Annotated in this window: 50 protein-coding genes and 1 riboswitch (1 of these 51 only partly in view); of the genes, 20 read left to right on the top strand and 30 right to left on the bottom strand. The window is 68.4% G+C overall.

Annotated elements, in window-relative coordinates:
- From KRR55_RS15585 to KRR55_RS15570, 4 genes are all read left to right on the top strand, one after another.
- A protein-coding gene (locus tag KRR55_RS15585; RefSeq protein ID WP_217390042.1) for a zinc-binding dehydrogenase crosses the window boundary here: on the top strand, nt 1-888 show its 3' portion. The gene continues 189 nt to the left of window position 1, outside the view; only the last 888 of its 1,077 coding nucleotides appear in the window; its start codon lies beyond the left edge, outside the window; it ends in the stop codon at nt 886-888.
- Nucleotides 889-1,023: 135 nt separating this feature from the next.
- Nucleotides 1,024-1,692: a phosphonatase-like hydrolase gene (locus tag KRR55_RS15580; RefSeq protein ID WP_217390041.1), complete on the top strand. Its 669-nt coding sequence runs from the start codon at nt 1,024-1,026 to the stop codon at nt 1,690-1,692.
- Nucleotides 1,693-1,898: 206 nt separating this feature from the next.
- Nucleotides 1,899-3,215 (top strand): YibE/F family protein, encoded by a 1,317-nt coding sequence (locus KRR55_RS15575; protein ID WP_217390040.1) that lies wholly within the window; start codon nt 1,899-1,901, stop codon nt 3,213-3,215.
- Between the two features lie 124 nt (nt 3,216-3,339).
- The gene (locus tag KRR55_RS15570) at nt 3,340-4,434 is read left to right on the top strand and encodes a metal ABC transporter solute-binding protein, Zn/Mn family (protein WP_217390039.1); all 1,095 of its coding nucleotides are present in this window, start codon (nt 3,340-3,342) and stop codon (nt 4,432-4,434) included.
- A gap of 93 nt (nt 4,435-4,527) precedes the next feature.
- Here the strand turns inward: KRR55_RS15570 and KRR55_RS15565 are convergent, their stop codons facing one another.
- The 9 genes from KRR55_RS15565 to KRR55_RS15525 all read right to left on the bottom strand — a co-directional run bounded on the left by KRR55_RS15565 (nt 4,528) and on the right by KRR55_RS15525 (nt 16,661).
- Nucleotides 4,528-5,673: a baeRF2 domain-containing protein gene (locus KRR55_RS15565; RefSeq protein WP_217390038.1), complete on the bottom strand. Its 1,146-nt coding sequence runs from the start codon at nt 5,671-5,673 to the stop codon at nt 4,528-4,530.
- Nucleotides 5,674-5,870: 197 nt separating this feature from the next.
- Nucleotides 5,871-7,229, bottom strand: coding sequence for a magnesium transporter (gene mgtE / locus KRR55_RS15560; RefSeq protein WP_217390037.1), 1,359 nt, complete (start codon nt 7,227-7,229; stop codon nt 5,871-5,873).
- A 494-nt stretch (nt 7,230-7,723) separates the two neighbouring features.
- Nucleotides 7,724-8,245 (bottom strand): GNAT family N-acetyltransferase, encoded by a 522-nt coding sequence (locus tag KRR55_RS15555; protein ID WP_217390036.1) that lies wholly within the window; start codon nt 8,243-8,245, stop codon nt 7,724-7,726.
- A 63-nt stretch (nt 8,246-8,308) separates the two neighbouring features.
- On the bottom strand, nt 8,309-9,718 hold the full coding sequence (locus KRR55_RS15550) for an L-serine ammonia-lyase (RefSeq protein ID WP_217390035.1): 1,410 nt from the start codon (nt 9,716-9,718) through the stop codon (nt 8,309-8,311).
- Nucleotides 9,719-9,875: 157 nt separating this feature from the next.
- Entirely contained in the window at nt 9,876-11,195 is a 1,320-nt protein-coding gene (gene glyA, locus KRR55_RS15545) for a serine hydroxymethyltransferase (RefSeq protein ID WP_336245140.1), read from the bottom strand.
- On the bottom strand, nt 11,192-11,572 hold the full coding sequence (gene gcvH, locus KRR55_RS15540) for a glycine cleavage system protein GcvH (RefSeq protein ID WP_217390034.1): 381 nt from the start codon (nt 11,570-11,572) through the stop codon (nt 11,192-11,194). Before gcvH ends, glyA begins: the two co-directional genes overlap by 4 nt.
- Nucleotides 11,573-11,658: 86 nt before the next feature.
- Nucleotides 11,659-12,771, bottom strand: coding sequence for a glycine cleavage system aminomethyltransferase GcvT (gene gcvT, locus KRR55_RS15535; RefSeq protein ID WP_217390033.1), 1,113 nt, complete (start codon nt 12,769-12,771; stop codon nt 11,659-11,661).
- A gap of 39 nt (nt 12,772-12,810) precedes the next feature.
- Nucleotides 12,811-15,648 (bottom strand): aminomethyl-transferring glycine dehydrogenase, encoded by a 2,838-nt coding sequence (gcvP, locus tag KRR55_RS15530; protein ID WP_217390032.1) that lies wholly within the window; start codon nt 15,646-15,648, stop codon nt 12,811-12,813.
- Between the two features lie 180 nt (nt 15,649-15,828).
- Nucleotides 15,829-15,929, bottom strand: a riboswitch (glycine riboswitch).
- A gap of 147 nt (nt 15,930-16,076) precedes the next feature.
- Nucleotides 16,077-16,661 (bottom strand): hypothetical protein, encoded by a 585-nt coding sequence (locus tag KRR55_RS15525; RefSeq protein WP_217390031.1) that lies wholly within the window; start codon nt 16,659-16,661, stop codon nt 16,077-16,079.
- A 295-nt stretch (nt 16,662-16,956) separates the two neighbouring features.
- On the opposite strand from KRR55_RS15525, the gene KRR55_RS15520 reads away from it, so the two are divergent.
- Nucleotides 16,957-17,634, top strand: a complete 678-nt coding sequence (locus KRR55_RS15520) for an NADPH-dependent F420 reductase (protein WP_254456287.1) — start codon at nt 16,957-16,959, stop codon at nt 17,632-17,634.
- A gap of 93 nt (nt 17,635-17,727) precedes the next feature.
- Here the strand turns inward: KRR55_RS15520 and KRR55_RS15515 are convergent, their stop codons facing one another.
- From KRR55_RS15515 to KRR55_RS15500, 4 genes are all read right to left on the bottom strand, one after another.
- Nucleotides 17,728-18,450, bottom strand: a complete 723-nt coding sequence (locus KRR55_RS15515) for a VIT1/CCC1 transporter family protein (RefSeq protein ID WP_217390030.1) — start codon at nt 18,448-18,450, stop codon at nt 17,728-17,730.
- Nucleotides 18,451-18,527: 77 nt separating this feature from the next.
- On the bottom strand, nt 18,528-19,301 hold the full coding sequence (locus tag KRR55_RS15510) for an SGNH/GDSL hydrolase family protein (protein WP_217390029.1): 774 nt from the start codon (nt 19,299-19,301) through the stop codon (nt 18,528-18,530).
- A 106-nt stretch (nt 19,302-19,407) separates the two neighbouring features.
- The gene (locus KRR55_RS15505; protein WP_336245139.1) at nt 19,408-20,571 is read right to left on the bottom strand and encodes a serine hydrolase domain-containing protein; all 1,164 of its coding nucleotides are present in this window, start codon (nt 20,569-20,571) and stop codon (nt 19,408-19,410) included.
- 59 nt (nt 20,572-20,630) lie between these two features.
- Complete coding sequence (locus KRR55_RS15500; protein ID WP_217390027.1) at nt 20,631-21,668, bottom strand: RNase H family protein; 1,038 nt, start codon at nt 21,666-21,668, stop codon at nt 20,631-20,633.
- Between the two features lie 267 nt (nt 21,669-21,935).
- On the opposite strand from KRR55_RS15500, the gene fdhA reads away from it, so the two are divergent.
- Entirely contained in the window at nt 21,936-23,156 is a 1,221-nt protein-coding gene (gene fdhA, locus KRR55_RS15495; protein WP_217390026.1) for a formaldehyde dehydrogenase, glutathione-independent, read from the top strand.
- 158 nt (nt 23,157-23,314) lie between these two features.
- Here the strand turns inward: fdhA and KRR55_RS15490 are convergent, their stop codons facing one another.
- From KRR55_RS15490 to KRR55_RS15480, 3 genes are all read right to left on the bottom strand, one after another.
- A complete protein-coding gene (locus KRR55_RS15490; RefSeq protein WP_217390025.1) occupies nt 23,315-24,871 on the bottom strand; it encodes an SPFH domain-containing protein in 1,557 nt (518 codons plus the stop codon).
- A 3-nt stretch (nt 24,872-24,874) separates the two neighbouring features.
- Complete coding sequence (locus KRR55_RS15485) at nt 24,875-25,351, bottom strand: hypothetical protein (RefSeq protein WP_217390024.1); 477 nt, start codon at nt 25,349-25,351, stop codon at nt 24,875-24,877.
- 525 nt (nt 25,352-25,876) lie between these two features.
- Nucleotides 25,877-26,398 (bottom strand): GNAT family N-acetyltransferase, encoded by a 522-nt coding sequence (locus KRR55_RS15480; RefSeq protein ID WP_217390023.1) that lies wholly within the window; start codon nt 26,396-26,398, stop codon nt 25,877-25,879.
- A gap of 123 nt (nt 26,399-26,521) precedes the next feature.
- Here KRR55_RS15480 and KRR55_RS15475 point away from each other — a divergent pair, with 123 nt between their 5' ends.
- Entirely contained in the window at nt 26,522-27,256 is a 735-nt protein-coding gene (locus KRR55_RS15475; RefSeq protein WP_217390022.1) for a class I SAM-dependent methyltransferase, read from the top strand.
- 13 nt (nt 27,257-27,269) lie between these two features.
- Here the strand turns inward: KRR55_RS15475 and KRR55_RS15470 are convergent, their stop codons facing one another.
- From KRR55_RS15470 to KRR55_RS15460, 3 genes are all read right to left on the bottom strand, one after another.
- Nucleotides 27,270-28,187: an SDR family oxidoreductase gene (locus KRR55_RS15470; RefSeq protein ID WP_217390021.1), complete on the bottom strand. Its 918-nt coding sequence runs from the start codon at nt 28,185-28,187 to the stop codon at nt 27,270-27,272.
- A gap of 131 nt (nt 28,188-28,318) precedes the next feature.
- A complete protein-coding gene (locus tag KRR55_RS15465; RefSeq protein WP_217390020.1) occupies nt 28,319-29,431 on the bottom strand; it encodes a glutathione S-transferase family protein in 1,113 nt (370 codons plus the stop codon).
- A 215-nt stretch (nt 29,432-29,646) separates the two neighbouring features.
- Nucleotides 29,647-30,222 (bottom strand): NADPH-dependent FMN reductase, encoded by a 576-nt coding sequence (locus tag KRR55_RS15460; RefSeq protein WP_217390019.1) that lies wholly within the window; start codon nt 30,220-30,222, stop codon nt 29,647-29,649.
- Nucleotides 30,223-30,349: 127 nt separating this feature from the next.
- Between KRR55_RS15460 and KRR55_RS15455 the strand changes: the two genes are divergently transcribed.
- On the top strand, nt 30,350-30,817 hold the full coding sequence (locus tag KRR55_RS15455; protein ID WP_217390018.1) for a MarR family winged helix-turn-helix transcriptional regulator: 468 nt from the start codon (nt 30,350-30,352) through the stop codon (nt 30,815-30,817).
- A 46-nt stretch (nt 30,818-30,863) separates the two neighbouring features.
- On the opposite strand, the gene KRR55_RS15450 is transcribed toward KRR55_RS15455, so the two are convergent.
- The gene (locus KRR55_RS15450; protein WP_217390017.1) at nt 30,864-31,313 is read right to left on the bottom strand and encodes a cytidine deaminase; all 450 of its coding nucleotides are present in this window, start codon (nt 31,311-31,313) and stop codon (nt 30,864-30,866) included.
- 210 nt (nt 31,314-31,523) lie between these two features.
- Between KRR55_RS15450 and KRR55_RS15445 the strand changes: the two genes are divergently transcribed.
- Entirely contained in the window at nt 31,524-33,215 is a 1,692-nt protein-coding gene (locus KRR55_RS15445; protein WP_217390016.1) for an HNH endonuclease signature motif containing protein, read from the top strand.
- A gap of 208 nt (nt 33,216-33,423) precedes the next feature.
- Here KRR55_RS15445 and KRR55_RS15440 read toward each other — a convergent pair whose 3' ends face one another.
- Complete coding sequence (locus KRR55_RS15440; RefSeq protein ID WP_418888844.1) at nt 33,424-33,951, bottom strand: PTS mannitol transporter subunit IIA; 528 nt, start codon at nt 33,949-33,951, stop codon at nt 33,424-33,426.
- 62 nt (nt 33,952-34,013) lie between these two features.
- Nucleotides 34,014-34,736, bottom strand: coding sequence for a TetR/AcrR family transcriptional regulator (locus KRR55_RS15435; RefSeq protein WP_217390015.1), 723 nt, complete (start codon nt 34,734-34,736; stop codon nt 34,014-34,016).
- A 136-nt stretch (nt 34,737-34,872) separates the two neighbouring features.
- On the opposite strand from KRR55_RS15435, the gene KRR55_RS15430 reads away from it, so the two are divergent.
- Nucleotides 34,873-36,558, top strand: coding sequence for a putative PEP-binding protein (locus KRR55_RS15430; RefSeq protein ID WP_217390014.1), 1,686 nt, complete (start codon nt 34,873-34,875; stop codon nt 36,556-36,558).
- A gap of 129 nt (nt 36,559-36,687) precedes the next feature.
- Entirely contained in the window at nt 36,688-37,389 is a 702-nt protein-coding gene (locus KRR55_RS15425; protein WP_217390013.1) for a class I SAM-dependent methyltransferase, read from the top strand.
- Nucleotides 37,390-37,617: 228 nt separating this feature from the next.
- On the opposite strand, the gene KRR55_RS15420 is transcribed toward KRR55_RS15425, so the two are convergent.
- A complete protein-coding gene (locus KRR55_RS15420; protein ID WP_217390012.1) occupies nt 37,618-39,519 on the bottom strand; it encodes an ABC transporter ATP-binding protein in 1,902 nt (633 codons plus the stop codon).
- A 104-nt stretch (nt 39,520-39,623) separates the two neighbouring features.
- Here KRR55_RS15420 and KRR55_RS15415 point away from each other — a divergent pair, with 104 nt between their 5' ends.
- Entirely contained in the window at nt 39,624-40,091 is a 468-nt protein-coding gene (locus KRR55_RS15415) for a MarR family winged helix-turn-helix transcriptional regulator (RefSeq protein WP_217390011.1), read from the top strand.
- A 64-nt stretch (nt 40,092-40,155) separates the two neighbouring features.
- Here the strand turns inward: KRR55_RS15415 and KRR55_RS15410 are convergent, their stop codons facing one another.
- The 3 genes from KRR55_RS15410 to KRR55_RS15400 are packed head-to-tail and all read right to left on the bottom strand — an operon-like array spanning nt 40,156 to nt 44,476.
- Entirely contained in the window at nt 40,156-42,129 is a 1,974-nt protein-coding gene (locus KRR55_RS15410) for an SIP domain-containing protein (protein WP_217390010.1), read from the bottom strand.
- An 8-nt stretch (nt 42,130-42,137) separates the two neighbouring features.
- A complete protein-coding gene (locus KRR55_RS15405) occupies nt 42,138-43,367 on the bottom strand; it encodes a FecCD family ABC transporter permease (protein ID WP_336245138.1) in 1,230 nt (409 codons plus the stop codon).
- A complete protein-coding gene (locus KRR55_RS15400) occupies nt 43,364-44,476 on the bottom strand; it encodes a FecCD family ABC transporter permease (RefSeq protein ID WP_418888843.1) in 1,113 nt (370 codons plus the stop codon). Before KRR55_RS15400 ends, KRR55_RS15405 begins: the two co-directional genes overlap by 4 nt.
- Before the next feature lie 56 nt (nt 44,477-44,532).
- Between KRR55_RS15400 and KRR55_RS15395 the strand changes: the two genes are divergently transcribed.
- A complete protein-coding gene (locus KRR55_RS15395) occupies nt 44,533-45,327 on the top strand; it encodes an MBL fold metallo-hydrolase (RefSeq protein ID WP_217390009.1) in 795 nt (264 codons plus the stop codon).
- A gap of 54 nt (nt 45,328-45,381) precedes the next feature.
- On the opposite strand, the gene KRR55_RS15390 is transcribed toward KRR55_RS15395, so the two are convergent.
- Nucleotides 45,382-46,428 carry an ABC transporter substrate-binding protein gene (locus tag KRR55_RS15390; RefSeq protein WP_217390008.1) on the bottom strand — a complete coding sequence of 349 codons (1,047 nt, stop codon included), beginning with the start codon at nt 46,426-46,428 and terminating at the stop codon, nt 45,382-45,384.
- Between the two features lie 240 nt (nt 46,429-46,668).
- Here KRR55_RS15390 and KRR55_RS15385 point away from each other — a divergent pair, with 240 nt between their 5' ends.
- The 6 genes from KRR55_RS15385 to KRR55_RS15360 all read left to right on the top strand — a co-directional run bounded on the left by KRR55_RS15385 (nt 46,669) and on the right by KRR55_RS15360 (nt 53,350).
- Complete coding sequence (locus tag KRR55_RS15385) at nt 46,669-47,469, top strand: SDR family NAD(P)-dependent oxidoreductase (protein ID WP_217390007.1); 801 nt, start codon at nt 46,669-46,671, stop codon at nt 47,467-47,469.
- A gap of 366 nt (nt 47,470-47,835) precedes the next feature.
- Nucleotides 47,836-48,780 (top strand): siderophore ABC transporter substrate-binding protein, encoded by a 945-nt coding sequence (locus KRR55_RS15380; RefSeq protein ID WP_217390006.1) that lies wholly within the window; start codon nt 47,836-47,838, stop codon nt 48,778-48,780.
- 29 nt (nt 48,781-48,809) lie between these two features.
- The gene (locus tag KRR55_RS15375) at nt 48,810-49,850 is read left to right on the top strand and encodes an ABC transporter permease (RefSeq protein ID WP_254456286.1); all 1,041 of its coding nucleotides are present in this window, start codon (nt 48,810-48,812) and stop codon (nt 49,848-49,850) included.
- Nucleotides 49,843-50,892, top strand: coding sequence for an iron chelate uptake ABC transporter family permease subunit (locus tag KRR55_RS15370; protein WP_217390005.1), 1,050 nt, complete (start codon nt 49,843-49,845; stop codon nt 50,890-50,892). The genes KRR55_RS15375 and KRR55_RS15370 overlap by 8 nt, the downstream gene beginning before the upstream one ends.
- Nucleotides 50,889-51,647, top strand: a complete 759-nt coding sequence (locus tag KRR55_RS15365; protein ID WP_217390004.1) for an iron ABC transporter ATP-binding protein — start codon at nt 50,889-50,891, stop codon at nt 51,645-51,647. The genes KRR55_RS15370 and KRR55_RS15365 overlap by 4 nt, the downstream gene beginning before the upstream one ends.
- Before the next feature lie 236 nt (nt 51,648-51,883).
- The gene (locus KRR55_RS15360) at nt 51,884-53,350 is read left to right on the top strand and encodes an amino acid permease (protein WP_217390003.1); all 1,467 of its coding nucleotides are present in this window, start codon (nt 51,884-51,886) and stop codon (nt 53,348-53,350) included.
- A gap of 99 nt (nt 53,351-53,449) precedes the next feature.
- Here KRR55_RS15360 and KRR55_RS15355 read toward each other — a convergent pair whose 3' ends face one another.
- From KRR55_RS15355 to KRR55_RS15345, 3 genes are all read right to left on the bottom strand, one after another.
- A complete protein-coding gene (locus tag KRR55_RS15355) occupies nt 53,450-54,778 on the bottom strand; it encodes a permease (RefSeq protein WP_217390002.1) in 1,329 nt (442 codons plus the stop codon).
- On the bottom strand, nt 54,778-55,572 hold the full coding sequence (locus tag KRR55_RS15350) for an ABC transporter ATP-binding protein (RefSeq protein WP_217390001.1): 795 nt from the start codon (nt 55,570-55,572) through the stop codon (nt 54,778-54,780). Before KRR55_RS15350 ends, KRR55_RS15355 begins: the two co-directional genes overlap by 1 nt.
- Before the next feature lie 114 nt (nt 55,573-55,686).
- A complete protein-coding gene (locus KRR55_RS15345; protein ID WP_217390000.1) occupies nt 55,687-56,274 on the bottom strand; it encodes a hypothetical protein in 588 nt (195 codons plus the stop codon).
- A 112-nt stretch (nt 56,275-56,386) separates the two neighbouring features.
- Between KRR55_RS15345 and KRR55_RS15340 the strand changes: the two genes are divergently transcribed.
- A partial coding sequence (locus KRR55_RS15340) for a thioredoxin family protein (protein ID WP_217389999.1) occupies nt 56,387-56,643 on the top strand: 257 nt, incomplete at its 3' end.

Below are 56,643 nucleotides of genomic sequence, written 5' to 3'. Positions count from 1 at the left end.
ATCCTGGGACACGAGGCAGTGGGCCGGATCGTGGCCACCGGCCCGGGCGGGGTCCGCGACTTCCAGGGCCGGGAACTTGGACTAGGCGACCGGGTCATCTGGAGCGTCACGGTGAGCTGCGGCCGCTGCGACAGGTGCGCCGCGGGGCGCAGCGCCAAATGCCGTACCCTGCTCAAGACCGGGCACGAACCCCTCGATGGCCCGTGGGGATTGTCCGGCGGCTACGCCTCCCACATCCACCTGCCGCGCGGCATCACCCTGGTCTCGGTGCCGGAGGAAACCAGCGATGCCGCGGCCGCCCCCGCCGCCTGCGCCACCGCCACCGTGATGGCGGTGCTCGAGGCCGCCGGGGAACTGGGTGGCCAGCGGGTGCTGGTCAGCGGTGCCGGAATGCTGGGCATCGTTGCCTGTGCGGTGGCACGCCGGCGCGGAGCGGCATCGGTGGAGGTCAGCGACCTGAACACGGAACGGCTGGAACTGGCACGTGAGTTCGGGGCAACCACAACCCGATGGGCGCACGAGGTGCCGGCCGTTGCGGGAGCCTATGACGTGGCGGTGGAGCTCTCCGGGGCACAGCCTGCGGTGCGTTTTGCGTTGGACTCCCTGGACACCGGCGGCCGACTGGTGCTTGCCGGTTCCGTCTCCCCCGGGCCCGCCGTAGAGCTGGACCCCGAACGCATGGTCCGTTCCCTGCTCAGCGTCACCGGCGTGCACAACTACGAGCCGCGGCACCTGCAAGAGGCAATGGACTTCCTGGCCGAGACCCGGAACACCCACGACTGGGAATCCCTGGTGGCCCGGCCCCGGCCGATGGCGGAGTTGGGCTCGCTCATGGCACCGCCCCAGGGCCGCACCCTGAGGAATTCCGTGAGGTTCACCGCGACCTAGACCGGCAAGGCCGGAAGAACCGGCCGATACGTCTCTGCCGTATCCGCCGCATCTCGTCGCCGAAAACATGGCGCAGTCCCAAGCTGCAGCAGTCCCCCTGTCCGGGGGCTGACACTCTGAAAAAAGGAAAACAACATGATCAAGCTAGTGGTGTTGGATATGGCCGGCACGACCATCGATGAGCACGGCGACGTCTACAGGGCGCTGGAAGGATCCGTGACGGCAACCGGTGCCACGGTCAAGCCCGAGGATCTCCAGACCTGGATGGGTGCAGACAAGACCGAGGCCATCGCGGCACTGCTGGAACTGGGCGGGGTGACCCCGAACCCGGAGCTCGTTGCCCAGCAGTTTGACCTGTTCCGGGAGATCTTGGCGAAGTCCTACGCCCAGAACCCTCCCGTGGCGTTGCCGGGGGTTGAAGCGGCATTGCGGACCCTGAAGTCCCGGGGCATCAAGGTCGGCCTGACCACCGGGTTCTCACGCGATGTGGCGGCCCCGATCCTCACGTCCCTGGGTTGGGGAATCGGCGAGGGAGAGCTCCTCGATGCAGTGGTCACCAGCGACGAGGTGGCGGCCGGACGGCCAGCCCCGTACATGATCCACCGGGTGATGGAGGCGACGGGCGTCCACGATGTGCGTGCGGTCGTGGCCGGCGGGGACACCGTGGTCGACCTGTTGGCGGGCCACCACGCCGGGGTCCTGCCACTGGGTGTGCTCACCGGGGCGCTGGGCCGCGCCGAGCTCGAGGCCCACCCGCACCAGTGGGTGCTCGACGGCGTGGCGGATTTGCCCGGCGTCATCTGAGTCGATGCACGTCGTGCCCGGACCAGCCGGATTCATGCCCCGGCCCGGGCACGTCCGCTGCCATGGTGCCGACGGCGAACCCGCACGCGATGGCGCCCGTTCCGGGGCGGGGTTCGCGGCCACCGTTCGCTTCGAATCGCTACACTGTTCTGGTGGGGGTCTCTTGGGGAGACACGGCACGCAATCGATCTGGAGCTGAACCTTTCATGGGTGGACACCACCACGCGGACGTACTCGTTGACCCGGCCCGGCGCCGACGCGCCAACCTCATCCTCTGGATCCTGCTCGCCCCCGTGGGGGTGCTGGCCCTGGTGGCAACCATCATGCTCTGGCCCAGCGGAAACATCACAAAGTCGCCACTCAACGACGTTTTCAACACCGCGAACGGGGTGGAGCTCTCCACCGGGACCGTTACCCGGACCGTGAGCGAGACCTGTCCCTCCACCGAGGGGTTGGATGAGGTCGGCGGCAAGGAACTGCTCTGCGACATTTCCTATGTCGCCCCCGAAACGGGCGGCGCGTCCTTTGCCCTGGAGGTTCCCCCGGAAACGACCCAGTCACGTCCGCTGGTGGCCGGCGACAAGATCAAGTACCTCGACCTGTCGCACACCACCGATTCCTCGGCACCCTATGTCTTCGTTGACTTCGTGCGCTCGACCCCGCTGGCATTGCTGGGCATCGCCTATGCGGTGGTGGTGTGCTGGGTGGCGCGATGGCGCGGGCTGCGCGCCCTGGCCGGACTCGCCGGCGGGTTGTTCTTCATCGTCAGCTTCATGATCCCGGCGCTGCTCGAGGGCAAGTCCCCCATGATTGTCGGGCTGACCACCTCCACCATTGTCATGTTCGCGGCCTTGTACTTCGCCCACGGCTTCTCGGCCAGGACCTCCACGGCCCTGCTCGGGACGCTGTTCGGCCTGGGGGTCACCGCGGCCATTGCCACCTGGGCCACGGATGCGGCGGCGCTGACCGGCGCCACGGAGGATTCGGCCCTGACCCTGAGCACCGTGGTGCCCGAGCTCAGCCTCTCCGGACTGCTGTTGTGCGGGCTGCTCATTGCCGGCATGGGCGTGCTCAACGACGTGACCATCACCCAGTCCTCCGCCGTGTGGGAACTGGCCGAAATCGCCCCGCATTCCACGGCGCGGCAACTTTTCGCTTCGGGGATGCGCATCGGCCGCGACCACATCGCCTCGACCGTCTACACCATTGCCTTCGCCTACGCCGGAGCCGCCCTGCCGATCCTGGTGCTGGTGAGCCTGTACAACCGCCCGCTGATCGACACGCTCACCACCGGACAAATGGCCGAGGAAGTCATTCGGATCCTCGTGGGATCCATCGGCCTGGTGCTGGCAATTCCCGTGACCACCGCCATCGCGGTGGCCGTGGTCAAGGCGGTCGGCCCCGGCGCCAAGGGCTCCGGCGAGGTCACCGGGCCCGGGGAAACAGCCGTTTCCCGCGCGTCGGGCCGTCGGGCCCTCAGGCCGGAGGGCGCCGACGCCACAGCGGCGTCCGGCATAGACTAACCGGCGTCCACGGAGTCCCGCCCCGTGGACGTTTTCCTCACAAGTAAACGATAATGGTTCTTGTTTAGGTTAGAGTGGATATCCGTACGCACTCGCCACATGTCCCCAAAGGATCGCTTCACCCATGAATCGTCGAACTCTTCGCCTTGTCCCCCTGGCCCTCGCCGGCACCCTCGCCTTGGCGGCCTGCGGCGGAAACGCCGCAAGCCAGGAATCGGTCCCCGCCGGGCAGGACAGGTTGCAGGTGGTCACCAGCACCACCGTCTACGCCGACCTGGTGAGCCGGATCGGCGGCGACGAGGTGGAGGCAACCCCCGTCATCAATTCCGTGTCGCAGGACCCGCATTCCTACGAGGCCACGTCGCGAGACAAGCTGGCATTGTCCAAGGCGCAGCTGGTCGTGGCCAATGGCGGCGGATACGACGCGTTCATGGACGTCCTGGCCAAGGACTTGAAGCTTTCGGACGCCACCCTCGTCAACGCCGTGGACACCTCGCCGATCGCGGAAGGCGAGGAAGGCGCAGCCGACGAACACGCTGACGAAGCGACAGCCCACGACGAACACGCCGGCGAAACCGCCGAGGAGCATGCGGCACACGACGAGCACGCCGACGAAACCGCAGAGGAGCATGCGGCACACGACGAGCACGCCGACGAAACCGCAGAGGCCGAGGGGCATGAGGGCCACGCCCACGGCGCCTTCAACGAGCACATCTGGTACGACCTTGAATCCATGCGCATGCTCACCGACGAGATCGCGAAGCGCCTGGGCACCCTGAAGCCCGAGTCGGCCGCAGTCTTCACCGAAAATGCCGCGGCACTGACCAGCGACCTGAAGGGACTCGAGGCCCGGGTCGAGAAGCTGCACGGCGCACTGGACGGCAAGAAGTTCGCCATGACCGAGCCGGTCCCCTTCCACCTGCTCACCGACATGGGCATGGTAGATGCCACCCCGGAGGGCCTGAGCGAATCCATCGAGGGCGGCGGCGAGGTCTCCCCCCAGGCGTTCAACGAGATGGGCAAGCGCTTCGAGGCCGGGGACATCGACGTCCTGGCCTACAACACCCAGACTGAGAGCCCGCAGACCGAACGCATCCGCAAGCAGGCCGAGGGTGCGAAGGTCCCGGTCGTCGACTTCACCGAGACCCTGCCGGAGAACACCGACTTCGTCTCGTGGATGGGTTCCAACATCCAGGCCATGGAGTCCGTGGCCAAGTAGCCGGGACCCGCAGGCGCCACAAGGCCCGGCGGCCGTCGAACCGATCTCCGGTTCGACGGCCGCCGGGCCCTTTCATGTCCTCTTCTCTTGCCCTCAGTCGCCCGCATCCGTGGTCTTGGGCCACCGCAGCAATGCGGCGATGCCCACGCCGTCGGGCAGCACGCCCTCGGGCACGTAGCGGATGGCGGCGTCCGTCAGCGCCGTGGCCCGCAAGAGCACCTCCGGCGCCGGCCAGGAGCCGATCACCGAGTCGGAGTGTTCCTCCGAGTCCTCGCCGCAGAGCCACGGGTCCGCGTCCAGGGCAATGAGCGTCTCATCGTCCTGGTACTGGCCCACCAGCACCGTTTCGGCCTGTGCCTGCTGCAGTGCCGCGACGACTTCGTCGAAGCCCAGGGCCAGTTCCGTCCGGCCGTTTCCACTGCGGTTTGCCACCCGGTCGGAGAGATCCTGCACGTCCCTGCCCAGGACCTCGTCGATCTGCTCCTGCACGGCGGCGGCAAACGCCGCCTGGTCCGCACCTCCGGTGCGCGTGTGCTGTTCGAGGATGCTGGTGATCGGCCGGTGGGCCGGTGCGAGCTTGCTGGCCACCAGTTCGCGGGCCTTGACGTCCCCGGCCAGCACAATGAGCTTCACGTAGTTTTCGCGGGCGAGCTCGTCGATCTGCTTGGCCAGGTCGTCGGCGTTGCGCCGCCAGATTTCCTCGGTCGAGGACTGGTTCTTCGGTTCGTCGTAGCGCCCCGGGACCTTGCGTGCGTGGTGCGCCTCGTCCGGGTCCCCGGTGACGCCGCGGCGGTCCTCGACACCCTGGACCGCGGAGTGGTAGAGCCGCACCTCGCCGCCGTCGCGGCCGGCTTCGGCGACCAGGTAGGGAAATTGCCCGCCGCGGGCCCGTGCCAAGGCCACCAGGTTGGGGAAGGGTCCGCAGTCGACGTCCGCAGACTCGACCTTCAGCCCATCGATGATCTCGTCGACAACGACTTCGCCGTTGTTCACCGCCACAAAGCGGGCAACGGGGGCCGCGTGCCCCTCGGCCGGCAGCAGGGCCGCCGTCAGGGCGCCAATGTCCGCCTCCGACGCCTGTTGCGATCCGAGCAGTTTTCCTACGTGTTCAGGGAGTGCATCAACCGCTTCCTGTGCCGCGGTTGTTCCTAGCGAAACGTCGACGAGAGCTGTACACCATTGGCCCTCTCGACGGTAAAGCGAGGCGTCGATTCCTGTGGAACCTGCGCGTGATGCCATGGGGGAGCTCCTTCCCACGCGGGGATCCCGCGTGCCGATTCGATCCGTCTGCTCACCGTAGCACCGGAACAGACCCCGCCGAAAGGGTCTGCTCAAAAGCGATTTCATTAGGTACGATGGTGCGATCCTTGCCCTGCGGGGGACCGTCGGGACGGGTGCCTTAAGCCGCACGTCGAACGCCGGTTGGCCGCCCGTGTCTACAGACCCAGGATGGCGGTGGCGACCAGGAAGTAGATGACCAGCCCCGCCGCATCGACGAACGTGGAAATGAAGGGGTTGGAGAAAACTGCCGGATCCGCGCGCACCGCCTTGCCCAGCAGCGGCATCAGCCCGCCGACGCTCGCTGCCATGGTGCACACCCCCAGCAGCGTCAGCCCAATGACCAGGCCAAGGGGCACGCTGAAGGCCAGCGCCGCGATCGAGAAGCCGAGCGCCCCCAGCAGCAATCCCAGCAGCGCGCCGACCCGCACCTCCCTCACGAATACCTTGAGCACATCCCGCGGGCGAACATCCCCCAGCGCCAGGGCGCGGGTGATGGTGGTGGCCGCCTGGTTTCCGGTGTTCCCGCCCGTGCCGATGAGCAACGGGATGAACAGCGAGAGCACCACCTGCGCCTCGAGGGTCGCCTCGAACGCCCCGATGACCTGGACGGTCAGGGTCGCACCGAGGGCCAGCACCAGCAGCCAGACCACGCGGGCCCGGACGATCGAGCGCACCGGCGTCGCCAGGTAGGGACGGCGCAGCGGCTCGGTGCCGCCGGAGCGGGCGGCGTCCTCGGACTCGGCCTCCTCCAGGATTCCCAGTGCGTCGTCCACCGTCAGGATCCCCACGAGGCGCTCCTCGTCGTCGACCACCGGCAGCACCAGGACCTTCGCGTCGGCACAGTAGCGGGCGGCCTCCTCGGCATCGAGCGAAGCCGCCACGGATATGGGCTTCTTCATGAGCCCCTCGATCGGCGCCTCGGGTTCGGCCCGCAGCACATCGCGCAGCGACACCACTCCCACCAGGCGGCGGCCCGCGTCGGTGACGAGGATGGTGTAGACGCTCTCGGCCTCGTCGAGCAGGGCGCGCACCCGCGCCAGGGTCTCCCCCGCGCCGAGCCCGGGACGGGTGGTAACGAACTCCGGGCTCATGTAGCGTCCGACAGCGCCCTGCGGGTAGCCCAGCACCGTGCCGGTCAGCGCACGTTCCTTCGCGTTCAGGCCCAGGATCAGCCGGTTCGCGACCGCGGCAGGCAGCTCGTCGAGCAGGGCCACCCGGTCATCGGGGCTCAGGGAGGCAAAGACCTCCGCGACATCCTTTTCCTGCAGGCCGGACACCAAGTCGGCCTGGAGCGAGGCATCAAGGCGCTCGAAGACCTCCAGGGCACGGTCCTTGGGGAGCGTGCGGTAGGCCAGGGCCCTGTCAATGGTGTTCAGTCGCTCGAGTTGCTCTAGGGTTTCGGTGGTCCCCAGGGGATGGAAAACCCTTGACGTTGCGGCTATGTCGTTGGCGGCCAGCGCCTTGGCCAGTTGCTCCGAGCTGATATCGAACGAGCTCGCGGGGGTCTTGATCATGGTCCGGTTCCCTCCGGTGGACACCCACGCCTGCATCACGCTTCCGGGTCCCGGAGGCGCGTTTTTGCAGTGGGTGTTGTGGGCTGGGGCAGTGTGTGAAACAGCAGCCGCGCAGCACCTGAAGGGCCGTTACGGGAAATCCCCATGGACGTGGAGCCTGGACCCCTCGAAGCGGGTCCATTCCCGGCGCGAGGCGCCGGGCGGGTCTTATCCTGACTTCACCGACCCAGTGCTTGGCACCTGGCGGGGGAAAGGATGGTCATGGCTGGATGGTGGGGAAATCCCGGGCACAGAGGTGTTGCCCGCGCGGCGCGGTAGATCGACTAGGTCCGTCTTCCATGCGTGCGGTCACCTCCATCCGTGTTGGGGCCGGGACATCCCCTGGCGGGCAGCGCCGTGGCGTGGCCGCACCGGGTCCGGGCGCTTGTCCCATGCTAGGCCACGCTCGAGGTGTTCGGCCAATCCGGGTCTCCGCCCCCGGGCAGTGCGGGCGCTCAGCGACGCGGCGTCGCGCGGGTGGGAACCCAGTATCTCCGGGTGGGCCCGTCGCTGGCCTCGACGAGGTTCTCCAGCACTCCCCCGTTGGCCTCGATGGTGCGGGCCGAGCCGACATTGTCGTCCCTGCAGGTCACCAGCGCCGAGTCGATGTTGCGTTGCGCCAATTGGGCCAGCGAGAGGCGCAGGATGCCGGTGGCGTGGCCGCGCCTGCGGTGCCCAGGGCGGACGGCGTAGCCGATGTGCCCGCCGACCGCGAGCAGGTGTTCGTTGAGTTCGAACCGGATGCAGGTCCTGCCCACCAGTGTGCCGTCCTCGAAGGCTCCCCAGAGTGCGGACCGGACCCACCCGGGCGGCAGGCCAAGGCCCTGCTCGTGGGCAGCCAGCTGTTCGAGGTAGGACTCGAATCCCCGGCGGGCCGAGTAGCCGAGCAGGAAGTCGAAGTCGTCGGCGTCCAGCTCGGCGCGCGCGTCAAGTGCTGCTGCGGCGTCGGCGCCGGTGAATGGTCGGATCTCAAGCATGCTTCGAAGGCTACCAGCCCGAAACCATCCCCGGCGCCGCGGCCCCGTGGCGGGACTACGCCCCTAGCACTCGATCACGTTCACGGCCAGCCCGCCCATCGCGGTTTCCTTGTACTTGTCGCTCATGTCCTTGCCGGTCTCGCGCATGGTGATGATGACCTCGTCCAGCGTGACGTGGTGCTGGCCGTCTCCCATCAGCGCCATCTTGGCCGCATTGATGGCCTTGGAAGCGGCGATGGCGTTGCGTTCGATGCACGGGATCTGCACGAGCCCGCCGATGGGGTCGCAGGTCAGCCCCAGGTTGTGCTCCATGGCGATCTCCGCGGCGTTTTCCACCTGGTCAACGGTGCCGCCGAGGATCTCGGCCAGTCCGCCGGCGGCCATGGAGGACGCGGAACCGACCTCGCCCTGGCAGCCGACCTCGGCGCCGGAGATCGAGGCCTGCTCCTTGTAGAGCACGCCGATCGCGGCGGCGGTGAGCATGAACCGGACGATCACGTCCTCGCGCTCCTCCTGGTTCCAGTACTGGGCCCCGGGCGCATAGTGGGTCGCGTAGAACATCACGGCGGGAATGATGCCCGCCGCGCCGTTGGTCGGCGCGGTGACCACGCGCCCGCCGGAGGCGTTTTCCTCGTTGACGGCAAGCGCCACCAGGTTGACCCATTCCTGCCAGTACACCGGGTCGCGGTCCTTGTCTTCCTTGGCCAGGCGCTTGTGCCATTCGGGAGCGCGGCGGCGGACCTTCAGCCCGCCGGGCAGCACGCCCTCGCGTTCCAGCGCCGAATCCTTGCAGTCCTCCATGACCTGCCAGATGTGCAGCAGGCCCTCCCGGATTTCCTCCTTGGAGCGGTAGACCTCTTCGTTGGCGGCCATGACCCCGGCAATGGACAGGCCCGAGGTGGCGCAGTGCTCCAGCAGCTTTGCCGCGGTGGTGAAGGGGTAGGGCTGCGCGTTGAGCGCCTCCTCGAGGTTGGCTGCAAGCTTTTCCTCGGCACCCTCGCGCACGATGAAGCCACCGCCCACCGAATAGTAGGTGTCCTCGGCCAGGACGTTGCCTTCGGCATCCAAGGCAGCCATCTTCATGCCGTTGGTGTGCCGCGGCAGCACCGTGAGCGGGTGCTGGATCATGTCCTCGACCTTGTAGTCGATTTCCTTGCCCTCCCCCAGCGCCTTGCACAATTGCAGCTTGCCGGTCGCCGCCATGTCGTCAAGTCGCGTATCGACCTCGGCGGGCAGGATAGCCTCGGGCTCGTAGCCCTCGAGGCCCAGCATGATCGCGGTGAAGGTTCCGTGGCCGCGGCCGGTGGCGGCAAGCGACCCGTAGACATCTACACGCAGCGAAGCGGTCTGCACGAGTTTTTCCTCGCGCACCAGCTTTGCGGCAAAGGCATGGGCGGCGCGCATGGGTCCCACCGTGTGTGACGACGATGGCCCAATGCCGACGGTGAAAAGATCAAAAACACTGATAGCCATTGAACAAGCTTCCTTCGTAGGTACTGCTGCGGGAGTTCTCGATGGTGGACGGCGGAAACACGAGGCGTGTGACGTGCAACACGGCATGCGGTGCAAAGACCGCGAGCCCGGGACCGTTCTGGTCCCGGGCTCGCGGCGTCATGCAAGGAGTCCGGGACTAGACCAGTTTGGCCAGTTCCGGGTACAGCGGGTGGGCGTTGGCCAGGGCGTGCACGCGGTCCTTCAGGGCCGCGAGCGTTGCCTCGTTCCCGGCCTGCGTGCCCGCGATGAGGGTTTCGGCGATGATGTCCGCGACCTCCACGAAGGCGGCCTCGGAGAAGCCGCGGGTGGCCAGGGCCGGGGTGCCGATGCGCAAGCCGCTGGTGACCATCGGCGGGCGCGGGTCGAAGGGGACCGCGTTGCGGTTCACCGTGATCTCCACCTTCGCCAGCAGGTCCTCGCCCTGCTGGCCGTCCAGCTGGGAGTTCCGCAAGTCCACCAGGACCAGGTGCACGTCGGTGCCGCCGGTGAGCACGCTGATGCCCGCCGCCGCGACGTCCGGTGCGGTGAGGCGCTCGGCCAGGATCCGGGCCCCGGCCAGGGTGCGTTCCTGGCGCTCCTTGAACTCGGGCGTCGCGGCGATCTTGAACGCCACGGCCTTGCCCGCGATCACGTGCTCCAGCGGGCCGCCCTGCTGGCCGGGGAACACCGCGGAGTTGACCTTCTTGGCGATGTCCGCGTCGTTGGTCAGGATGATCCCGCCGCGCGGGCCGGCCAGGGTCTTGTGCGTGGTGGAGGAGACGACGTGGGCGTGCGGCACCGGGGAGGGGTGCAGCCCCGCGGCCACCAGGCCGGCGAAGTGCGCCATGTCCACGAACAGGTACGCCCCGACCTTGTCGGCGATCTCGCGGAAACGGGCGAAGTCCAGCTGGCGCGGGTAGGCGGACCAGCCGGCGACGATCATCTTCGGCTTATGCTCGATGGCCAGGGCCTCGACCTTGTCCATGTCCACCACCAGGGTGTCCTCCTCGACCCCGTAGGGGACGATGTTGTAGAGGCGGCCGGAGAAGTTGATCTTCATGCCGTGGGTCAGGTGCCCGCCGTGGGCCAGGTTCAGGCCCATGATGGTGTCGCCCGGGCGGATCAGCGCGTGCATCACCGAGGCGTTGGCCTGCGCGCCGGAGTGCGGCTGCACGTTCGCGAACGCCGCGCCGAACAGCGCCTTGACCCGCTCCAGGGCCAGGGTCTCCACGACGTCGACCTCCTCGCAGCCGCCGTAGTAGCGCTTGCCCGGGTAGCCCTCGGCGTACTTGTTGGTCAGCACCGAGCCCTGCGCCTGCATCACGGCCAGCGCCGTGTGGTTCTCCGAGGCGATCATCTCCAGCCCGCGCTGCTGGCGCGCCAGCTCCGCGTCGATGCGCTCCGCAATCTCCGGATCCAGGGTCCCGATGTCCTGCGTCAGCGACGCAGGGGCAAGGGATTCGAACACTGCGGTCACGCTACGTCGCCGCCGTTTGCGGAGGCGTAGTCTGCTGCCGAGAGCAGCGGGCCCTCCTCGGTGACCTCAACGGTGAACAGCCAGCCGGCGCCGTACGGGTCCTCGTTCAGGATGGCCGGGTTGTCGATGGCCTCCTGGTTGACCTCGACGATGGTGCCGGTGACCGGGGCGTACAGGTCGGAGACCGACTTGGTCGACTCGACTTCGCCACAGGTCTCGCCTGCGGTGACGGTGTCGCCAACCTCGGGCAGGTCAACGTACACGACGTCGCCCAGGGCGTCTGCCGCAACCTGGGAGATGCCGACCTTGGTCGGGGTCGAGGCGTCGACCCATTCGTGCTCGGCCGAGTAACGAAGGGATGCGAGAACCTTGCTCATGGGGGTGTTTCCTCTCAAAGAATGTGGGTAAAGAAGTTAAGCCGGTTGATCGGTGGCGGGACGCGTCGCGCCCGCCACCGACAACGTTACTTGGCTCGGGTGTAGAACGGCAGTGCGACGACTTCGAATGCCTCGGGCTTGCCACGCAGGTCAACATCGACCTTCGTGCCGACCTCGGCGAACTCCGGGGCCACGTAGGCCAGGGCCACCGGGTAGCCCAGGGTCGGCGAAGGCTGGCCGGAGGTGACGGCGCCGATCTGCGCGCCGTCGACGGACACCGGGTAGCCGCCGCGGCCGGCGCGACGTCCCAGACCCTTCAGGCCCACCAGGGTCCGCTTGGCGCCTTCGGCCTTGATGGCCTCCAGTGCCTTGCGGCCCACGAAGTCCTCTTCCTTCTTGAAGGACACGATCGGGCCGAGGTTGGCCTCGAACGGGTTTCCCTCAAGGGAAAGCTCGTTGCCGTACAGCGGCATGCCCGCTTCCAGGCGCAGCGAGTCGCGGCATGCCAGGCCGGCGGGGACCAACCCGTGGCTGGCGCCGGCGGCCATCAATGCGTCCCAGAGTTCCGCAGCCAGCTCGTTGGGCACGTACAGCTCGAAGCCGTCCTCGCCGGTGTAGCCGGTGCGGGCCAGCAGCACGTCGACGCCCGCGACGGTGGTTTCGTCGGCGGCGTAGTAGCTCATGTCGGAGACGAGCGACTTGGCGGATTCCGCCACCAGCTCGTGCAGGATGGCCACGGCGGCCGGGCCCTGCACGGCGATCAGCGAGGTTTCCGCCGACGCGTCAGTGACGGTCACGTCGAAGCCCTTGGCGCGCTCGGCCAGGGCCGCGGCAACCACCGGGGCGTTGCCGGCGTTGGGCACGACCAGGAACTTTTCCTCGCCGCGGCGGTAGGTGATCAGGTCGTCGATGATGCCGCCGTCTTCGTTGCAGATCACCGAGTACTTGGCCTTGCCGATCTTCATGACCGCCATGTTGCCCGCCAGCGCGGTGTTCAGGTACGTTGCGGCATCGGGTCCCTCGACCCAGACCTCGCCCATGTGGGAGAGGTCGAACAGGCCGGCGGTGGCGCGCACGGCCTTGTGCTCGGCCAGTTCCGAACCGTACTTCAGCGGCATGTCCCAGCCGCCGAAGTCGGTGAAGGACGCGCCAAGTTCCGCATGCTTGGCATGCAGGGAGGTTTTCTTCGGGTCGCTCATCAAGCTACCTTTCGTGGGGCTCAAAAATGAGTGGCTGAATTAGTTTTCGAAGGCTTCGGGTGCCGGGCAGGAGCAGATCAGGTTCCTGTCGCCGCCCGCGCCGTCGATGCGTCCCACGGCCGGGAAGTACTTGTCCACCTTCAGGTGCGACACCGGGAAGGCCGCCTGCTCGACGGTGTACTTGCGGTCCCAGGCGGTGTTGACCACTGCCGACACGGTGTGCGGGGCGTTGCGCAGCGGGGAGTCCTCGATGGCGAAGTCCCCGGCGAGCACCTGCTCCATTTCGCCGCGGATCGCGACCATGGCCTCGATGAAGCGCTCGATCTCGGCCAGGTCCTCGGACTCGGTCGGCTCCACCATCAGGGTGCCGGCGACCGGGAAGGACAGGGTCGGGGCGTGGAAGCCGAAGTCGATCAGGCGCTTGGCCACGTCCTCGGCGGTGACGCCGGTCTTGCTGGTCAGCTCGCGCAGGTCAAGGATGCACTCGTGTGCGACAAGGCCCTTGTTGCCGGTGAACAGGATCGGGAAGTGCTCGTTGAGGCGGCTGGCGATGTAGTTCGCCGAGAGGATCGCGGTCTTGGTGGCGTCGGTCAGGCCGTCGCCGCCCATCATCGCGATGTAGGCCCAGGAGATCGGCAGCACGCCGGCGGAGCCGAACATGGTGGCAACCACCGGCACGCCGTCGCGCGTGGAGTAGGTGCCCGAGGCATCGCCCGGCAGGAACGGGATCAGGTGCTCGGCAACGCCGATCGGGCCAACGCCCGGTCCGCCGCCGCCGTGCGGGATGCAGAAGGTCTTGTGCAGGTTCAGGTGCGAGACGTCGCCGCCGAACTGGCCCGGCTGGGCGAGGCCGACCAGGGCGTTCATGTTGGCGCCGTCGATGTAGACCTGGCCGCCGGCCGCGTGGACCTTGTCGCAGACCTCGCGCACATCGGCGTCGTAGACGCCGTGCGTGGACGGGTAGGTGATCATGATGGCGGCAAGGGTGTCCTTGTTGGCCTCGATCTTGGCATCAAGGTCGGCCGCGTCGATGGATCCGTCGGCGGCGGTCTTGACCACGACGACCTTCATGCCTGCAAGCACGGCGGAGGCGGCATTGGTGCCGTGCGCCGAGGCCGGGATCAGGCACACGGTGCGCGCGTCCTCGCCGTTGGAGCGGTGGTAGGCGCTGATCGCGAGCAGGCCCGCGTATTCGCCCTGCGAACCGGCGTTGGGCTGGATGGAGACGCCCGCATAGCCGGTGATGGTGGTCAGCCGGCCCTCGAGGTCGGTGATCAGTTCGCGCCAGCCCTCGGTCTGGTGTTCCGGGGCGAACGGGTGGATGGAGGCGAATTCCGGCCAGGAGATGGATTCCATCTCGGCGGTGGAGTTCAGCTTCATGGTGCACGAGCCCAGCGGGATCATGGTGCGGTCCAGGGCCAGGTCGCGGTCCGAGAGGCGGCGCAGGTAGCGCAGCATCTGGGTCTCGGACTTGATGGTGTTGAAGATCGGGTGCGTCAGGTAGTCGCTGGTGCGCTGCACGGCGGCAGGCAGCTCGAAGCCCTCGGCGGCGAAGGACTCGCCCTCGATGCCGAAGACGCCGGCGATGGCTGCCACGTGGGCGGCGGTGGTGGTCTCGTCGGTGGAGATGCCCACGGTGGTGGAGTTGACGCGGCGCAGGTTGATGCCCGCGTCCTCGGCCTTGGAGATGACGGCGTCGGCGTTCTCGACGGTCACCTGGACGGTGTCGAAGAACGACTCGGCGGCAAGGCCCAGTCCGGAGCCGGAGAGCGCGGTGGCGATGGCGCGGGCGTGGTTGTGGGCACGCTGGGCGATGCGCTTGAGGCCCGCCGGTCCGTGGTAGACGGCGTACATCGAGGCGGTGATGGCCAGCAGCGCCTGGGCGGTGCAGATGTTGGAGGTGGCCTTCTCGCGGCGGATATGCTGCTCGCGGGTCTGCAGTGCCAGGCGGTAGGCCGGGGTCCCGGCGTTGTCCTTGGACACGCCGACCAGGCGGCCGGGCAGCGAACGCTCCAGGCCGTTGCGCACTGCCATGTAGGCCGCGTGCGGGCCGCCGAAGAACAGCGGGACGCCGAAGCGCTGGGTGTTGCCCACGGCGATGTCCGCGCCCTGGTCGCCCGGGGCGGCGATCATGGTCAGCGCCAGGATGTCGGCGGCAACGGTGACCATCGCGCCGCGTTCCTTGGCGGCGGCAATGATGCCGGAGTGGTCGATGACGGCGCCGTTGTTGCCCGGCTGCTGCAGCACGATGCCGGAGATGTCGCCTTCGGGCAGGCCAGCGGTCAGGTCCGCGATCTCGACCTCGAAGCCCAGCGCGTCGGCGCGGCCCTGGACCACGGCCACGGTCTGCGGGAAGAGGTTGGCGTCAAGCACGGTCTTCGCGGTGGCCTTGGCCTTGTTGGCGCGGCGCATCAGCAGCACGGCCTCGGCGACGGCGGAGGCCTCGTCAAGCATGGAGGCGTTGGCGATCGGCAGTGCGGTCAGGTCCATGACCATGGTCTGGAAGTTCAGCAGCGCCTCGAGGCGGCCCTGGGAGATCTCGGGCTGGTACGGCGTGTACGCGGTGTACCAGGCCGGGTCCTCGAGCACGTTGCGCAGGATCACCGGCGGGGTGTAGGTGTCGGAGAAACCCTGGCCAATCATCTGGGTCTTCATCACGTTCTTGTTCGCCAGCACGCGCAGGTCCGCCAGGACCTCGGCTTCGGTGCGCGCAGCGGGAAGCTCCAGCGGGTCGGACTGGCGGATGTCGGCCGGAACGGCCGTATCGACGAGTTCGTCGAGGGAGGAATAGCCAAGCTGGGCAAGCATGGTGTCAATGTCGCTGCCCTGGGGGCCAATATGGCGGGCGACGAACTCAGCGGACGGGGTCACGGTCATGGGGAACTCCATTGGGTCATCGGCGTGTAGACACACCGAACGAGCTGCAAGTTCCTCCCCGACCCTGTTGCTTTGACCTGAGAGTTTCCGCGACGCACCGCCCCTTTGGAGGGCGGGGAACGCTTGCACCTTCGGTGAGCAGCACCGCCGAACGGCGTTGTTGCTACTTTCCAGAGTTGCCTCTTCGCGGCGGTACGGGGGCCTGAGAGTTTCCCGGGGAGGAATTGCTCCTACGGCGCCCGACCAACTTACGTTGAACGGGACTCTCCCGCCGCATGTCAGTGGCTGTGCCCCCTGCGAGGCACGTCTCCCATCCTACCGGCGATGCGTGAGGCAGACAACACAGACCCGCCCGGGGCAGGCGAAGCCGTCTTTTTCGCGTCACGGGCCGTCCCGGAGGGTCGAACTTGCACCCCGCGCCCGTCCATTCAGTCCTCTTCGCCGAGCCAGGAACTGCAATCAGGCATGGCCTCGAAGCGCGGCCCCACGTCAACCCGATAGGGCAGCCCCCAGCGATTGCGGTATTCAACGCGCATCGCCCGCACCGAGGATTCGCTTCCCGGGTCCACCGGCACCAGCGCCAGGACCACCGCCTCGTCGGGGCCGCTCCCGAGACGAGCGGGCAGCTCGACGCGCTCGAACCAGGCCGCGGCCTCGAGTGAGCCGTCGTCGACGACGGGATACCCCAGCGCGCCGATGCCGCGGGTCGCACCCTGCACGCCTGCACCGACCAGCTCATAGTTCACCGGGTCGACGAGCCTGACCGATCTCACGTCCAAGGACCACCCAGGCTTCACGACAATATATGGCGTGGTGTAGATGCCCAGGGAGGCGTCAGGAATGCCGGTGCTGTGGCAAACCCCGTTTCCCACCCCATGCTCAGCCACGGGATCCAGCAGGCGGTATCCGCTCCAGCCGGCCGCGGCAATCAGCACCGCGGCAACTGCCCCGAAGGCCAGGCCCCGAGGCAACCTGTCCCGATGGGCAAGGATTGTCGAACCCGACTCCCTCATGACGCCATGCCTTCCCGCATCGGGAGCCCTACAGGGGGTCCCATGGATATTCAGATCAGATTAGCCCCTGCAGTCACCGATGGACAGGATCCAAGACCGATGGTTCGACTCCCCCGCCGGCAAGGCAGCGTCGGATACATTCCAGCCCGGACCGGCATTCCCAACCCGCATTCCCCCTCACTGCCGGCCGCACCCGGAAAGGATTTCAACCCACAGCAAAGAAACACTTGACACTTCAACCAAACATGGACTAACGTATTACTTGAAGCTTCAACCAACAGGATTTGAGGATCAGATGAAGAACTTCCTCGCTCGACTCTTCGGAAAGAAGAACACCATGCACATCGACATCACCATCATCGGCACCGGCAATATGGGCCGCGCATTGGCCACCCGCACGATCGCCGCCGGCAAGAGCCTGCAGATCCAGGCCCGCACCACCGAGACCGCAGCCACGTTCGCTGCCGAATTCGGTGCGGGAGTCACCAGCGGCAACACCGCCGAGGCCCCTGCCGGACGCATCGTCGTGCTGGCCCTGCCCTTCGACGCCGCCAAGGAATACGTCGCCGCCCAGGGTTCGGCCCTGGACTCGAAGATCCTGATCGACATCACCAACCCGGTGGACTTCGCAACCTTTGACTCGCTGACCACCGCTGCAGGCAGCTCGGCCGCCGAGGAAATCTCGGCACTGACCTCCGCCACCGTCGTGAAGGCCTTCAACACCACCTTCGCCGGACCACTCACCTCCGGCACCGCCGACAGCGCCCCGCTGGATGTCTTCGTTGCCGGCGACGACTCCGCCCGCGGCGAGGTCGCTGCTTTCGTCACCGCCGCCGGCATGCGCCCGTTGGAGGTCGGAGGCCTGCACCACGCCCGCGAGCTCGAGGGCTTCCAGCTGCTGGTCATGGCCATGCAGGTCAACCCCGCGCTGCCCGATTTCAACTGGGGCACCGCACTGAAGGTCGTGGGCTGAACCTCCACGCCCGCCTGACCCCGATGGTCGAATGACGGAGCTGCCAACGGCAGTTCCGTCATTCGTGCGCCACAGACGGACCCGCTGGGCCGGCTAGACAATCCCGGAGACCCCCAGCCACGAACCAATGGCGAAGGTGACGGCGAGCGCCGCCGTCCCTCCGACCAGCACCCGCAGGGTCGGGCGCAGCACCGGGGCCCCGCCCAGCTGGGCGCCCAGCGCGCCGGTCACCGCCAGCGCGAGCAACACCGCCGCAAAGGTCACCGGGACCCTCAGCCCCACGGGCAGGAACACCGCGGTGGCAAACGGCAACACGGCGCCGACAGTGAAGGCGATCCCCGAGGCGATGGCGGCATTCCACGGATTGAGAACCTCGTCCTCGTCGAGCTGCAGCTCGGCATCAAGGTGCGCCTTGAGCACATCGTGCTCGGTCAATTCCAGGGCAACCTGCTGAGCCGTTGCGCGGCTCAGCCCCTTGGCCTCGTAGAGACTCGCCAATTCCGCCAGTTCCTCCTCGGGCATCTCGGCCAGTTCCCGGCGCTCCTTTTCAATGAGCGCCTTCTGCGAGTCCGCCGAGCTGGACACCGAGACGTACTCCCCCAGCGCCATGGAAATGGCGCCGCCGATCGCCGCGGCGGCACCGGCGGCCACGACCGGACCCGTGGCAGTGGTGGCTCCGGCAACGCCGACCACCACCGCCGCCACCGAAACGATCCCGTCGTTGGCTCCAAGCACCCCGGCCCGCAGCCAGTTCAGCCTTTCGGCAACGCCCTGGTCGTGTGGTTCGCCCTCGTGCCTTGTCTCCTGCTGGTCCATGGACACCAGCAAAGCACCAGGCGGCCCGCCTTGGCCAGCATCCTGCCGCTTTCGGTCTCCGGGGCGCCGAAGGGGAGCTACTGCGCCGCCGTCCCCAGCGAGACATAGTCGGGATAGCGGGGGGTCAGGGCGTCCCCCGAGGACTTACCGGTGAGCCGGCGCTTGACCCACGGGGCCAGGTATTCCCTGGTCCAGGCGGCGTCCCCGCGCAGCCTTTGCAGGCGCGAGGTGGCCGCGGCCGCCGAGAGTTCGGGCAATTCGATGTGGGCTTCGTGTTCCAGCACGCCGAGCACCTTGCCCGCCATCAGCATGTGCCCGGCGGCATTCATGTGCAGGCGGTCAGTGGCCCAGTAGCGCCAGTCCCGGAATTCCCGCCAGCGCCAGTAGTCCGCAATCACCGCGCCGAACTCGTCGGCTATCTCGCGCACCGCCTCGTTGTAGATCGCGGTGCGGCCGCGGGTCTTCCCGAAGATGGCCGAGCCGCTCGAGTCAAAGCCGGTGAAGAGCACCAGGGTTGCGCCGGTGGCCGCCAATTGCGCCACCGCATCCCGGTACTTGACCATCAGGTCGTCGATGTCCACGGAGGGGCGCAGGATGTCGTTCCCGCCCATGTACAAGGTGACGAGCGTTGGCTTCAACGCCAGGGCGGCCGGCAGCTGCTCGGCGACGACCTGGCCGATCTTCTTGCCGCGGATGGCCAGGTTCGCGTACCCCCATTCCGGGTCCACGCAAAGTTTTTCGGCCACGCGGTCGGCCCAGCCGCGCACGTGGTTGGGGCGCAGCTCATCCACGTCTCCCATGCCCTCGGTGAAGGAGTCGCCCAATGCCACAAATCGTTTCGCAAATTCCACCGCTCCAGCCTAGCGGGGGCAGCGGCCCGGGTCAGGTTTCTGCCACGCCTGGACGGTTCCCCGCCCGGGCCGGCATCGTGGCACCCCCGGCCCAGGCGTCCGGCAATCAGCCGGCAAGCAGCACCTGGCGGGCCAGCACGCTGAGCTGTCCGCCACGCGAGCCGGTGCCGTTGGCCTCCGCGCGCGCCGGGACGTACCCCAGCGCCAGCCCGTAGGCCGGATCGGCGTAGCCGAGGGACGCGTTGGCACCGTCGTGGCCGAAGGCCCGGGCGGAGCCGAAGTCGTTGTCCGGGTGGGCCTTCATGAAGCCGATCGCGAACGCTCCGGGATTCCCGTTGGCCCGGGACAACCCGTACACCCGGTCCTGGCTCACCGCGGCAATGGTCTCGGCGGTGAGGAACGGGGCGTGCTCGTCGCCGGCTTCGTCGACGAACCCGGTGGTGGCCGCAGCATACAGCTTGGCCAGGCCACGGGCGTTGGCAACCCCGCCCAGGGCGGCCAGGCCGGCCTCGCGGATGGAGCGCACGTTGGGCACCTCGAGGATGTCGAAGCTCGGCCCCTTGGGACCGTCGAAGCCGCCGGTGGAGTTCACGGCAAGGCCCAGCGGGGAGAACGGGTCGATGAACGGGGCCGGCGCGGCTGCATTGTCCTTGAGCACCGGGCGGAAGCGCGGCTCCAGCTCCTCGGGCAGGCCCAGGTAGAAGTCGATGCCGTGCGGGGCGCGGATGCGGCGCTCGAAGATGTCCTGCAGGGATTCCTGCGCGCAGCGGCGCGCGAGCTCTTCCATGAAGACGCCCATGGTCAGTGCGTGGTACGAATGGATTCCGGCGGCATTCCACAGCGGGGCCGCGGCAGCGATGATGCCCGCTGCCAGCCTGGAGTCGACCAGTTCCTCCTGGGTGAACCCGCCCTCGACGCCGGGCAGCCCCGCCTGGTGGCTCAGCAGCTGGGCCACGGTGATCCCCGCCTTGCCCGCCGCGGCGAACTCCGGCCAGTACACGGCAACGGGGGCCTCCAGGTCCAGCAACCCCTGCTGCACCAGCAACGAGATGACCAGCGCTCCGGCGCCCTTGGAGCAGGAGAACACCCCGGTCATCGACTCGCGCTCGCTGTTCTCCCCCACGGCGGCATCAAGCACCAGTGTGCCGCCCTGGTAAATGGCCAGCTGCGCGGAATAGCCCGGGTCGGCGTCGGCGAAGGATTCCAGCAACTCGGCCACCGGGGCGAAGCGCTGGTCAATGACGTTGATCGTGTTCGTCTGCGTAGTCACCTGCACAACACTACCCATCGCCGGGCCGTTGCGCGCGCCGAAACGTTACGCCGCAGCGCCTAGGCCGCCGGGGTTTCCTGCCGGTAGCGCAGCAGCCAGCGGTCATCGACCTGCTGCCAGAAGGACGAGCAGAGGATCACGTCGTCGCCGGCCAGCAGCCGGTACGCCAGCTGCACCTTGTTCTGGCCCCACGGCGTGGCGGCGAGCACCTGCAGCGCGCCGCCGGCCGGCAGTGCATGGCCTCCGGTGAGCGCGGCGATGATGGTGGAGCGGTCGGTGAGCGAGCCGTCCCGGCTGATCTCCTGGAATTCCGGGTGCAGGAACGCCATGACCTCGTCCAGGTCCCCGCGCACCGCCGGCGAGAGCAGCTCGCTTTCCAGCTCGAAGACCATCTGCAGGTCCGCGGCGCTGCGCTCCGAGGGGTCGGTGGCGCGCGGGGCGGACGGCTCCGGGGCCGGGGCCGCCGGCGCGGATTCCCCGGCTGCCGGGGTCGTTGCGGGTGCGGCAATCGTGGCCGGCGGCGGCGTCGCGATGGGTGCCGCTGCGGCGTCCAGGTCATCTACGGCCAGCGGGTCGTGGGCGTCGGGCCCCGGGACCCCGCGGCCGGCGGCAGGTTCCCCGGAGCCCGGCGCCCCCTCAAGCCCGGGGCCCGCGTCGGGCTCCCTGCCGGCCTGGTAGGCGGTCGCCGCGTCGCGCGCCCGCACATCGGCGGCCTCGTTGAGCTCGTGGCCGGCATGGCCCTTGACCCACTCGAAGGTGTACTTGCGGCCCTTGATGGCGGCGTCGATCTCCTGGAGCAGGTCCAGGTTCAGCACCGGCTTGCCGTCGGACTTCTTCCAGCCCTTTTTCTTCCAGCCCGGCATCCACTTGGTGACCGAGTTGATCACGTACTGCGAGTCGCACAGGATGTGCAGGTCCTCGTCGGGCAGGTGGGCGGTGGAGCGGAAGAGGTCCAGGACCGCCATGAGCTCGCCCATGTTGTTGGTGCCATGGGCCCACCCGCCGGCACGCCAGTGCTCGTCGTCGATGTACCAGGCCCATCCTGCCGGTCCTGGGTTTCCGAGGGCTGATCCGTCTGCGGCTGCGGTGATCGTCATGGTTTCAATCCTGCCACGAGCCCACCGACGCTTTCGCATCGGCCCGCTTCGGCGGGCATTCACGCGACTATGGCCATGTCAGCCGGGGCGTCGTAGGCTGGGGCGACAAGGATGGGCCCGGGCACCGCGGCACCATGCACCACCGCCGGCGACGACCGAAGTGCTGCCGCCCGCGCCGGGGAATCCCCGGCACGGGGGCATTCCGTCCGTCGCCGGGTAGCCGGGGTCCCGTCCGCCACGCGAAAACTGCGGAAGGTATTGCTGCCCATGTCTGAAAACAAGGCCGTCGCCTACAAGTCGCCCGGTGTCGTCGAGGTCATCGACACCCCCTACCCGGGCTTCGAGCTCAAGGACGGCCCCGGGGTGAACGCCGCCAATGTGGGCCGGAAGGTCCCGCACGGGGTCATCCTGCGCACCGTGGCCACCAACATCTGCGGCTCCGACCAGCACATGGTCCGCGGCCGCACGACCGCTCCCCCGGGCCTGGTGCTGGGGCACGAAATCACCGGCGAGGTCATCGAGACCGGCCCGGACGTAGAATTCATCAAGGTCGGCGACATCGTCTCGGTCCCCTTTAACATATCCTGCGGACGCTGCCGCAACTGCAAGGAGGCCAAGACCGGGATCTGCCTGAACGTGAACCCGGACCGGCCGGGCTCGGCCTACGGCTACGTGGACATGGGCGGCTGGGTCGGCGGCCAGGCGGAATACGTGCTGGTCCCCTACGCCGACTGGAACCTGCTCAAGTTCCCGGACCGGGACCAGGCGCTGGAGAAGATCATGGACCTGACCATGCTCTCGGACATCCTGCCCACCGGCTTCCACGGGGCGGTCACCGCCGGGGTGACCGTCGGCTCCACCGTCTACGTGGCCGGTGCCGGGCCCGTCGGACTGGCGGCGGCCGCATCCGCCCAGCTGCTGGGCGCCGCGGTGGTCATCGTGGGCGACATGAACGAGGACCGCCTGGCCCAGGCCCGCTCCTTCGGCTGCGAGGGCATCAACGTCGGCGCCGGGGACCCAGCGGACCAGATCGAACAGCTGCTAGGCGTGCGCGAGGTCGACTGCGGCATCGACGCCGTGGGCTTCGAGGCCCGCGGGCACGGACACGGCGCCGAGGCGCGCGAGGCGCCGGCAACGGTGCTGAACTCGCTCATGGACCTCACCGTCGCCGGCGGCTCGCTGGGCATCCCGGGGCTCTATGTCACCGGCGACCCCGGGGCAGTCGACGATGCGGCGAAGAAGGGAAGCCTGTCCCTTTCGCTGGGCACCGGCTGGGCCAAGTCCCTGTCCTTCACCATGGGCCAGTGCCCGGTGATGAAGTACAACCGGCAGCTGATGATGGCCATCCTGCACGATCGGATCCACATCGCCAAGGCCGTCAACGCCCAGGCGATCTCGCTCGCCGACGCGCCGCGCGGCTATGCGGAGTTCGATGCAGGGGCCGCCACCAAGTACGTCCTGGACCCCAACGGCTACCTCTCCAACTAGACCGCCGCCAGCGCCGCGGACGCCGGCGGGCTTTCGGGCCCGCCGGCGGACGACGCCCGGTCACTGCCGCACCCGACGCGCGGGTGAGCGGGCGGGCGGCATCGCCACACAGTGAAGCACCCCGTCCTATTTTTGAACGGGGTGCTTCATTGTGTGGGTTAGTTCCGCTCGGCTACGGAATCATCCAAGGCCACCGCCGGTGCCGGCGCCTGGTCTGGGGTTGATCCCGCGCCGCCCAGGAGCCCCGAGAGCATTGCTGCGACATCGATCTCGGTGCTGCCCTTGATCATGGCAAGTCCCTCGGTGACGATGCGGTTGGCCTGCTTGACGGCGTCCGAGGCTCCGTCCGAGCTGATCACCGTGTAGTTGTCGATGCCTGCCACGGCATCCGAGCTGGCCTTGACGATGTCCGGAAGGGCACTGATGGCCAGGAACGCCAGCGAGGACTGGGTGTGGCCGGTCAGGGCCACGGCCTTCGCGTCCTCCGCCCTGGCGGTTGCCTCGCCAATGGCGGCAATCGAGGCACCCTCGGCTTCGCCACGCAGGCGCACGGCGTCGGCTTCCGCCTTGGCGTTGAGCTCAATCGCCGTTGCCAGACCCTGGGCCCTGAACACCTCGGCGTTCTTGGACGCCTCGGCCTCAACGGTCTGGGCGGCGGCACGTGCCTCGGCATCGGCGATGGACGCCTTCTTGGAGCCCTCCGCCTCGATGGCCTTCGAGTTGGCGCGCGCGGTGGCGCTGAACACGTCTGCGTCGCGCTTGGCCTCGGCGTCGGTGCGCATCTTGTAGGCCTGGGCGTCGGCCGGCTTGTGCACCTCGATGTCCAGGCGTTCCTGCTCCACCAGGGCCTGTTCGGTCAGCGCCTTGCGCTCCAGCTCCGCGACGGTCACGTCCTGCTCCGCCTTGGCGATCCCCTTGGCCGCCTCGGCGATGGCTTCGGCTCGGTCCTGCTCGGCCTTGAACGCGGCCTTCTTGATGGCCAGGTCCCGTTCCAGGGCGGCGGTGGCGCCTTCCTGCTCGATGCGGGCCGCCTCCGATTCCTGGAAGGCCTTTGAGGTGGCGACGCGGGCCTCGCGCTTGGCCCGCTCCAGGCCCGGCTTGCCGACTTCTTCCAGGTAGTCGATGACGGTCGGCTTGTTGTCCGGGCCGATCACCGTGCGCGAGGGGGTGCTGACCGACGAGATGTTGAACGCGTCGATCTGGATCCCCTGTTCGGCGAACTGGGTGACAGCCGATTCCAGGGACTGGTCCTGGAATTCCTTGCGGTTGTTGTTGGCGTCCTCCACCGACATGGCCGAGACGATGCCGCGCAGCACGCCCTCGGCCGACTTGGTCACCGAGGCGTTCAGGTCTTCCTTGGAGTGCGTGAGGAAGCGCTGGACGGCCTTGCTCATTCCCTCCACCGAGTCGTCGAACTTGAAGTTCAGGCTGGCGGTCACCGAGGTGGTGATGAAGTTCTTGTCAACGCCTTCCACTGCAAGCTCCACCTGGCGCTGTTCGAGGGACATGACGTATTTCTGGTGGATGATCGGCAGGAAGAGCACAATGCCCTTCGTGAAGATCTGGACCTGGCCCTTGGCACCCTTGCCGGCGCGGATGATGGCCTGGTTGGGGGCGACAGTGACCAGTCGCGTGGTGGCATACCAGACGAGTGCGATCAGTACGGCGAGGATTGCTGCGACGGCGATGACCGTCCCGTTTACGGCAAAGTCCATGGGTTAAACTCCGTTCAGTTCAGAGGTGGATGCGACCCTGATGCGGTCTCCAACAACGGCCACGACGGCAATTGGTGTGCCCTGCTCGATGGGGCTGCTTGAAAAGGCGAGGCGCTGGTTGATTTCATTGGGGTGGTTCAGCTGAACCTTTCCAACGACGTTGTTGATGTCTGTGGTGGCGACGCCCAGAAGGCCGATGACTTCGTGGGGCTGTGCATCAGTTATGCTGGCCATCTTCCGGGCGAGTAGCGCTACTCCGATGATGCCGATGGCTCCCAGGAGGGAGCCCGCGAGGTAGGCCAGCAGCAGTGGGCCGTCGTTGAGCAATACGATCGCACCCGCGGCGCCGAAGAGCGTGGCTGCTGCCCCGACCGCTGTAGTGGAGATGATTCCGTCGAAGAGATCGAAAATCTCTCCCAGGGTCATGGACATGATGAGGAGCAGGAGGCCAAAGCCTCCGATCACTGCGAATGCAAGCATGCGGATTCTTTCGTGAGTCGTTTGCGGGCCAATAGGTGGAGCATGATCCAGGTGCGGCAAAGGCGGCGACTCTTGATTCCGGGCCTCCCACGGTGTGGATGTCCCCCGACGCATGGGCACGATTACCGGCCCGGTTCCCCTCACGATTGCCTCACTCAATATAAAGTCTATCGGTTTGCCGTAAAAACGTGAGGTAGGTGACGCCACAAGCGGGTCGGTCCATCTACGGCCCCCGCAAAAGGGGCGTCGAAGGGCGGGCCCAAGGCACCGGGCACCATGGGAGATGCGGGCGGAGCTCACTTTCACGGCGTGCGTGGCGATCACGGAGATGCGGCGCACGATCGGTGCCATGGCGCTCTGTCGGGCAGTGACGTTCGGTTCAGACGCGGTCAGGCGGCAGCCGAGGGCACGGGCCGCTGCGCAAGAATCCCGGCAGTGCATCCCCTGCCCCAGCGATGCCCGGCACCGAAGCGGTACACCGGCACCACGATTTGCGTCGTTGCCTCCGGGGCATCGACCGCGATTTCAGCTCGCGAACACCACCGAGTCCCGCGCCTCTCCTTCGATCAACTTGTGACCCTGCAGGTAGTCGATCTGGTGCATGCCGATCTTTTCCAGCACCCGGACCGAGGCGAGGTTCTCCGGCCGGCAGGTGGCCAGCACCCGGGTCGTCCCGCACGCGTTCCGGGCCAGCTCGAGCACGGCCGCCGCGGCCTCGGCCGCGTATCCGTGTCCCCAGGCATCGGCACGCAGCACGTAGCCGATCTCTGCCTCGCCCGGTCCCCGGACCAGGTCGGATCCGGCGGCCATCAGGGCTACCGAGCCGATCACGACCGAGTCGAGTGTCACCGCGAGGGTCACGGTCACCCGCGGCCGCGCCAGCTTCTCCTCCCGGCACTGGCGCAGGAACGCGGCCGTCTCCTCGCGGGTGTTCGGGCCCCATTCGACCATGGCGCACACCGCCGGGTCTGCGGCGTAGGCATGGACGGCGTCCAGGTCCACGGCGGTGAATTCCCGCAGGACCAGTCGCTTTGTGGCAATCTCCATGGATGACATCCTCCCACGGTCCGCCCGTGGTGCCGCGGGACACCGCGGGACGCCGCATCCCGGCCGCGGGGGCGGGGTGTTCGGCCCCGCGTGGCCGCGCCCGCGGGCAGTATGCTCATACCCATGGGCTCAATGCTGAGTGCAGCACAGCGGGCCGATCTCTACGATGCGGAAAACCGCTGGGCTGCCGACGACGACTTCTTCCTGACCTTCATCAACGAACAACCCGCAAGCCGCGTGCTGGACCTGGGCTGCGGCACCGGGCGGCTGACGCTTGCCCTGGCCCGGGCAGGGCACCGGGTGACCGGCATCGATCCGCACCCCGGCTCGCTGGCCGCGGCACGGGCCAAGCCCGGCGCCGATGCGGTGACCTGGATCGAGGGCACCTCCACGGCACTGGGCGGAGATGATTCCTTCGATGCGGTCCTGATGACCGCACACGTCGCCCAGGCCATCATCGATGACCACAAGTGGAGCCGGACCCTGGCCGACATCCGGCGGGTACTGGTTCCCGGCGGCAGGCTGGTCTTCGACTCCCGGGACCCCCGGGCGCGCATCTGGGAACGCTGGACGCCCGCCACCACGCGGAACCAGTTCACCCTGCCGGACGGCACCAAATTACACCTGTGGGTCGACTCGGCGCCGCGCGGGGAGGGACTGGTGAAGATCACCGAGCACCGGCTCTTCGCCGATGGATCCCGCGAACTGGAGGACGCGGTGCTGGCGTTCCGCAGCGAGGACAGGTTGCGCCGGGACCTGGAAGCCGCGGGGCTGCATGTCGATGCGGTGCTGGGCGGCTGGAACGGCGAACCCGTCGGCCGGGGCGCCGGCGAACTCATCGTCGTCGCACACCGCTGAGCCGCCCGCCGGCTCAGCGATAGCCCGTGGCGTCGGCGGGCAACCCCGGGTCCTGCACCTCCACCATGTAGCGCCAGCAGTCGGGGGCCGAGCCGTCCACATCGGTGAATCCGTACTCGCGGGCCAGCTCCCCGGAGGAGAAGGACCCGCCGCTGCGGGCCAGGACGCCGGGGTCCGCGGCCAGCGCCGCCACGGCACGGCCCACGAAGAGCGGGGATTCGCTGATCGCGGCAAAATGTCCGTGCTCCGCGGTCGCCGAGCGCCAGTTGGCTTCGGTGACGCCGAAGGCCTCCAGCATCATCTCCGAACGCAGCCAGCCCGGGCTCAGGGCCACGGCGGTGCAGCGGTGCGGCGCCAGCTCGCGGGCCAGGGTGAAGGCCATGCGCAGCGCGGCGTTCTTGGCCAGGTCGTAGAACGTGGAGAGCCGGTAATTCTCCCGGTTGTAGGCCGCGGTCCCGTCGGTCACCTCAATCACCAGCCCTCCGGGATTGCGCACCAACAGCCCCAGCGCATGGTGGGAGGTGATGAGGTGGGTTTTCACACCCAGCTCCAGCATCCGCAGCCCCGCGCCCAGGTCGTGTTCCCAGACCGGCTGGTTCCAGCCGATGAGCTTCTCCCCGCCCCAGATGTCGTTGACCAGCACATCCAGCCGGCCCTGCTCGGCCTCGATGCGGGCGATGAGCGCGGCGACGGCGTCGGGGTCCAGGTGGTCCACCGCCACGGCAATGCCCACGCCCCCGGCCGCGGTGACCAGCTCGGCGGTCTGCTCGATGGTCTCGGGGCGGTCGTACTCGCTGCGCGCGGCCCGGGTGCTGCGTCCGGTGCAATACACCGTCGCCCCCGCCTCGCCCAGGGCGGTGGCGATGCCGCGTCCTGCGCCGCGCGTGGCGCCGGCAACCAGCGCGATCTTCCCGCCCAATGAACCGTCCATGGCTCCACGCTAGCCCCGACCCGCGGGGCACGGCATGCAGGGGCCGCGGATTCGCCCGGCCCCTGCATGCCGTGCCGCCGGGAACGCAGATGCCCCGCCCGGATGGGCGGGGCATCGACGGCGCGGTGCGCCTAGCTCGCGGGGTACAGCGGGTTGTGCCCCGCCGCGACCCGCTCGGATTCGCGGACCGGGCCCGGGGCGGTGCCGCCGCCCCACGGGTTCCCGCCCAGCGCCTCGCGTCCGTGCGGCTCGAGCCAGTCGGACAGGTCCGGGCCGACCGGGACAATCTGCGTCGGGTTGATGTCCTCGTGGACCACGTAGTAGTGCTTCTTGATCTGGTCGAAGTCCACGGTGTCGCCGAAGCCGGGGAGCTGGAACAGCTCGCGGGCGTAGGCCCAGAGGTTCGGCATCTCGGTGAGCTTGTTTCGGTTGGTCTTGAAGTGCCCGTGGTAGACCGGGTCGAAGCGCACCAGCGTGGTGAAGAGGCGCACGTCGGCCTCGGTGACCGAGTCCCCCATCAGGAAGCGGCTGGTTGCCAGGCGTTCCTCGAGCCAGTCCATCGCGGTCCAGAGCCGGTCGTACGCCTGGTCGTAGGCCTCTTGCGTCCCGGCGAATCCGCAGCGGTAGACGCCGTTGTTGACCTCGGTGAAGATGCGCTTGATGACCGGCATCATTTCCTCGAGCTTGTCCGCAGGCAGCAGGTCCGGGGCGCCTTCGCGGTGGAACTCCTTCCACTGCGTGGAGAAGTCAAGGGTGATCTGCGGGTAGTCGTTGGTCACCACGGCACCGCTGGGCACATCGACGACGGCCGGGACGGTAATGCCGCGCGGGTAGTCGGCGAAGCGCTTGAAATAGTTCTCCTGGATGCGCTCGGTGCCCAGCACCGGGTCCACCCCGCCCTCATCCAGGTCGAAGGTCCAGGAACGCACGTCGTGCACCGGCCCGGGGGTGCCCAGCGAGATCGCGTCCTCCAGCCCCAGCAGCCGCCTCACGATGATGGCCCGGTTGGCCCAGGGGCAGGCCCGGGCGGCGACCAGGCGGTAGCGTCCGGCCTCGACCGGCCAGAGCTCGGCACCTTCGGCGATGCCCGCGTGCACGTTGCCGATGCTTCCCTCGGTCGTCCCGCCTGAGGCGCGCACCGCCTCGGGATCTGCAACGATCCGGTCCTGGATGTAGTTGGTGTCGCGCGTGAATTCCGCGCCCGTCACATACGCACCGGCGGTGCTGTGCTTGTTTTCGCTCATAACCCAACCCTAGTTTCGTGTGCCTGATGCACCAAGGAGAAAAAGAATGGGCCCGCCCGGGAGGGAAAGATCCCGGGCAGGCCCTGGTCCCGTCCGGCCTGTGCACGCGTGCCTGGAAGCACGCGGCCGCAGGCCCGGACGGGGGAAGCGGATGACCGGCCCCGCGCCACCCCAAGGTGCGCGGGACGGGTCATCCGAAACGTGGCGGCAAGGCCCTAGGCGGAAACCAGGGCTGCGTCGCGAACCGACTTCATGGCAACGGTCCACGGCACCAGCTGGTCCAGTACCGGGGCCAGCGAGGCTGCCTGCATCTCGGTGGGCTTGAACACCGAGAAGTTCTCGAAGTCGGTGAACAGCGAGAACATGCCGGTCTTCTGGACGTGGGCGATCTGCAGCTCGGAGAGGATGCCGCGCAGGTGCTCGACGGCGCGCACGCCGTAGGCCGAGCCGTAGGAGACGATGCCGGCGGCCTTGTTGGCGAACTCGGCGTTCAGGTAGGACAGCGCGTTGGCCAGGGCCGGGGCGACCGAGTGGTTGTACTCGGGGGTGACGAAGACGAAGCCATCAAACTCGGAGATCTTGGCGGACCAGGCCTTGGTGGCCTCGTTCTGGTAGTTCTGGTACGCGGCCGGGTAGGCTTCGTCCAGGAGCGCCAGGTTGAAGTCCGCGATGTCGACGAGCTCGTAGTCGGCGTCGCCGCGCAGCTGTGCCTGTTCCAGAACCCACTGCGCCACGCCGGTGTTGTTGCGGCCCGGACGGGTTGAACCGGTGATGATGGCAATCTTGGTCATGCGTGATCTCCTTGAATTGGGACGAGGCGCGCCCTGTTTGCTGACGCGTCAACTACAACTTGATATTTACATCCTGCCGAGAGAAGATTGACGTGTCAACTAAATTTCCCGAAGTGTGAGGCATGCCATGTCCGAGCCCCGATGGCTCAACGAAGAAGAACAACAGCTGTGGCTGGAGTTCCGCGAATTCCTCTGGGGATTCCCCCGCTCGATGGACCGCCAGCTCGCCCGCGATGCCGGGATGTCCAGCGGCGAATACTCGGTCCTTGCGGCCGTTTCGCAGGCCGCGCCCGACGCCCTGCGCCCCGGCGACCTGGCCACCTCGCTGGAGTGGGATCGCTCGCGGGTGTCCCACCTGTTGCGCCGCATGGAGGGCAAGGGCCTGATCGAGCGCTGCGCCTCCAGCTGCGATGGCCGCGGCCAGGACATCAAGCTGACCGATGCCGGCTGGAACACCATCCGCAGCGCAGCACCGGGACATGTGTCCTTCGTGCGGGAAACCCTTTTCGACTCACTCTCCGGGGACGAACGGGAGCGGTTTCGCGCCATGCTCGCCAAGATCCGGTCGGCGGCGGTCGAGCGCGAGCTCTGGTGACCCCGCCGGGCCGCGGACGCGGGCTTCCCGGATCGGCGCGCCGGGCCTATTCCCCGTGTTCGGCGGTGGACGGCCACTGTCCCTGGGAAGTGAACGACGTCGCCCAGTAGTACGGATTCAACTCCCGCAGCGTGCGCATTTCCCACTCGGCTCCGCCGGCGGATCCCGGGACGGCCGCCAGGACCCCCGGCCCCCACACGGCAAGCCGCTCCTGGCAGATTCCGCACGGCGCCAGCACCTGGTAGGTTCCCTCAGCGGTTCCGCCGGTCACGCAGGCCGACGCCACCACCCGTTTCCCCAGCGTGTAGGCCTGAGCCACCGCGCCAGTCTCGGCGCACAAGGTCGCGGCCGCATTGAAATTGTCGAAGCTGACGCTGGTCAGGATTTCTCCGTCCTCCAGCACCACGGCGGCGGCCGCAACCGAATCCCGGGCCCCGGGCCACCTGGTCCGTAGCTGTTCGATGGCGGCTTCAACGAGTTTTTGGTTCGGGTCCATGCGGCAATTCTGCCACGGCAAGCGCGTTCATGGCCTTCGAAAGCGAAGACATCCCAAGAAGCCCGGTCTCGAAGACAACGGCCCGGTGCCCGCCACCCAGACACCCGGGACCGTTGCCCCGCGGTCCATCGCTGCCCTCCGCGCGACAGGTTTTCCACACCCCCGCGCACCTTGGCCCCGCCGCTTCCAGGGGCGTCCACAATGGGAGGCATGGATACGCAGGAGCTCATTGAGGCACTCACCGGCGACGGTGGCGATCCGGGACACACAGTGTCGCCGGTGGAGAAGCTGCGCCTGCTCCATGCCCTGTCCCGACGCGCCGACGAACTCGCCGGCCAGCTGTCCACTGAGATCTCCTCCCCCACCCAGGCGGCGCTCTTGGCCCACACGGTCGAACGCACCCACCGGCAGACAGAGTTCTCGCAGATTCGCGCGGCGCACACCGCCCAACGCACCCTGGTCCAGGACCTGCCGGCGCAGAACCTCGAACAGGTGCGGGCGATTGCCGAAGACCCGGACGCGTTCATCCGTAGCCGCACCGCGCTTCTTGCCGACCCGGCCACGGTGCCCAGTGGGCTGATGCCGTTCAAGGACACCACCGCTTTTCTCCAGGGAGCCCTGGGACTGGGCCACTTTGCCGCCCGCGACCGCCTGCACGCGGCCAACAGCCTGCTCCCCCGTACGGACATCCACGGCAACGCCTGCGGTCCGCGCTATCCCAAGCTCGCCGAGCAGGTGCATGCCGGCGCCGCCCGTCTGGGCGCCGCCACGGCCGCGGCCCGAAAGCTTGACAAGCTCGCCCCCTCGATCGCCGCCCATCCGGAGATGCCCGACCTCGCCGGGCGCCTCGAGGAACAGGTTGCCCAATCCGTCGCCGCCGGAATCCCGCGCGCCACCAACAGTCTGTTTGATGCACTGGCAGACGAACTCGACAATGCCACCGAGCAGGAACCCTCACCGGATGAAATCCGTGCCAAGACGGGAATTTTCGTCACCAAACGCACGCGGCACTACACCTGGATGTCGATGTGCATGCTGAATGCGGACGCAGAGGTTTTCCTCTCCCACTTCGCCGCGTCAGGCAACCCCCGAACCCTCGCCGGAAACCGCGAGGCGCTGGCCTCGGCGGCCACCGGGATGACCCCCGCGGCCGGAACCATGGCCGACGCCAATGGTGCCACCACGGGCGGCAACGCCGCGGAAACCCCGGACGGCCCGGATTGGTTCACCCGCCCCGCAAACACCGAAAACGACTTCCTGGAGGCACCTGCACCCGGACCAGGCGACCCGCTCAACGGCACTGTCCCTGGCGCCGATGGCCTCACGCCGCCCCAACGGCATCTCCAGACCTTGCTCAACCTCATGAGGGCACCGAACAAGCCGCCGGGTAAGGGAACCACCGGGCTGCCCAGCGCCCAATTGGTCATTCACTGCCGGCTCGACACCCTCCTCGGACTGGCCAAGGGAGCTGGCTGGAGCGCGCACGGCCTGGAAATCCCCATCGGCGAGGTCCGAAGGCGGCTGGCCACCGACGGTGTCATCCCGCTGGTTTTGGGTGGCCAAAGCGAAATTCTCGATCTCGGCCAGGAGATGCGCCTGGCACCCGACTACATGAGGCGCGCCATCCTTGCCCGGGACGGAGGATGCTTCTACCCCGGTTGCACGGTCCCGCCCGAGCTCCTGGAAATGTGCCATATCGACGGATACGCCCAAGGCGGCCGCACCAGCGTCGGCAGAATGACCGGAGGGTGCAGCTGCCACCACCACATGGCCGACAACGGACTGCTCACACTCCTCGTCCACAACGGCTTGCCGCATGTCATCCTGCCCAAACACCTCGACCCCGAACAGTTGCCTCGCCGCAACGCCTTCTGGCAGCGCCCCGAAGCCACGCTGTTCTAATACTCCCGAGAGCCTTGTTGTCCGCAGTCAGCGTGCGGGCAACGCCTCGGTACAGGTTTTCCGGGAGATTCAGCGATTAGGTGCGAATACCACCAAATCCCAGTCCCCGCCCCTTACCGGGCACGGCCATCGGCCGACAAGCAAACAACCCCAGGCAACGTGGTGACGGACCACCGGCCCCCTGCCGCCGACCCGATCGCGCAACCCATTAGGATTCGTTGACCTTGCCAAAAATGTGGAGGATCTCCTCGCGGGTGACGGCGTTTTCCAGCCGCGAGACCAGTTCCCGGTCGGCAAAGACCCTGGCAACCGAGGACAGGATGGCGAGGTGATCGTTATTCACCCCGGCGATACCCACCACGAACCTGACCTCCTGGCCGTTCCAGTCGATGCCTTCCGGATAGCGGATGATCGACACCGCCGTGCTGGTGATGAGCCCTTTGGCTTCGTTGGTGCCGTGCGGGATGGCCAGAAAGTTGCCCATGTAGGTTGACACCGTGGCCTCACGGGCATGCATCGAAGCCACATACTGCTCCTTCACGGACCCGCGACCAAGCAACAGGTCCCCGGCCTCGTCGATGGCACCGTCGCGCGAGTGCGCGGTGCCGGTGAGCACGATGCTGTCGAGGACCAGGACCTGCGTGCGTGCCGTGCCAGCAGATTCCTGCGCGGCTTTCGCGGCTGTGGGAGGAACCGGCGGGTCGACATGCGCGGCGGATTCAGAGTGAGTGGCCATGGTTTTTCCTAATCAGTTGTCCTGCAGCGCCGCAGGAAAAGAATATTGGCACGCCTGGATGCCTACGAGGTCTTGGAGATGCGATGCAGCCATTCCAGGAACATCTTCATCTCGGTGCTGGAGAGCTGCTGCGGGTTCGAGGATTCGAGGGCGGCATTCAGGGCGATGGCAGCCACCACGACGGAGGAGGTCTCCACGGGCGTTGCGGAGTCGGCAATGCCCGCATCCGATGACACCGCGGTGATGACGGCATCGCGGGTCATGTCGGAGAGCTCGAAGTTCCGCTCGGCCGCGGGCTCGGCGATGAGCATCAGGGTGACCCCGATGTTCGCCGCCAGGATGCTGCGCACCGCATCGGGCGGCGCCACGTTCAGGTGCCCTGCCTCCGCGGCCCGATCCAGCTTTTCGCGCAGCAAGGCCTCGGCCTCGGCGACCCGGTTGGAGCGGCTCCCGGGCCGAACATTGCCGAACATCACCAGGTACAGGTGGGGCTGCTCGATGCCGAAGCGCACATGCTGGTCCCACATGCGACGCACGTCGTCGAGCGGCTTTTCGGTGTTGGCACGGCCGATTTCCCGGGCAAAATATTGTTCGAAGCCCACGGCTACGACCGCGTCGAACAATCCTTCCTTGTCCCCGAAGTGGTGGTAGAGGGTCGGCGCCGTCACCCCGGCCAACTCGGTGATTTTCCGGGTCGAAACGGCGGCCCCGTCAGAATTCGCCAGAAGCTCGACGGCGGCCTGCAGCAGCCTCTCTCTCGGCGGAAGCTGGAAGTCAAGACTCATGACTGCTACCGTATCACCTATAGCATTGCTATATGAAGGGGATCACACCTATGCCCATGCTCGAGTCCTGGAGTGATCGACGGCTGCCGCGCGCATCGGACAACCCCAGAGCAACCCACCGGATCGAGGAACCCAAGTGCTGAACTTCGCAGGAGTGGGCGTCACGCCCGGACGCGTCATCGGAACCATCCGCCACATGCCCCCGGCGCTCACCGAACCTCCCGCGGGGGATCCGCTCGATGGGCTGATGTCGGCCGACCAGGCCATCGCCGCACTCAAGGATGCGGCGGTGCGAGTGCAGGTGGAATTGCGCACCCGCGCGGCCGGAGCCAGTCCCGAGGCCAAGGCCGTTCTTGAGGCCACCGCCCTGATGGCCACCGACTCCATGCTGCTCAAGGGCGCCAACCAGATGATCAACGGCGGGCTCTCCGCCGAACGCAGCATCTGGCAATCGGGCGACACCGTCGCCCAGATGCTCATCACCCTGGGTGGGTACATGGCCGAACGCGCCACCGACGTCCTCGACGTGCGAGCCCGCATCGTGGCCGAACTGCGCGGGGTCCCCGCGCCCGGCATCCCCGATTCCGAGACCCCGTTCATCCTCATCGCCGAGGACCTGGCCCCGGCCGACACCGCCACCCTTGACCCGGCAAAGGTCATTGCGCTGCTGACCACCGGCGGCGGACCGCAATCGCACACCGCCATCATCGCCCGGGACCTGGGACTGACCGCTGTGGTCGCAGCTCCCGGACTCGAGTCGCTGGAAACCGGCACCGAGGTCTTCGTCGACGGCGCCGCAGGAACGATTTCCACCGAGCCGGGCGAGACCGAGCGCGAGGCCGTCGCCGCCTGGCTGAAAAACGCCGCACTGCTGACGGTCTTCGATGGAAACGGCGTGATGGCGGATGGCCACCCGGTCCCGCTGCTGGCGAATGTCGGCGGCGGCAAGGACGCCGTGAAGGCCGCGGCGGCCGGCGCCCAGGGCGTGGGCCTGTTGCGCACCGAATTCTGCTTCCTGGGCCGCGACGCCGAGCCGACCGTCGAGGAACAAGTCGCCGAATACAAGGCTGTCTTCGATGCCTTCGAGGGCAAGAAGGTCGTGGTGCGCACACTGGATGCCGGCGCCGACAAGCCGCTGCCGTTCCTCACCGACGCCTCCGAGCCGAACCCCGCACTGGGAGTGCGCGGCTACCGCACCGACACCACTTCCCCCGGCGTGCTGGCCCGCCAGCTCTCGGCGGTCGCCACCGCGGCAAACGGTTCCGGAGCCGAGGTGTGGGTCATGGCCCCGATGATTTCCACGCCTTCCGAGGCGGCCGACTTCGCCGCCATGTGCGCCGACGCGGGGCTGGCAACCCCCGGGGTGATGGTCGAGGTCCCCTCGGCAGCACTCAGCGCCGCCCCCATCCTCTCCACCGTCTCGTTTGCCTCCCTGGGAACCAACGACCTGACGCAGTACACCATGGCCGCCGACCGCCAGCTCGGCCCGCTGGCCGCGTTGAACAACCCGTGGCAGCCGGCGGTGCTGCGCCTGATCGACCTGACCGTCGCCGGTTCCCGGGCCGAGGGCAACAACAAGCCCGTCGGCGTCTGCGGGGAGGCCGCGGCCGACCCCGCGCTGGCAGTGGTGCTGGTCGGGCTGGGCGTCTCGACGCTGTCGATGTCCGCCAGGTCGCTTGCCTCCGTGGCAGCGGTGCTCAAGACCGTCACCCTGGAGCGAGCCGGCGAATTGGCACAGCTGGCCCTGGCCGCGCCGAGCGCCGAAGCGGCTCGTGCCACCGTCCGCGAGCACCTGCCGACGCTCAGCGACCTGGGCCTGTAGCCGCCACCCCGCGGCACCGTGGCACCCTGCCCGCCAGCCACGGTCCAGGGCCTGCCCGGGATGGCGTGCCGGTGCTGTTAGCCTCGGGTAAAAGCGTGTCCCCGTTCCGAGACCCGGAGGAAATGCCAAATGCCGCAGGACACCAATTACGACACCTTTGCCGAGGCGTACTCGGCCGAAAACGAAACCAGCCTGCTCAACGGGTTCTACGAACGGCCGGCGATGCTGGAACTCGCCGGTGACGTGAGCAATCACCGGATCCTTGACGCCGGCTGCGGCTCCGGGCCGCTCGCGGCGGCGCTGCATGACCGCGGTGCCCAGGTGACCGGATTCGACTCCAGCGAGGCGATGATCCGGCTGGCCCGCGAACGGCTGGGTGCCGGGGCGGACCTGCTCACCGCCGACCTGGCCCGGCCCCTTCCCTTCGCCGATGATTCGTTCGACGACGTCGTCGCCTCGTTGGTGTTCCACTACCTGGAGGACTGGGTGGGCCCGCTGGAGGAGATCCGGCGCGTCCTGCGGCCGGAAGGCAGGCTCATCATGTCCGTCAACCATCCGATTCTCTACCCCTGGACGCACCCCGGCACGGACTACTTCGTGCCGGCGAGGTATTCGGACGAGCACACGTTCAACGGCCAATCGGCCACGCTCACGTATTGGCACCGGCCGCTGCACGCCATGACGGATGCGTTTGCCGCGGCGGGGTTCCGGATCGAAACAGTCAGCGAACCGCCGTACTCGACCGACGCGCCGCCGGAAATCATCCCGCCGCAGTTCACGGGCCGGACGTCCTTCCTGAGCTTCGTCTTCTTCGTGCTGCGCGCGCAGTGACGGCGGCGCTCCCTTGCGTCGGCAGGTAGGCACCTGGCCCTCCCCTTGAGTGCCGGCCTACCGAACGCCCCCGTTTGACCTGATACGCCAGAAATCCCGCGCATCACCGGAACGCCGCACCCTTGCGCGGCCCGCCGCCAAGGCACCCGAGTGCCAAGGGCGGCGGTCACCGCCGGATGGGCACCATGGCGTGAATTTCGGCTTCGGCCGCTCCCGGGCGCTGCCTGCTCAGCGGACGAGTTCGGTCGTTTTCTCCTCGCCCGCCGCCACGAGCCTGGCGAAGGGACCGCCGGCGTCGCGCAGCTCGGCGGGCGTGCCGCGTTCAACGATCCGTCCCGCCTCGAGGACCGCCAGCCGGTCCGCGCTTTCGACGGTGCTCAACCGGTGGGCGATCATCAGCGTGGTGCGCCCCACCGCCAACCGGTCCAGGGCTTCCTGCACCAGCGCCTCGGTCGTGTTGTCCAGCGCGCTGGTGGCCTCATCGAGCACCAAGACCCTCGGGTTGCGCAGGATGGTCCGGGCGATGGCCAGGCGCTGTTGCTCGCCGCCGGAGAAACGGTGCCCGCGCGCCCCCACCAGGGTGTCAATCCCCTCGGGCAGCGACGCCACCAGGTCGGCGATCTGCGCGGAGGCCAGCGCCCTCCACAGCGTGGCGTCGTCGGCCGCGGGGTCGGCCAGCAGCAGATTCTCGCGGATCGAGGCGTGGATGAGGTAGGTCTCCTGGGAGACCATGCCCACGATCCGGGCCAGCGTCGCGGGCGCCAGGTCCCGGATGTCGATCCCGTCGATGGTGATCCGCCCGCCGCTGGGGTCGTGGAGCCGCGGGAGCAACGAGCCGAGCGTTGACTTGCCCGATCCGGTGGGCCCGACAATCGCGGTGGTGGTCCCGGGAGCCAGCTCCAGGTCGATGCCGCGAAGCACCGGCGCGCCGTCGCGGTAGGAGAAGGACACGGACTCGAAGCGCACGCGTCCCCGGACGCTGTCGGGGTCCAGTTCCCGCGGGTTCGCCGGGGCCTTGATTTCCGGGTCCAGGTCCAGGTACTCGAAGATCCGGCTGAACAGCGCCATGGCGGTGACCCACTGGACCCCGACGTTCAGCAGTCCCATGACGGGGCGGAAGATCGCACCCTGCAGCGCGGTGAAGGCGACCAGCGTGCCGATGGTCATCGAACCGGAGGTGGCCGGAAACCCCGCCGCGAGGTAGATGACCGCGGGGATCGCGGCGAAGACGATGCCCATGGTGGCCATGCGCCAGCGCCCGGCCAGCTGGCTGCGCATCTCCAGGCCGATGAGCCGGTGCGAGGAGCCGGAGAACCGCTCGACGTCGCGGCCGGTGGTGCCCAGCGTCTTGGCCAGCCGGATGCCCGAGACCGAGAGGCCCTCCTCGATCTGCGTGTACATTCCGGCCAGCTCGGCCTGCCGTGCGCTGGTGATGTCCCGGCGCAGCAGCGCCACCTTGCGCGAGAGCCAGATCGCCGGGGGCAGCACCACCAGCGAGATCAGGCTCATCCGCCAGGACAGCGCCGCCATCGCGATCGCCGTGGCCACCGCGGTGGTGAGGTTGGAGGCGATGGAGGTTGCGGTGGACGTGATGACGCCCTGCATCCCGGCGATGTCGTTGGTCAGCCGGGACTGGACCTCCCCGCCGCGGGTGCGGGTGAAGAAGCCCAGCGACTGGGCCTGCAGGTGGGCGAAGAGCCGGGTGCGCAATGCGTGCATGACCTGCTGGCCCATCTTGGTGGCCACCCAGGTCTGCACCACGCCGATGGCCGCGGTGGCGGCGGCGACTGCCACGAGCCCACCTGCCAGCCAGGCCAGCAGCGCGGTGTTTCGGTGCGGCAGCGCATCGTCGATGATGGCGCGGATGAGGAACGGCTGGGCCAGCCCGATGACCGAGGCCGCGGAGATGAGCAGGACGACCAGGGCGATGGCGAGCTTGTGCGGGGCGAAGAGTGCGGCAATCCGGGAGGGCTTCACCGGGTGGAGCTTGACCTGCTTGAGGTCCGCGGGGTTCAGGCGGGCGACGGGGCCGCCCGGACCGCCGCCGCGGCCGGACTCGCCGGAGCCGTGCTGCTTGTTGGTGGAGGGGCCCGTTCGGGCCGCGCCGGAAGAGGATCTCGATTCCGACATGTGCACCACCTTTCGTGGTGGTTGAGGGTGCGGGGTTGGCACCGCGTCATCGATGAGGTTACCTCACTATGTGGTTGCCAGTCAACTTGTTGTAGTCTGGGGACATGCCCATCAGCAGCAATCTCGTGCCTCCCGGGGACCTGTCCGAGCTCTTCCACCGCGCCTCCCGCTCGCTACGCCAGACGTGGTCGGCGCGGCTGGCCCCGTTCGAGCTGACCCCGCACCAGTCCCGCGCCATGAGGTCCCTGGCGCAGCACGGCAACTCCGCTGACCCGGCGGCCAGGGCCGGCATGCGGCTGAAGGACATCGCCGAGCACCTGCGCATCGCCCCGCGTTCCGCCACGGAGGTCATCGACCAGCTCGAGGCCAAGAAGCTGGTCCTGCGGCAATCCGACCCCGTCGACAGGCGTGCCACGCTGGTGTGCCTGACCGAGGAAGGACTGGAGCTCAGCGAGCGTGTGCGCGCGGCACGGCGCAGCCACACCCAGGAATATTTCGGGCGCCTCAACGCCCAGGAACGCGCGGAGCTTGCGCGCATCCTGGAAAAGCTCTCCGGCTCCCCCGAACGCTAGGGGACCCGGGCCCCGGGCCGCACGGCGGACGGGAACCGGGGTCCGGCGCGCGGAACCGCGGCGGCTAGTTTTCGGACTTGCCGCGGCGCCAGTAGCCCATGAAGGCGACCTGCTTGCGGTCCATGCCGGCATCGCGCACCAGGTAGCGGCGCATCTCCTTGATCACCCCGGCCTCCCCGGCCAGCCAGGCGTAAAACGGCTGGGTGGACACCGTCGCGGTCTCCCAGAGGATCTGCTCGTCGATGTCGACGTCCTCGGGCTCCGCCCCGGTCATCACGGCACCGGCGGCGGGGATCGCCACGATGTCGCGCACCGCGGCGGCCAGCAGCTCGCCGTGCCGGTGGGATCCACGCGGAAGCCACTGCACCGAGACGCCCGAGCGCGTCGAGGAGCCCTGGATGTCCCCGGTGTCCGGGACCTCGATCAGCGCATGTCCGGTGACCCCGGCCGGCAGGGACTCCAGGATGGAGCAGATCGCCGGGGCGGCTGTCTCGTCGCCGGCCAGCAGGACGCGCTTGGCCGCCCCCCGGCGGAACTCGATGCCGCCGTAGTTTTCGTCGCACAGCCCCGCATTGGGTCCCAGCAGCAGCATCGCGTCCCCGGCCCGGGCCTGCGCGGCCCACACCGTCGCGGGCCCGCCGACCAGCTTGCCGCCCTCGGTGCGCAGGTGCAGCACGAAGTCGATGTCGATTTCCGCGTGTTCGCCGCGGTTGTCCCGGTGCCCGGCCGGGCGCAGCGCCCGCACGGTGTAGGTGCGCATGTCCCCGCGGGTTTCGGCCGGCAGCGCCAGCCAGCGGCGGTACCAGCCGCCGGCGTCCTCGGCATTGAGCCAGGCGCCCGGGCGCAGCGACGCGAACTCTGCGGGCGGCTCCGGCGCCTCGGCACCGGGCGCGGCGGCCGGCGGGATCAACAGCTTGATGCGCAAGTCCAGCGGCACGGCCCCGGCGCCGAAGTGCGCAAGGTCCGCACCGGTGAGGGTGATCCGCCGGTAGTTGTCGCTGAGCGCCTCGGCGGCCAGCACGCGCGTGGAGAACGCCAGCATTTCGCTGATTTCCTCGGCGCGCTGCAGCCCTTCGGCCGGGGCCGTTTCCGCGGCGTCGGCCATCCCGGTCGCCGCGCCGGAGCCTTCCGCCGCGGCGACCGCGGGGACCTGGATGACCGGGGCGGCCGCCACGGGGCCGGCCTCCAGGTCGGCGTCGGGGTTCTGTGTGCGGTAGATGCCCCGGGCCGCCAGCACGGACTCGGCGCGCAGCACCCGGTGCCGGCCGATCGGCAGCACCAGCGGGGTTCCGGCCACCGGATCCGGGATGACCCGGCACGGCATGCCAAAGACGTTCTTGACCATGTCCTCGGTGACCACCGCGGCGGGGTGCCCGGCCGCGACGATCTTGCCGTGCTTCAGGGCCACCAGGTGGTCGGCATAGCGCGCGGCCAGGTTGAGGTCGTGCAGCACGATCACCACGGTGGTGCCGCGGGAGCGGTTGAGCTCGGAGATCACATCGAGCACCTCCAGCTGGTGCGCCACGTCCAGGTAGGTGGTCGGCTCGTCAAGCAGCAGCAGCTCGGTTTCCTGGGCCAGCGCCATGGCGATCCAGACCCGCTGGCGCTGCCCGCCGGAGAGCTCGTCGATGGGCCGTTCGGCCAACTCCGTGGTGCCGGTGAGGTTCATTGCGCGGTCCACCGCCGCTTCGTCCTGGGCGGAGAAGCGCTTGAACCAGCCCTGGTGCGGGTACCGGCCGCGGCCGATGAGCTCGCGGACGGTGATTCCGTCGGGCGCGGTGGGGGTCTGCGGCAGCAGCCCCAGCATCTTGGCAACCTCGCGGGCCGGCCGGGAGTGGATGTCCTCCCCGTCCAGCAGCACCTGTCCCCCGGCGGGCTTGAGCAGCCGGGAAAGCCCGCGCAGCAGCGTGGATTTTCCGCAGCCGTTGGCCCCCACGATGATCGTCACCTCGCCCTTGGGCAGCTGCAGGGAAAGCTCGTCAACGATGCTCACCGAATCGTAGGCGAGTGTGAGGTCCTGTGCTTCGAGAAGTGCCATGCGTGCTCTCAGCTTCCTTCCTTGTTGGCGCGCACCAAGACCCAGATCAGGAATGGTGCTCCCAGTGCGCCGGTGACGACGCCGACTGGCAATTGTATGTCGTGCAGGATGTTGGTGGCGATGAACGTCGCCGCGGTGACCAGCAACGCTCCCACGAGCGCGGCGGAACCCAGGTGGCTGCGGCCGGCGCACAGGCGCAGGGCCAGCGGCCCGGCCAGGAAGGAGACGAAGGCCAGCGGGCCGGTAACGGCGGTGGCCACCGCGGTGAGTCCGACCCCCAGCAGGATCAGCCCCAGCCGGGTGCCGCGCACGCGCAGCCCCAGCCCGGCGGCGGTGTCGTCGCCCAGTTCCAGGATCCGCAGCTTCGCCGCGGCGGGCACCAGCAGCGGCAGCAGGATCGCCAGCGCCGCCCCGAGCATCCCGGCCCGCTCCCAGGTGCTGGCGGACAGCGACCCGGTCAGCCAGCGCAGGGCGTCGGAGGCCATGCGGATGTCGGTGCGGGTGAGCAGGTAGGAGATGATGCCCTGCAGCATGGCGGCGACCGCGATTCCGGCCAGGATCAGCCGCGCCCCGGTGTGCTTGCCGGCATCGGCGATGGCGTAGATCAGCAGCGCCACGGCCAGCGCGCCGGCGCAGGCAATCAGTGAGAGCCCGATCCCCTGGGCGCCGAGGAACAGCATGCCCGCCACGGCCGCGGCGCTGGCGCCGTAGCCGACGCCGATGACGTCGGGGCTGGCCAGCGGGTTGCGCAGCATGCGCTGGAAGATGGCCCCGGAGGCGCCAAACGCGGCCCCGGCCAGGATCCCGACGGCGGCCTGGGGCAGCCGGTCCTCCCAGAGCATGAACGAGACCCCGGGAACGCGCTGGCCGGCCAGGGCCTGCAGCAGGTCGGGCACCGCCATCGGGTGGCGCCCGGCCACCAGGTTCAGGATGACGGCCACGACGATGCCGGCGGCGGCCAGCAGGTTCACCCGGGCCACCGGGCCGAGGCGGCGCCCGGCGCGGTGGCGGCGCACCGCGTTGCCCGGCGTTTTCGGGGTGCCAGGGCCGGACGCGGGGCCGGCACTGCGCGGGCGTCCGGGGCCCGGGACGGCGGTTGCGGCGGAAACGGCGGTCGGCTCGGCCCCGGCGGCGGGCACGAGGACCGTCCGGTCGGCAGCGGCGGAATCTTCGGCGGGTTCGAGGGGGGTCGGGGGGTTTGGGGCAACGCCCCGCCCGGCCAGCGTCGGTCGGCTCACAGCGTGACCTTCCTTCCGCGGCGCAGCAGCCAGAGGAAGAGCGGCGCACCGAGCACCGCCGTCATGACACCGACCTGGATTTCTGCAGGCGGGGCGATGACCCGGCCCACGACGTCGGCGCCCAGCAGCAGCACCGGCCCGGCCAACATGGACAGCGGCAGCAGCCAGCGGTAGTCCCCGCCGGCCAGGACGCGGATCGCATGGGGCACGATCAGCCCGACGAAGCCGATGGGCCCGGCCAGCGCGGTGGCGGCGCCGCACAGCAGCACCACACCCGCCGCGGACACCGCGCGCCCGCGGCCCACGCGGAACCCGAGCCCCACGGCCGAGTCGTCGCCCAGGGCCAGCGCGTTGAACAGCCGGGCGCCGGCCAGTACCGCAACGGCACCCAGGGCCAGGAACGGCGCGACCGCGAGCATCTCGGGCACCTCGCGGGCCCCCAGCGTGCCGACCTGCCAGAACCTGAAGCGGTCCAGCGCCTCCTGTCCGATCATCAAGATGGCGTTGGTCAGCGACCCGAGGCCCGCCGCCATGGCCGCGCCGGCCAGGGCCAGCTTCAGCCCCGTGGCGCCGTCGCGGCCCAGCGAAGCCACCACATAGACCAGCAGCGCGGCACCCGCGGCACCGACGAAGGCGAAAAGGATGTAGCCGTGCAGCGTGGTCACGGCGAAGAAGTGGATGCCGGCCACCACGGCCAGCGCGGCGCCGGCGTTGATCCCGAGGATGCCCGGGTCGGCCAGCGGGTTGCGCGTGATGCCCTGCATCCCGGCCCCGGCCAGCCCCAGCGCGGCCCCGATGAGCAGGCCGGCGATGGTGCGCGGGATGCGCGAGGCGACCACGGCGTGGTCGCCGTTGGACGGGTCAAGGTTGGCCAGGGCGTCAAGGACGGTGGCCGGGGCGATGGGCCGGGCGCCGATGAGCAGGGAGAGGAAGACCATCGCGGCGACCGCCGCCGCGAGGACGAGCCCCAGCAGCGGCGCCGGCATCAGGCCGGGGCGCCGGTCGGCCGCAGCCGAACCTGCATCCCGGGCGGGCGGCGCGGCAGTGGCCGGGGCCGCCGACGGAGGTGGGGCCACGGGACGGCGGGGGAAGGAAGGGCGCGTGCTCATGGATTGACCACCTGGTTTGGGTCCGTCGTTGGCGTCGTGGATCTAGACTGGTGGCCATGACCAAGCAGCAAGCCACCCGCGCCTCCGAGGCGGCCGAGTTTTACCTGGCTCCCAATCCCGGACCCATGTCGCTGGAGGGAACCAATTCGTGGGTCCTGCGCGCGCCCGGTTCCGAGCATTGCGTCATCGTGGACCCGGGGCCCGACGACGCCGGGCACCTGGCGGCGCTGGCCGCAGAATCCGTGGAGCTGATCCTCATCACGCACCGCCACCACGACCACACCGAGGGCATCGACACGCTGCACCGGCTCACCGGGGCCCCGGTGCGCGCCGTCCTGCCGGAACATTGCCGCGGCGGGGAGGTGCTTCGCGACGGGGAGGAAATCCACGCGGCGGGCCTGCGTCTGCGGGTGCTTGGCACTCCGGGACACACCTCCGATTCGCTCTGTTTCCTGCTGCCCGACGACGGGGCCAACGGCTCGATGCTCACCGGGGACACCATCCTGGGCCGCGGCACCACCATCCTCGATGCCCCCGACGGGACGCTGGCCGACTACCTGTCCTCGCTGGACAAGCTGGAGGCCGGCCCCGATGCGATGGTGCTGCCGGCGCACGGCCCAGTGCTCCCCTCGCTGCACGCGGTCGTGCGCGAATACCGGGCGCACCGGCACGAACGGCTGGCCCAGATCCGCGCCGCCTTGGCGCAGATCCGGGCCGTTGCCGCCGGTGGTCCCACCGTTGCCCAGGTCACCGACGCGGTCTACGCGGACGTGGACCCGTTGGTGCGACGGGCCGCCGAGATCTCCGTGGCAGCGCAGTTGCACTACCTTGAGGAGTCCGGAGCTTCCTGACATTGCGTGTGGGTCCCGCCTGATTGGTGCCGGTGCGTGGGTGGTGGGTGCAGGCTACTTGCCGGCGGCTGCCTGGGCGGCTGCTGCGAAGGCCGGAACGACCTTGTCGATGGCGTAGGGCACCGACAGCGGGGAGGCCGCCGAGATGGCGAGGACTTCCATGTCGTTGGCCGCGGCCACCAATCCGCCCTTGGAGACGGCGGGGATCTGGGCGAAGAGCTTGTTCTTGGCGATGGCGGCGGTGCCCGTGCCCTCGGCGGCCCAGGTGAAGAAGATGTCGGCCTCGAGCTCGTTGGCGCGTTCCGCGGCCCACGGCAGGTAGAACTCGCCGTCCTTGGCGTTGGCGTCAACGATTTCGGCCTGGGTCATGCCCAGGGCGGTGAGGAAGCGCGGGCGTGAGTCGCCCGTGGCGTAGAGGCTGATGGTGTTGTCGGACGGCTCCAGGTTTCCTGCGATGAACGTGGTGTCCTTGAAGACCGGATTCGCCTCGGCGGCGGCAGTGATCTTTGCATCGACGCCGGCGATGACGTCCTTGGCCTCGGCATCCATGCCCAGGGCCTGGCCGACCGCGGTGGTCACGTCCTGCCAGCCGGCAGTGTAGTTCGGTGCCACCGGGCCGATGACCGGGGCGATCTTCGAGAGCTTGTCGTACTCGTCCTTCGTCAGGCCCGAGTAGCCGGCGACGATCAGGTCGGGCTGTGCCTCTGCCAGTGCGGTGAAGTTCACGCCGTCCTTCTCCGAGTACTGCACCGGCGCCTTCTCGCTGCCGATCGAGGCGCCGAGCTCGGCGAGCTTTGCGTCCTTCCAATCGGTGGAGCCCTGCTTGTTGTTGCCCCAGGTGTCCTCGGCCATGGCCACCGGGACGACGCCCAGCGCCAGCACGGCGTCGGCGTTGACCCAGGAAACCGTGGCAATCCGCTCGGGCTTCTCGGTGATCTCGGTGGTGCCGTAGATGTGCTTGACGCTGACCGGGAAGGAGGCGGCAGCGGCTTCGGTGCTGCTGGCCGGGGCGCTGTCGGCGGCTCCGCCGCAGGCACTGAGGGTCAGGGCAAGGGCGGTGGTTGCTGCGGCGATGAGGCCTGCGCGTCGAGTGAACTTCATGTGAGTGTGGAATCCTTTGCGATTCAGCGTGGGAAAGCGATGGAAGCGGAGGAATCGGTGCCTGCTTCACGGTGAACGAGATGATCCAATTCACAAGCACCTGCCGAGTAAGGCTAACCTCACTAAAACCAAATACGCAACATGGATCGACCCTAATTGGTCTTCACGTGACGCGACGCTGGATGACAAACCCCCGTAATTTCGCATCCCGACCCCACCCCTGGTGACTAGGCTCACATTATGAACGAAATCCTTCCGCCGGAATCCACGAACCCGCACCGCAGTCGCGGCACGGCCCTGGTCACCGGAGCCACGTCGGGCCTGGGCGCCGAATTTTGCACCCAGCTGGCGGCCCAGGGCCACGATCTTGTCATCGTGGCCCGCGACAAAGAACGCCTCGATGAGGTGGCATCGCGCCTGCACGCCCGCTTCGCAGTCGACGTGGAGGTGCTGCCCGCGGACCTGGTCTCCGACGCAGGGGCCGCACGCGTCGCCCATCGTCTCGCCCGGGACTCGAGGCCGGTTTCAATGCTGGTCAACAACGCGGGATTCGGGCTGCCGGGCAACTTTGCCGACAACGACCTCGGCGGCGAACTCGGCCACTTGCGCATTCACACCCAAGCGCCCCTGGTCCTGATGCATGCGGCAATCAACGCAATGTCCACCCGCGGCGGAGGGCGAATCATCAATGTCGCCTCGGTTGCCGCGTTCACCCCGCGCGGCACCTATTCTGCGGCCAAGGCGCTGATGGTGAACTTCAGCAAGTGGGCCAACCTGTTTTATGCCGACCGCGGGATCTCCGTCACCGCCCTGTGCCCCGGCTTTGTCCGCACCGAATTCCACGACCGAATGGGGGCCGACAAGTCCGGGATTCCGGCGTGGGGCTGGCTGACGGCTCCGGACGTGGTGCGCCAGGGGCTAGGTGACAGCCAGGCGGGGAAATCCCTCTCGATCCCGTCCGCGCGCTACAAGCTTGCTGTAGCCGTGGCGCGCTTTGCACCCGATGCCTGGGTGGAGCGCCTGGCCCGGCGCGGCCGCTGACCCGACTCCCGGCTGCAGCCCGCCGGCGGCCACCGGTTGCCGCTTCCCGAGGCACGGGTGCAGGTCGACACCGGAGCCGCGAATCCACATCGGGCAAGGCGTAAAGCAACGTCACGTCGGCCCCGCGCGGCAATATGACGGAGATTACTTTCAACACCGAAAACCGAGCAGTTTTCGCGTGATGTCGGCTCTCATTAGGCTACCCTTGCCTGCCGGTCGGACGGCTACAACAACTCATGGAGGTTGTCGGGTTTGCTCATAGGTCTGCCTTATCTATAGCGTTTGAACCAAGTTCATTTACGCAACGAGGTGCTTCGCTAATTGCCGAACGCCCCGGGCACGCACCCACCATCGGAGTTAAACATCGTGAAGACCCCTGTTCGCGTCGTCCTTGGCGCATTTGCCGCCGGCGCATCCCTGTTGGCACTCACCGCTTGCGGGGGCTCCACCGAAGCCGGCGCGAATGCCGCCGATGCCAAGACTGTCAGCATCACCCACGCGCAGGGAACCACCGACGTTCCGGTCAACCCCGAAACCGTCTACACCTTCGACCTGGGCGTGCTTGACTCGATGACGGCCCTCGGGCTTGAAGCCGACGGCGTTCCGGAGGCCAAGTACCCCGAGGCGCTGGCCAAGTACAACGACGCCTCCGTCACGAAGATCGGTTCCATGAAGGAACCCGACTTCGAGGCGATCTCCAACGGCAACCCGGACCTGATCATCATCACCGGCCGCACCGCCCCGGCCTATGAGGAACTGTCGAAGATCGCCCCCACCGTCGACTTGACCGTGGATGCCACCAAGCCGCTGGAGTCCTTCAAGGAGCAGGCCGGCAAGCTGGGTACGATCTTCGACCTCGACTCCAAGGTAGATGAGAAGCTCGCGGCACTCGACACCAAGATCACCGCCGCCAAGGCCAAGAGTGCCAACGCCGGCAAGGGCCTGATCATCATGACCTCCGGCGGAGAGCTGACCGCCTACGGCGCGGGCTCGCGCTTCGGCCTGATCCACGATGTGCTGGGCGTGGCCACCGTCGCCGACATCAAGTCCGAGGGATCACACGGCGAATCGATCTCCTTCGAGTTCCTCAAGACCAACAACCCCGACACGCTCTACGTCGTGGACCGCGACTCTGCCATGGGCACCTCCGGCGAGGCCGCCACGGCCGTCTTGGACAACGAGCTGGTCAAGTCCACCAACGCCGCCAAGAACGACAAGGTCGTCAACCTGGATTCCAACGCCTGGTACATGGTCGGCTACGGCCTGGACAACACCGCACGGATGATCGACGAGATCTCCTCGGCCCTGTAGGCACCGCCTCAACCGATACCTCCAACACCATGAGCGCACCAGTACTCAACCGGCCGGCCGCCGCGGAGCAAGATCCCGCGGTGGCCGTTCGGCGTCCCGGAAAACCCGCGGAGACCACCTGGCTCCTGCTTGGCACCGTCGCTGTGCTCTTGCTTGCGGCAGTGAGCCTGTTCGTCGGGGTTTCCGACGTCACCCTGCCGCAGCTGCTGGCAGGCGATGCCGAGGCCTGGGACCTGCTGTGGATCTCCAGGGTCCCGCGCACCCTGGCGGTGGTGCTTGCCGGAACCGCGGTGGCCGTGGCAGGGCTGATCATGCAGCTGATGGTGCGCAACCGCTTCGTCGAGCCCTCCACCGTGGGCACCGTGGAGTCGGCAACGCTGGGCATCCTGGTGGTCACCGTCGCGCTTCCCGCGGCGCCGATCATGCTGAAGATGGGCGTGGCCGGTGTGTTCGCGCTCGGCGGCACCGCGCTCTTCCTCGCGGTGCTGGGCAGGCTGCCGGCCCGCAACACGCTGCTGGTGCCCATCGTGGGCATCATGCTCGGCGGGGTCATCGGCTCGGTGACCACCTTCTTCGCCTATCGCTACGACCTGCTCCAGACATTGAGCAACTGGATGATCGGCGACTTCTCCGGCGTCCTGCGCGGGCGCTACGAGCTGCTGTGGATCGTCGCCGCGCTCACGCTGGCCGGCTACCTGGCCGCCGACAGGTTCACCGTCGCGGGCCTGGGCGCCGACTTCACCACCAACCTGGGGATGAACCACAAGGCCATCATGCGCCTGGGACTGGTGCTCGTCTCACTGATCTCCGCCGTGGTCGTCACCACCGTGGGCGCCGTGCCGTTCCTGGGGCTGATCGTGCCGAATATCGTCTCGCTGCTCTTCGGCGACAACCTGCGCCGCGCCGTGCCCTGGACCGCTCTCTTCGGGGCCGGCTTCGTGCTTCTCTGCGACATCATCGGCCGCACCATCCGCTTCCCCTACGAGGTCCCCGTGGGCATGGTGATGAGCGTGCTTGGCGCCACCATCTTCCTGGCCCTGTTGCTGCGAACCAGGAAACGCAATGCCTAAGACCCTCTCCCCCTCATCCGCTTCCGCCCCCCGGAGCCCGGGTCCGGCCGGGGCGCGCACCGGCTTCTCGCTGCGCTCGCTGTCCCCGAAGACCATTTCGCCGCGCACGCTGATCATTGTCATGGCGCTGGCCACCGTGGCCTGCATCGCGGTCTTCATGACCCTGGAGCTGCGCGGCAACCTCTCCTACGCACTGACCCGCCGCGGCATCCGCGTCGGGGCCATGCTGGTGGTCGCCGTCGCGGTGGGCCTGTCCACGCTGATGTTCCAGACCGTGACGGCCAACCGCATCCTGACCCCCTCCATCATGGGGTTCGACGCGTTGTACATCCTGATCCAGACCGCGCTGGTGTTCGTGCTGGGATCCTCCACGCTGCTCACCGCCGATCCGGCGCTGAAGTTCGCCATCGAGGTGGTTCTGATGGTCGTGTTCTCCGCGCTGCTCTACCGCTGGCTGTTCACCGGAGGCACCGGCTCGCTGCACCTGATGCTGCTGGTGGGCATCGTCATCGGCACGCTCTTCCGCGGCTTCTCCTCGCTGCTGCAGCGCTTGATGGAACCGAGCGAATACATCGTGCTGCAGGATCTGTTCTTCGCCTCCTTCAACCAGGTCGACCCGGTGCTGCTGCTTATCTCCGCGGTCATCGTGGCACTGGTGGCCGGCGTGGTGTGGAAGCTGCGCAAGACCTTCGACGTGTTGGCCCTGGGGCGCGACACGGCCGTGAACCTGGGCGTGGACCACCGGCGTATCGTCACCCTGGTGCTGGTGCTCTGCTCGATCCTGGTGGCGATCTCCACCGCCCTGGTGGGGCCGGTGACCTTCTTCGGGCTGCTGGTGGTCTCGCTGGCCTACCAAATGGTGCGCAAGTTCTCGCACGCCGCCCTGATTCCCATCGTCTGCCTGCTCGGGGCCATCACGCTGATCGGCGGCCAGCTGGTCCTCGAGCGCGTCTTCGGCTTCGCGACCGCGCTGAGCGTGATCATCGAGTTCGCCGGCGGACTGCTGTTCCTCTACCTGCTGCTGAAGGGCTCCCTGAAGTGATTTGCATTGATTCGGTGACCAAGTCCTACTCCGGGACCACCGTGGTGGATGCCGTGAGCACCACCATCCCCGCCGGCGGGGTCACCTCCATCATCGGCCCCAACGGCGCGGGCAAGTCCACGCTGCTCTCGCTGATTTCGCGGCTGGTCCCGATGGATTCAGGTGCCGTGTCGATCGCCGGCCTGGACATCGGGCGCACCCCCAGCAAGCAGCTGGCCAAGTCGATGGCGATCCTGCGGCAGGAAAACCACATCACCATGCGCCTGCGCGTGCGCGACCTGGTGGGCTTCGGCCGCTTCCCCCACTCCGGCGGACACCCCACCGCGCAGGACGAGAAGCACATCCTTGCCGCCATGGAGCAGCTGGACCTGACGCAGCTGGCCGACCGCTTCCTGGACGAGCTCTCCGGCGGGCAGCGCCAGCGCGCCTACATCGCCATGGTGCTGGCCCAGGACACCGACTACCTGCTGCTCGACGAGCCGCTGAACAACCTGGACATGAAGCACTCGGTGGAGATGATGCGCATGATCCGCCGGCTGGCCGACGAGTTGGGCAAGACGGTGGTCATCGTCATCCACGACATCAACTTCGCCTCCTGCTACTCCGACACCATCCTGGCCATGCGCGAGGGCGTGCTGGTGCACCAGGGGACCCCGGCGGAGATCATGACCGGGGACGTGCTGCGCGACGTGTACGACATCGACATCCGCATCGAGGAGATCGACGGCAACCGGATCGGCGTGTACTTCGCCTGAGCCGCCGCACCCCGGTGCCCCGGCGATCCACGTCCGCACCCCGATGCAAAACAATTCATCGTGGTGAGTGTTTCAGCGCCCGGGCTCCGCTGTCCGCGGGGTAAGTTTAGCCACAGACGGCGATTCCCGAGACTTCGACGATTCGCTATTTGACCTGCACTTTAACGATCATTTCGAGGGTCATTCGGGACGGCCGGAACGCTCGGCAGCTCGCCGAATAATGCAAAGATTTATGCATGACCACGCAAAACATTGCATCGGGCACCGCGAGGCCCACACTGCGCCAGCAACTGGGCGCCCGCAAGCCCATCGAGTCGTTCATCGCCGAGGCCGGCAACGGCAGCGGGGACGGTCCCAAGCTGCGCCGCACGCTCGGGCTGCTGCACCTGACCATGATCAGCGTCGGCGCCACCCTGGGCACCGGCATCTTCGTGGTGCTCTCCTCCTCCGTGCCGATGGCCGGGCCCGCCGTCTGGATCTCCTTCGCCATCGCCGGGCTCGCCGCGCTCTTCGCCGCGCTGTCCTACGCGGAAATGGCCGGCGCCGTGCCCGTCTCCGGGTCCAGCTACACCTACACGTACGCGACCATGGGCGAGGGACTGGCCTGGATCTGCGGGTGGTGCCTGGTGCTCGAGTACGCGGTCTCCGTTGCGGCGATCGCGGTGGGAGCCGGCGAATACCTCAACGAGATGGCCCGCTCGCTGGGTCTTGACCTGCCCGCCGCGCTGACCAATCCCCCGGGCACCGACGGCGGGGTGTTCAACATCCCCGCCCTGCTGATCGTCCTGTTTGCCACGGTGCTGCTGGTGCGCGGCACCCGCGAATCCGCCGTGGTCAACACCGTGCTGGTGTTCATCAAGATCGCCGTGCTTCTCTTCTTCATCGTCATCGCCTTCAGCGCGTTCACCTCCGGGAACTTCGACCCGCTGCTGCCCATGGGCACAGCCGGGGTCTCCGCGGCGGCCGCCCGCCTGTTCTTCTCCTACATCGGCTTCGATGCGGCCTCCACCGCCGGCGAGGAGGCGAAGAACCCGCAGCGCGACCTCCCGCGGGCCATCGTGCTGTCGATGGTCATCATCACCGCGCTGTACATCCTGGTGGCGGTCTCCGCGATCGGTGCCCGCCAGTGGACCTGGTTCGAGGGCAAGTCCGCCGCGCTGGTCCAGCTGCTCGAGGAGGTCACCGGGCAGGGCTGGGTGGCGCTGCTCTTTGCCGCCGGAGCGGTCCTGGCCATCGTCTCCATCGTGATCACCGTGCTCTACGGGCAGACCCGCATCCTGGTGGCGATGAGCCGCGACGGCATGGTGCCGGCGGTCTTCGGCCGCATCTCCCCGCGCAACGGGGCACCGGTGGCCGGCACCTGGATCACCGGCGGAGCCGTGGCCCTGGTCGCGGGCCTGGTGCCGCTGGGCCAGCTGGCCGACGCGACGTCCATCGGCACGCTCTTCGCGTTCTCGCTGGTGTCCCTGGCGGTGATCATCCTGCGCCGCACCCAGCCGGAGCTGCCGCGCACCTTCAAGGTGCCGCTCTACCCGCTGACCCCGATCCTGGCGATCCTGTTCTGCGGGTACCTGATGGCCAACCTCGGGGTGACCACCTGGGTGGTCTTCGGGGTGTGGATGGTCGTCGGCGCGGCAATCTACCTGGGCTACGGGCGCCGGCACTCGAAGCTCGCCGCAGGCTGGGACGGCTTCCGGAAGTAGACGCCGCGCACACGCCGCTGCCCGGGCACCGATTCACGCTGCCCGGGCACCGATTCACGGTGCCCGGGCAGCGGCGTTTCTAGTGGGTTCCTGCCGCCCCTAGCCGGAGTTTCCCGGCCTCGGCACGCCGCCGGGGGCCGTCAGGGCCACGGCACCGCGCACCGCCAGCACCCCGGCCAGCAGCGTCAGCAGGATGATGCCCACCGAGATCGGGGCGACGATGACGGCCATGCCCGCCAGCGGGAAGACCAGCACGCCGCTGACGATGACCGCTCCGGCCCCCACCCCGATGACCGGGGCCATCACGGAGCCGACGCGTGCCTTTTCCATGGTGGCCCGTTCCAGGCCCAGCCGGTGGAGTCCGGAGTACAGGTCGGCCCGATCCAGGGTGGCAGCGGCCTGGGTGATGGCCGTGGAGCAGGCCACCGAGATGAACGAGGCGACCAAGGTGATCAGCACGCCGGTCATCACGTCGGCGGCCAGCAACGCGTCCGGGCTGCCGGGGTCGGACCCGGCACCCGCCGTATTCATCAGCGCCGCGCCGCTGCCGCCGACGACCGCGACGAAGCTGGTCATCGCGACGCCGGAGACCTGCCGCCAGGCCTGCGCCGGGTTTTCCAGGATCATCCGGGCGGCCAGCAGGTCGGCCGGGGCTTCGGCCTTCCTGAGCTTGGCGTTGCCGATGACCTTCACGGCCCACGGGCCCACCAGGTTCAGCGCGCCCAGGCCCAGCGCGAAGCCGCCGAGCAACACGGCAAGGATGACGGCCAGGGACGGGAAGGCCGAGAGCATCGAAAAGGCCAGGGACACCAGCGCGATCAGGGCCGCGACGACCACCGCGCGGATCCAGCGCGGCTTCGGGGTGGTGGTGCGGTTGCGCACGCCCAGCGGGGAGACGATGACCTTGCGCAGGCCCACCGCCGCCGAGATCGCGGCGATGAGCGCCACGGCCGCCACCACCAGGGCGACGATCCCCGGGGCCAGCCACATCGCGGACCCGATGGCCGAGCCCTGGAAATGCACCGTACCGACCGCCGGAGCGGCGGCGGCGTAGAGCAGCACCCCGCCCAGGGCCCCGGCCAGGGCGGTGGCGCTGGATTCGAGGATGGTGATGCCCACGACCAGCGACGGGGTGCCTCCGAGCAGGCGGACGGTGGACAGCCGGGTGTCCTGGCTGCGGGCCGAGAGCCGGGCGGCGGCCGCGCCGAGCACAGCCAACGGAACCAGCAGCAGCACCACCGCGAGCCCGGCCAGCATCAGGTACATGCCGGTCAACTCGTTGTCCACGCGGGTGAAGGACAGCGCGCCGGCGGTGACGGTGAGCACCAGCGCGGAGACCAGGGCGTAGGCCCCCATGGTCAGCAGCAGCGGGGCGCGGCGCCCGCGGCCGGGCCGGCCCAGCATCCAGGCCAGGGACAGCGCGCTCATCACTTGGCCGTTCCCGGGATCGCGGTTCGCGGGCTTCCGGCGGCGGGGGCCGGATCGTGCCCGGCAAGTATGCGTCCGTCGCGCAGCCGGATGGTCCGGTCGCAGCGTGCGGCAACCTCGGCATCGTGGGTCACCATGACCAGGGTGTTCCCGCGTCCGACGGTGGAATCCATCAGGATCGCCAGGACCTCGGCCCCGGTGCCCGAATCCAGTGCGCCGGTCGGTTCGTCGGCAAAGGTCACCTGCGCGCCGGTGACCTGGGCGCGGGCAATGGCCACGCGCTGGGCCTGCCCGCCGGACAGCTGGCCGATGCGGCGTTCCTCCAGGCCGCCAAGTCCCAGCGCTGCCAGCCATTCGGCGGCCCGGGGCATCGCGGCGGCGCGCGGGGTCCCGTTGACCATCAGTGCCAGCGCCACGTTTTCCACGGCGGTGAGCTCCGGGATCAACAGCCCGGACTGGAAGACGAAGCCGAAGGACCCGCGGCGCAGCGCGGAGCGTTCGGTTTCCCCCAGCGAGGTGACCTCCCGCGCCGCGCCGTTGGCCGGGGTGAAGAGCACCGAGCCGGAGTCCGGGCGTTCGATGCCGGCCAGCGTGTGCAGCAGCGTGGACTTGCCGGAGCCCGAGGGACCCATGATGGCCACCGACTCTCCGGCGCGGATGTCCAGGTCCACGCCGTCGAGCGCCAGGGTCGATCCATAGGCGCGGCGCAGGGCCCGGGCGGAGAGCACGGGCGCCGGCGAGGGGTGGACCGCCAGGTCGGCGGCGGGGTGGGGTGCGGGATTTGCGTCGATCATGCCACCAGTTTTTCAAGGCCGCGACCGCGGGGCATCGGAGCAGGTGATGAGTTGTCGGGCGCGCCTCTCCTACCCAGGGCGGAGACCGCATGTGGAGACCGGGGGCGGGCGGGGCTAGAGCGGCGGCTGCCCCGGGCCGGCCGGATCGGGGCGGCCGCGGCGCAAGGGAATGGCGCATGCGGCGGCCAACGCCGCCATGCAGGCAGCGTAGACCAGGTTGTTCACGGCGAAATCCACGCGTTCGCGCGGGGTGGGCGGGGACGGCAAAAAGAACTTCGGACCGATAACCGCCAAGAGCGGAATGTGCCCGGCAACGACGGTGCCCGCCGCGATCCGTGCCCAGAGCGGACCGCGGCCGGCCAACACCATGCCGCCGGCCATGCCCAGCAAGGGGGTTGCGATGGCGTTGGATCCCTCCCCCGTTTCAATGAGCTTGCGCATGATCCCGGGCAGCGGCAGGGTGCAGGCCGTGAAAACCAGCGGGCTGGCCGAATACAAGTCGAGGTTTCGCCCCGGGTTCGCCGCCCGCAGCTCGGCGCTGTGTGCCAGCAACGCGCCGGTGGCCGCCCCGGGAAGCATGATCCCCAGCATGGTGTTCCGGACGTTGATCCGCGAGCCGTCGGCGACGAGGTGCTTCATGTAGATGCGCATCGTTGCCGACCATGCCAGTCCGGCGGCTGCTCCCGTGATGGTGCTTCTCATCGTCCCTCGCCCCGTTCAATTGGTGTTGGGTCAGATGATCCTCCCGGGATCCCTGCGGCGCAACGGGTGGCCCGCGGGAATCGAATGGGTCCGGCATCGGTTGTACCCGGTAATGGAACTCGTGCTCTACACCTCCGCCTTCTGCGCACCCTGCGTGCGTGCCCGTTCCGTCCTCGGGAACGCCGAAAAGCTGCTGCCGCAGGCGCGCTTCCGGGAAGTGGACGTGCCCTCGAACCTCGAGGAGTCCGAGTCCGCCGGCATCCTCTCGACCCCCACGCTGGTGGTGCTCCGCGAGGGCACCGAGGTGTTCCGGGCCTCCGGGGTGCCCAGCGTGCAGCAGGTGCTGGCCGCCGCCGCGCTGGCCCTGGA

The sequence above is a fragment of the Paeniglutamicibacter quisquiliarum genome (assembly GCF_019084045.1).
GTDB lineage: Bacteria > Actinomycetota > Actinomycetes > Actinomycetales > Micrococcaceae > Paeniglutamicibacter > Paeniglutamicibacter quisquiliarum.
This window is presented reverse-complemented; position numbering and strand designations above follow the sequence as displayed.

Bases quoted from the DNA above. Each gene is read 5' to 3' on its own strand.
- KRR55_RS15580 (WP_217390041.1), top strand. From the start codon at position 1,024: ATGATCAAGCTAGTGGTGTTGGATATGGCCGGCACGACCATCGATGAG.
- KRR55_RS15575 (WP_217390040.1), top strand. From the start codon at position 1,899: ATGGGTGGACACCACCACGCGGACGTACTCGTTGACCCGGCCCGGCGC.
- KRR55_RS15570 (WP_217390039.1), top strand. From the start codon at position 3,340: ATGAATCGTCGAACTCTTCGCCTTGTCCCCCTGGCCCTCGCCGGCACC.
- KRR55_RS15565 (WP_217390038.1), bottom strand. From the start codon at position 5,673: ATGGCATCACGCGCAGGTTCCACAGGAATCGACGCCTCGCTTTACCGT.
- mgtE (WP_217390037.1), bottom strand. From the start codon at position 7,229: ATGATCAAGACCCCCGCGAGCTCGTTCGATATCAGCTCGGAGCAACTG.
- KRR55_RS15555 (WP_217390036.1), bottom strand. From the start codon at position 8,245: ATGCTTGAGATCCGACCATTCACCGGCGCCGACGCCGCAGCAGCACTT.
- KRR55_RS15550 (WP_217390035.1), bottom strand. From the start codon at position 9,718: ATGGCTATCAGTGTTTTTGATCTTTTCACCGTCGGCATTGGGCCATCG.
- gcvH (WP_217390034.1), bottom strand. From the start codon at position 11,572: ATGAGCAAGGTTCTCGCATCCCTTCGTTACTCGGCCGAGCACGAATGG.
- gcvT (WP_217390033.1), bottom strand. From the start codon at position 12,771: ATGAGCGACCCGAAGAAAACCTCCCTGCATGCCAAGCATGCGGAACTT.
- gcvP (WP_217390032.1), bottom strand. From the start codon at position 15,648: ATGACCGTGACCCCGTCCGCTGAGTTCGTCGCCCGCCATATTGGCCCC.
- KRR55_RS15525 (WP_217390031.1), bottom strand. From the start codon at position 16,661: ATGAGGGAGTCGGGTTCGACAATCCTTGCCCATCGGGACAGGTTGCCT.
- KRR55_RS15520 (WP_254456287.1), top strand. From the start codon at position 16,957: ATGAAGAACTTCCTCGCTCGACTCTTCGGAAAGAAGAACACCATGCAC.
- KRR55_RS15515 (WP_217390030.1), bottom strand. From the start codon at position 18,450: ATGGACCAGCAGGAGACAAGGCACGAGGGCGAACCACACGACCAGGGC.
- KRR55_RS15500 (WP_217390027.1), bottom strand. From the start codon at position 21,668: ATGACGATCACCGCAGCCGCAGACGGATCAGCCCTCGGAAACCCAGGA.
- fdhA (WP_217390026.1), top strand. From the start codon at position 21,936: ATGTCTGAAAACAAGGCCGTCGCCTACAAGTCGCCCGGTGTCGTCGAG.
- KRR55_RS15490 (WP_217390025.1), bottom strand. From the start codon at position 24,871: ATGGACTTTGCCGTAAACGGGACGGTCATCGCCGTCGCAGCAATCCTC.
- KRR55_RS15485 (WP_217390024.1), bottom strand. From the start codon at position 25,351: ATGCTTGCATTCGCAGTGATCGGAGGCTTTGGCCTCCTGCTCCTCATC.
- KRR55_RS15480 (WP_217390023.1), bottom strand. From the start codon at position 26,398: ATGGAGATTGCCACAAAGCGACTGGTCCTGCGGGAATTCACCGCCGTG.
- KRR55_RS15475 (WP_217390022.1), top strand. From the start codon at position 26,522: ATGGGCTCAATGCTGAGTGCAGCACAGCGGGCCGATCTCTACGATGCG.
- KRR55_RS15470 (WP_217390021.1), bottom strand. From the start codon at position 28,187: ATGGACGGTTCATTGGGCGGGAAGATCGCGCTGGTTGCCGGCGCCACG.
- KRR55_RS15465 (WP_217390020.1), bottom strand. From the start codon at position 29,431: ATGAGCGAAAACAAGCACAGCACCGCCGGTGCGTATGTGACGGGCGCG.
- KRR55_RS15460 (WP_217390019.1), bottom strand. From the start codon at position 30,222: ATGACCAAGATTGCCATCATCACCGGTTCAACCCGTCCGGGCCGCAAC.
- KRR55_RS15455 (WP_217390018.1), top strand. From the start codon at position 30,350: ATGTCCGAGCCCCGATGGCTCAACGAAGAAGAACAACAGCTGTGGCTG.
- KRR55_RS15450 (WP_217390017.1), bottom strand. From the start codon at position 31,313: ATGGACCCGAACCAAAAACTCGTTGAAGCCGCCATCGAACAGCTACGG.
- KRR55_RS15445 (WP_217390016.1), top strand. From the start codon at position 31,524: ATGGATACGCAGGAGCTCATTGAGGCACTCACCGGCGACGGTGGCGAT.
- KRR55_RS15440 (WP_418888844.1), bottom strand. From the start codon at position 33,951: ATGGCCACTCACTCTGAATCCGCCGCGCATGTCGACCCGCCGGTTCCT.
- KRR55_RS15435 (WP_217390015.1), bottom strand. From the start codon at position 34,736: ATGAGTCTTGACTTCCAGCTTCCGCCGAGAGAGAGGCTGCTGCAGGCC.
- KRR55_RS15425 (WP_217390013.1), top strand. From the start codon at position 36,688: ATGCCGCAGGACACCAATTACGACACCTTTGCCGAGGCGTACTCGGCC.
- KRR55_RS15420 (WP_217390012.1), bottom strand. From the start codon at position 39,519: ATGTCGGAATCGAGATCCTCTTCCGGCGCGGCCCGAACGGGCCCCTCC.
- KRR55_RS15415 (WP_217390011.1), top strand. From the start codon at position 39,624: ATGCCCATCAGCAGCAATCTCGTGCCTCCCGGGGACCTGTCCGAGCTC.
- KRR55_RS15410 (WP_217390010.1), bottom strand. From the start codon at position 42,129: ATGGCACTTCTCGAAGCACAGGACCTCACACTCGCCTACGATTCGGTG.
- KRR55_RS15400 (WP_418888843.1), bottom strand. From the start codon at position 44,476: ATGAGCACGCGCCCTTCCTTCCCCCGCCGTCCCGTGGCCCCACCTCCG.
- KRR55_RS15395 (WP_217390009.1), top strand. From the start codon at position 44,533: ATGACCAAGCAGCAAGCCACCCGCGCCTCCGAGGCGGCCGAGTTTTAC.
- KRR55_RS15390 (WP_217390008.1), bottom strand. From the start codon at position 46,428: ATGAAGTTCACTCGACGCGCAGGCCTCATCGCCGCAGCAACCACCGCC.
- KRR55_RS15385 (WP_217390007.1), top strand. From the start codon at position 46,669: ATGAACGAAATCCTTCCGCCGGAATCCACGAACCCGCACCGCAGTCGC.
- KRR55_RS15375 (WP_254456286.1), top strand. From the start codon at position 48,810: ATGAGCGCACCAGTACTCAACCGGCCGGCCGCCGCGGAGCAAGATCCC.
- KRR55_RS15370 (WP_217390005.1), top strand. From the start codon at position 49,843: ATGCCTAAGACCCTCTCCCCCTCATCCGCTTCCGCCCCCCGGAGCCCG.
- KRR55_RS15360 (WP_217390003.1), top strand. From the start codon at position 51,884: ATGACCACGCAAAACATTGCATCGGGCACCGCGAGGCCCACACTGCGC.
- KRR55_RS15355 (WP_217390002.1), bottom strand. From the start codon at position 54,778: ATGAGCGCGCTGTCCCTGGCCTGGATGCTGGGCCGGCCCGGCCGCGGG.
- KRR55_RS15350 (WP_217390001.1), bottom strand. From the start codon at position 55,572: ATGATCGACGCAAATCCCGCACCCCACCCCGCCGCCGACCTGGCGGTC.
- KRR55_RS15345 (WP_217390000.1), bottom strand. From the start codon at position 56,274: ATGAGAAGCACCATCACGGGAGCAGCCGCCGGACTGGCATGGTCGGCA.